Origin of the sequence: Pseudomonas parafulva NBRC 16636 = DSM 17004 (genome assembly GCF_000730645.1) — a bacterium.
GTDB classification, from domain to species: Bacteria; Pseudomonadota; Gammaproteobacteria; order Pseudomonadales; family Pseudomonadaceae; genus Aquipseudomonas; species Aquipseudomonas parafulva.
In genome coordinates, this window is record NZ_BBIU01000013.1 from 115,343 (window position 1) to 171,708 (window position 56,366).

Genomic DNA, 56,366 nt, shown 5'->3' on the forward strand with positions numbered 1-56,366 from the left:
CAGCTCGTTGACCTCGCCACGCGGGGTCGGCACCACCATGACCACTTCGGTGACACCCGCCACCTTGGCCGGAATCGCGTTCATCAGCACCGAGGACGGGTAGGACGCCTTGCCACCCGGCACATAAAGGCCGGCGCGGTCCAACGGCGTGACCTTCTGCCCCAGTACGGTACCGTCAGCCTCGGTGTACTGCCACGAGTCCTGCTTCTGCCGCTCGTGGTACATGCGCACGCGGTCGGCTGCCTTCTCAAGGGCTGCACGCTGCTCGTCGGTGATACGGGTAAGCGCCAGTTCAAGGCGCTCGCGGCCCAGAATAAGGTCGTCGATGCAGCTAGCCTCTACCCCGTCGAAACGCTGGGTGAACTCCACAAGGGCAGCATCGCCACGCTCGCGCACGGCCTTGATGATATCGAGTACACGCTGGTTGACCGCTTCGTCGGACACGCTCTCCCAGCTCAGCAGATGATCCAGATGCCGAGCGAAATCCGGGTCAGCAGCGTTGAGACGGGCAATTGCGGTGGACACGGTCATGGCGAGGGCCTCGATTGATAGCGAATGCTCAGGCGCCCTAGGCTACCAGTCCATCCGCACGGGCACCCGAGAAAAGTGGCTATGACGCGGATAGACGGGCGCGACAGCCAACGCTGCGCGCAGGAAGTCGTCAGCCGCGGTGTCGCGATTCAACCGCTTGGCGCAGCGTGTCGATCAGGCTCTGGATGCGGGCGTGCTGCATTTTCATGGAGGCCTTGTTAACCACCAGGCGCGAACTGATGTGCGCGATCATTTCCTGGGGCTCCAGGCCGTTGGCACGCAAGGTGTTACCGGTGTCGACCACATCGATGATCTTGTCTGCCAGGTTGATCAGGGGTGCCAGCTCCATCGAGCCGTACAGCTTGATGATGTCGACCTGGCGACCCTGCTCGGCATAGTAACGCTTGGCCACGTTCACGAACTTGGTGGCCACGCGCAGGCGGCCCTTGGGCTCGGGCGCGCCGACCACGCCAGCGGTCATCAGCTTGCAGCGGGCAATCTGCAGATCCAGGGGCTCGTAAAGGCCCTGCCCACCGTACTCCATCAGCACGTCCTTGCCTGCCACACCCAGGTCGGCGGCGCCGTGTTCGACATAGGTCGGCACGTCGGTGGCACGCACGATCAGCAGGCGCACGTCGTCCTGCGTGGTCGGGATGATCAGCTTGCGGCTCTTGTCCGGGTTCTCGGTGGGAACGATACCGGCCTCGGCCAGCAATGGCAGGGTATCGTCGAGAATACGGCCTTTGGAAAGCGCGATGGTCAACATTGGAACGTCGGTCCTTAAGCAGCTACTGCCGGCCAGGTGGTGCACCTGGCCGCATTCAATTCGAACGGCGCGTCCTTGCGCCCCAGGGCAATCAGCCCGGTACGCGGCGGATCTTGGCGCCGAGCATCTGCAGTTTTTCCTCGATGCACTCGTAGCCACGGTCGATATGGTAGATGCGATCGATCAGGGTGTCGCCTTCGGCCACCAGTGCTGACAGCACCAGGCTGGCGGATGCGCGCAGGTCGGTGGCCATTACCGGGGCACCTTTCAGGGCGTTGACGCCGGTCACGATGGCGGTGTTGCCCTCGACCTGAATCTGCGCGCCCATGCGGTGCATTTCGTACACGTGCATGAAGCGGTTTTCGAAGATCGTTTCGATTACCGCACCGGTGCCTTCGGCAATGGCGTTGAGCGAAATGAACTGCGCCTGCATGTCGGTCGGGAACGCTGGGTACGGGGCCGTGCGCAGGTTGACGGCTTTCGGCCGCTTGCCGTGCATGTTCAGCTCGATCCAGTCCTCACCGGTGGTGATGTCGGCGCCTGCTTCCTTGAGCTTTTCCAGAACCGCCTCAAGGATGGTGGGGTCGGTGTCCTTGACCTTGACGCGGCCACCGGTAACGGCAGCGGCCACCAGGTAGGTGCCGGTTTCGATGCGGTCCGGCATGACGCGGTAGTGGGCCGAACCCAGCCGCGCAACACCCTCGATGGTGATGGTATCGGTGCCGGCGCCCTGCACATTGCCGCCCATGGCGTTGATGAAGTTGGCCAGGTCGACCACTTCCGGCTCGCGGGCCGCGTTCTGCAGCACACTACGGCCGTTGGCCAGCGCTGCGGCCATCATGATGTTCTCGGTACCGGTCACACTCACGGTATCGAAGAAGAAGTGCGCACCGCGCAGGCCCCCCTCAGGCGCCTTGGCCTTGATGTAGCCACCTTCAACCTCGATCTTCGCGCCCATGGCCTCCAGGCCACGAATGTGCAGGTCGACAGGTCGCGAGCCAATGGCGCAACCGCCTGGCAACGCCACCTCGGCCTCGCCGAAACGGGCAACCATGGGGCCGAGCACCAGAATGGAGGCACGCATGGTTTTCACCAGCTCGTAGGGTGCGACCAGGGTCTTGATGGTACGAGGGTCGATTTCCACCGCCAGCTTTTCGTCGATCACAGGCTCGATGCCCATGCGACCGAACAGCTCGATCATGGTGGTGATGTCGTGCAGGTGCGGCAGGTTGCCCACAGTGACCGGGCCATCGGCCAGCAAGGTCGCAGCCAGAATGGGCAGGGCTGCGTTCTTCGCGCCCGAAATGCGGATCTCGCCATCAAGGCGAGCGCCACCAGTAATAATCAGTTTGTCCATTGGAATCTCGCCGCCAAGTTGGCTCAGGTGCGCTCAGCCCAGGCTGCGCTGCTGAAAAATTTCATGGTTACCGCATGGATGCTGCCGTTGGCGATCCACGGATTCAGGTGAGCGTAAATCGCCTGCTGGCGTTTGACCGGGCTCAGGCCGGCCAACTCGTCGCTGATCACGTTCAGCTGGAAGTTGCAGCCTTCGCCTTCAACTTCGACCCGGGAACCCGGCAATTTTTCTTCAAGGAAGCTTTTAACTTCTATGGCCTGCATGCTCAACCTCAATCGGCGCCCGATGCGCACGGGTCGGCCATCATACAAAAAAGCCCCTCGCCTGCGAAGCCCAACAACGGGTTCGCTGACCGAGGGGCCATCATCCCAGCAGAGCCATCAGGTGGCCAGCACCTCGTCGAGGTCGTACACCTCGGCGATTTCCCGCATGTCATCGGGCATGCCGCGCACCTGGCAACGCTTGCCGGCAGCGCCGGCATCGCGCATGAACGCCAGCAGCAACGAAAGCCCGACGCTGGTGGAGCGCTGTACGGCGGAGCAATCGATCACCACGTCCACGCCGTCGCTGCCCGCTATCAATGCCTTGCCCTGCTTACGCAAGGCAGGCCCGCTGCGGTAGTCCAGCACGCCGGCAAGGCGGACCACGCCTGGCTCGCTCATGCTCGCGGTCGCTTCACTCATTTGACGGCCTTTTCTGGCGAACTGTCGGCGGTTTGCTTGGCCTTGGCCACTTCACCCGCCCAGCCGTCGATGGTCTTGTCCAGGTTGTTGCCATTACGCTGCATGGCGTCAGCGAACTGATCGCGGAACAGCTTGCCGATGTTAATGCCATTGACGATGACGTTACGCACCTTCCATTCGCCAGCGAGGTTCTCCAGCGTGTACTGCACCGGGTACACCGCACCGTTGTTACCGGTGACCTTCATGCCGACACTGGCCCGCTTACCATCGTCAGACTTGGCCGGGTCCACCACGATGCCCTGGTTGTTGTACTCCAGCAGGGCGTTGCCGTAGAACTGCATCAGGCTGCGCTTGAAGTTTTCCTGGAAGCGCTGCATCTGCTCAGGGCTGGCCTTGCGCGAGTACTTCACGGTCATGATGCTGCGCGAGATGCCATCGGCATCCACCACCGGGCCCAGGATGCGGTTCAGCGCGTCGTAGAACGCGCTCGGGTTGGCCTGGTACTGCTGCTTGTTGGCCTTCAGATCACCCAGCAATTCATTGGTGGTGCTTTGAATCACGTCATGAGGGGACTGGGCAGCCATGCTCATGAGAGGCAAGGCTGCCAGCAGGACCAGCAAGCCACGTCGCAGAATCGATATCATGGAAACTCCTCAATTAGCCGGTTGCGCGTCTCGGGGTTCCTTGCCAACAGTGTTGAGCAGGAACTTGCCAATCAGATCTTCCAGCACCAGCGCGGACTGGGTGTCATGGATGGTACCGCCGTCCTTGAGCACCTCTTCCTCACCGCCGACGCTGATGCCGATGTACTTCTCACCCAACAGGCCTGCGGTCAGGATCGATGCAGTGGAATCGGTCGGCAGGTTGTTCACCGACTTGTCCAGCTGCAAGGTCACCCGACCGGTGAAGGAATCACGGTCCAGGTCGATGGCGGTGACCTTGCCGATGGTGACACCGGCCATGGTCACTTTGGCTCTGACAGTCAAACCGGCGATATTGTCGAAGTAGGCGTAAACTTTATAGGTATCGCTGGTCGGGCTTGCCGACAGGCCGCTGACACGCAGGGCCAGCAGCAGCAACGCCAGGATCCCGGCCAACAGAAACAGGCCTACACCGATTTCCAGGGTGCGGTTTTGCATCAGAAATCTCCAAACATCAAGGCGGTCAGAATAAAGTCCAGACCCAGTACAGCCAGCGAGGCATAGACCACGGTCCTGGTAGTGGCACGGCTGATCCCTTCTGAGGTGGGCTCACAGTCATACCCCTGGAATACGGCGATCCAGGTGGTGACGAAGGCGAACACCAGGCTCTTTATCAACCCGTTGAGCACGTCGTCGGTGAACGAAACACTGTTCTGCATGTTGGCCCAGAACGAACCCTCGTAGACGCCCAGCCAGTCGACTGCCACCCACGACCCGCCCCAGATGCCCACCACGCTGAAGATCAGTGCCAGCAACGGTAGCGAGATGAAGCCGGCCCACAGGCGCGGGGCAACGATGTACTTGAGTGGGTCGACGCCGATCATTTCAAGGCTCGACAGCTGCTCGGTGGACTTCATGTTGCCGATTTCAGCCGTGAGCGCGGACCCGGCGCGGCCTGCGAACAGCAGGGCGGTGACGACCGGACCAAGCTCGCGCAGCAGGGTAAGGGCGACCATCTGGCCCACTGCCTGCTCCGAACCGTATTTGGTGAGGATGCTGTAGCCCTGCAGGGCCAGCACCATGCCAATGAAGGTACCGGACACCACGATGATGGCTAGCGACAACACACCCACTGAGTACAGTTGCCTGGTCAGCAGCTGGAAACCGCCGCCAATGCCACCGCGCCCGACCAGGGCATGGAACAGGAAGAGGCAGGAGCGCCCCAGCACGGCCACTACATCGATTGCCGCGCGGCCGAACAGGCGCACGCGCTCAAGCATGGATTTTCTACGCATCAGCGCGCCCCCAGCAGATCGGCGCGGTAATCGGGCGCAGGGAAGTGGAAGGGTACAGGGCCATCCGGGTCGCCTTTCATGAACTGGCGGATACGCGGGTTATCCGACCCCATCAATTCGTCAGGGGTGCCCTGCCCCAGCACCTGGCCATCACCCACCACGTAGATGTAGTCGGCGATGCTGGCGGTTTCTGCCAGGTCATGGGACACGACGATGCTGGTGATGCCCAGGGCATCGTTAAGCAGGCGGATCAGCCGCACCAGCACACCCATGGCGATCGGGTCCTGACCAACGAACGGCTCATCGTACATGAGGATCTGCGGGTCCAGGGCAATCGCCCTGGCCAGCGCCACGCGGCGTTTCATGCCGCCCGACAGCTCATCCGGCATCAGGTCGATGGCACCGCGCAGGCCCACGGCCTGCAGCTTCATCAACACGATGTCACGGATCATTTCATCCGGCAGCTGGGTATGCACGCGCAGCGGGAAAGCGACGTTCTCGAACACATCCAGGTCGGTGAACAGCGCGCCACTCTGGAACAGCACGCCCATCTGCTTGCGCGCGTCGAACAGGTCGCTGCGCGACAGGGTCGGCAAGTTCTGCCCGGCGACCCATACTTCACCGCTGGATGGCCGCAACTGGGCGCCCATCAGACGCAGCAATGTGGTTTTGCCGCACCCGGATGGCCCCATGATGCCAGTGACCTTGCCGCGTGGGATGCGGATGTCGACATTGTTGAAAATGCTGCGCGAACCCCGCTTGAAGGAAACCCCCTTCAACTCGACCGCGCAGGCGCTATCCACACTCATCTAGACTCCTTGCTAGTGCAGCCTCGTCCTAGTGGACGTCGGCCTTCATCTGGAAGGCACACGCCCCTGGGCAGGCTGAATAGCGGCGAACTATAGCACCGCTGGCAGCGCCGCCCCAAGGCTGCCAAACGCGTCGTTCAGCGTCACGACAGCCTGGGGGTACATTGCCTACGACAATCGAAAGCGTGAGGGTTTCATTCAATACCGCTATAATCGCCGCCTTTTCATCAGGCACTGCTTTTTCGACATGAGCCAATCCAGCGAGCTGATCCAATCCGCCCAACGCACCCTGCGCCTGGAACTCGAGGCTGTAGAGGCCCTGTTGGCGCGCATCGACGCTACCTTCGTCAAGGCTTGCGAGCTGATCCTGGCCAGCAAGGGCCGCGTGGTCGTGGTAGGCATGGGCAAGTCCGGGCACATCGGCAACAAGATCGCCGCCACCCTGGCCAGCACTGGCACACCGGCTTTCTTCGTGCACCCGGCCGAAGCCAGCCATGGCGACATGGGCATGATTACGCGCGATGACGTCATCCTGGCCCTGTCGAACTCGGGCAGCACTGCCGAAATCATCACCCTGCTGCCGCTTATCAAGCGCCTGGGCATCAAGCTGGTCAGCCTGACCGGCAACCCGGCTTCACCGCTGGCCCAGGCTGCCGACGTCAACCTCGACGCCGGCGTCGAACACGAAGCCTGCCCGCTGAACCTGGCGCCGACATCGTCCACCACAGCATCGCTGGTGCTGGGCGACGCCCTGGCCATCGCCCTGCTCGAAGCCCGTGGCTTCACCGCCGAAGACTTCGCCTTCTCTCACCCGGGCGGCGCCCTGGGCCGGCGCTTGCTGCTCAAGGTCGAGAACGTGATGCACGCGGGCGACGAACTGCCGCAGGTCGCCCGCGGCACCCTGCTCAAGGAAGCGCTCCTTGAAATGTCCCGCAAAGGTTTGGGCATGACCGTCATCGTCGAGACCGATGGCACGCTGGCCGGGGTGTTCACCGACGGTGACCTGCGCCGCAGCCTGGACCGCAACATCGACGTGCATACCACCCTGATCGAAGACGTCATGACCGTGCACGGCAAAACCGCCCGTGCCGAGATGCTGGCGGCCGAGGCCCTGAAAATCATGGAAGACAACAAGGTGGGCGCCCTGGTGGTCGTAGACAGCCAGGACCGCCCAACCGGCGCCCTGAACATGCACGATCTGCTGCGTGCCGGCGTACTGTAAAGGAGCGATGCAATGCACCAGGACCTCATGCAACGGGGCAAAGGCGTCAAGCTGGCCGTGTTCGACGTGGACGGCGTACTCACCGACGGGCGCCTGTATTTCCTCGAAGACGGGAGTGAGTTCAAGAGCTTCAATACACTGGATGGCCAGGGCATAAAAATGCTCATGGCCTCTGGCGTGACCACCGCCATCATCAGCGGGCGCAAGACGCCGGTCGTCGAGCGGCGGGCGAAGAACCTCGGCATCCCGCATCTGTTTCAGGGGCGCGAAGACAAACTGGTCGTACTTGACGGCCTGCTCGCCGAGCTGGGCCTGAGCTATGATCAAGTGGCCTACCTGGGCGATGACCTGCCCGACTTGCCGGTTATCCGCCGGGTGGCACTGGGCATGGCGGTAGCCAGCGCGGCACCGTTCGTGCGCCAGCACGCCCATGGGGTCACGCAGGCACGGGGTGGCGAGGGTGCCGCCCGCGAATTCTGCGAACTCATCATGCAGGCCCAGGGCACCCTGGACGCTGCCAACGCCAACTATCTGTAAGGTTGCCCATGTTCAGCAAGAAAGCCAGAAACATCGTGCTGCTCGGGGCCATCGCCGCCCTGCTGGTAGCCGTCGGCTACTGGAACGTTAGCCCCGAGAGCTTCCTGGAGCAGCCCGCGGCGCAGGTGGACGAAAGCGCCATCGACTACTACGCCATCAATGCCCACAGCGTGCAGTTCTTGCCAGACGGCAAGCTGCAATACGAAATGACCGCCGACAAGGTCGAACACCTGAAGGCCAGCGAAGTCACACTGCTGACCACCCCGGACCTGCACATGTATCGCGGTACGGAGTACCCATGGCATGTGCAGAGCGTGCGCGCCGAGGTCAACCCTGACGGCAGCGAGGTCGAACTGATCGACAACGTGCGGATCGCCCGCACGGACGAAAAGAAGCGTGAAACCATCATTACCAGCTCGCGCATGACCGTGTTCCCGCAGAAGGAATATGCGCAGACCGAGCAAGCCGTTAGAATCGACGGCGCCGGTGGCACGACTACGGGCAAAGGTATGAAAGCGTATTTGAAAGAAGGCAGGATGGACCTGCTCTCTAACGTAAGAGGACAGTATGAGGCTCGTTAAAACCCTCCCCCTTTTGCTCAGCCTGAGCGCAGCACTGGGAAGCGCGAGCGCCCTCGCCCTGCCAAACGACCGTGATCAGCCCATTCGCATCCAGGCCGACAACGCTCACCTGGACGACAAGAAAGGCGTGGCCACCTATACCGGCGACGTCATCATCACCCAGGGTTCGATGATGATCAAAGGCAATACCGTGACCATCACCCGTACCGCTTCCGGCGATATCGACGTGGTGACCTCGGTGGGCAACCTGGCCTACTTCGAGCAGCAGCAGAGCGCCGCCAAAGCCGACAAGATGAAAGGCTGGGGCGTGACCATCCAGTATCAGTCGCAAAAGGACCTGGTAGTGCTCACCGACCGCGCCAAGGTCGAAAACGAAGGCAACACCACCGAAGGCGAGAAGATCGTCTACAACACCCAGACCCAGGTTGCCACCGCAGGTCGTGGCGGCAATGTGACCACACCGCGTCAGCGCATCGACATGGTGATCCAGCCCAAGAAGAAGGCCGAGTAAATGGCAACCCTCAAAGCCCAGCACCTGGCCAAGAGCTACAAGGGCCGGCAGGTGGTACGTGACGTCAGCCTGTCCATCGACAGCGGCCAGATCGTGGGCCTGCTCGGCCCCAACGGCGCCGGCAAGACCACCTGCTTCTACATGATTGTCGGGCTGGTCCAGGCCGAACAGGGCCGTGTGCTGATCGACAACCTCGATGTCAGCCACCAGCCCATGCACGGGCGCGCCCGCGCGGGTATCGGCTACCTGCCGCAGGAAGCGTCGATCTTCCGCAAGCTGTCCGTGGCAGACAACATCAAGGCCATCCTGGAAACCCGCAAGGACCTCGACCGCGAAGGCCGTCGCCAGGAGCTGGAAAGCCTGTTGCAGGAATTTCACATCAGCCACATCCGCGACAACCTGGGCATGAGCCTGTCCGGTGGTGAGCGTCGACGCGTCGAAATTGCCCGCGCACTGGCCACCGCGCCCAAGTTCATTCTGCTGGACGAACCCTTCGCCGGCGTCGACCCGATTTCGGTAGGCGACATCAAGCAGATCATTCACCACCTCAAGGCCAAGGGTATCGGCGTACTGATCACCGATCACAACGTGCGTGAAACCCTGGATATCTGCGAAACCGCTTATATCGTCAACGATGGCCGCCTGATCGCCGAAGGGGATGCAGAAACGATCCTGGCCAACGACCTGGTCAAAGAGGTGTACCTGGGCCACGAATTCCGCCTCTGATCCTGGGACGGGCCTGGGGCACGGCAAAAAAGCCTATCTATTGCGGATCAAGTTGTTACAGTGCTCTAGGCAAACGCTACAATTTAAGGCATAAAACTTGCTTGATTTGGCGCCCCGGCGCCCTCGTGTAGTGGATGGCGCATGCGCGCCGGCGAACAAGGTACCAAGCCCCTGCCATGAAACCATCGCTCGTCCTAAAAATGGGCCAGCAACTGACGATGACACCGCAGTTGCAACAGGCCATCCGCCTGCTCCAGCTTTCCACCCTGGACCTGCAGCAGGAAATCCAGGAAGCCCTGGAGTCGAACCCGATGCTCGAACGCCAGGAAGACGGCGACGACTTCGACAACAACGACCCGATGGCCGACAACGCCGAAAACAAGCCGGCCGCCGAGACGCAGGAGAACAGCTTCCAGGAAACCACCGTCAGCACCGAAAACATGGAAGACGGTGAGTGGAGCGAGCGCATCCCCAACGAGCTTCCCGTGGATACCGCGTGGGAAGACATCTACCAGACCAGCGCCAGCAGCCTGCCCAGCAACGATGATGACGAATGGGATTTCACCACCCGCACGTCCGCGGGCGAGAGCCTGCAAAGCCACCTGCTGTGGCAGTTGAACCTGGCGCCCATGTCCGACACCGACCGCCTCATCGCGGTCACCTTGATCGACAGCATCAACGGCCAGGGCTACCTGGAAGACACCCTTGAGGAAATCTGTGCAGGTTTCGACCACGAACTGGATATCGAACTGGATGAAGTCGAAGCGGTGCTGCACCGTATCCAGCAGTTCGAGCCCGCAGGGGTAGGCGCCCGCACGCTGGGCGAATGCCTGCTGCTGCAACTGCGCCAGCTGCCTGGCAGTACCCCGTGGATGGCCGAGGCCATGCGCCTGGTCAGCGACTTCATCGACCTGCTGGGTAGCCGCGACTACAGCCAGCTGATGCGCCGCATGAAGCTCAAGGAAGACGAACTGCGCCAGGTTATCGAGCTGGTGCAGAGCCTCAACCCCCGCCCCGGCTCGCAGATCGAGTCCAGCGAGCCCGAGTACGTGGTGCCCGACGTGATCGTGCGCAAGGACAGCGAGCGCTGGCTGGTGGAACTGAACCAGGAAGCCATCCCGCGCCTTCGCGTCAACGCGCAGTACGCAGGCTTTGTACGCCGTGCCGACACCAGCGCCGACAACACCTTCATGCGCAACCAGTTGCAGGAGGCGCGCTGGTTCATCAAGAGCCTGCAGAGCCGCAACGAAACCCTGATGAAAGTGGCCACCCAGATCGTCGAACACCAGCGCGGCTTCCTCGACCACGGTGACGAGGCCATGAAACCCCTGGTACTGCATGACATAGCCGAAGCGGTAGGCATGCACGAGTCGACCATTTCCCGGGTTACCACGCAAAAGTACATGCACACCCCGCGTGGCATCTACGAACTGAAATACTTTTTCTCCAGCCATGTGAGCACTGCCGAAGGCGGCGAATGCTCGTCCACGGCGATCCGCGCGATCATCAAGAAACTGGTTGCCGCGGAAAATCAGAAAAAGCCATTGAGCGACAGCAAGATCGCTGGTTTACTGGAGGCACAAGGCATCCAGGTAGCCCGTCGTACCGTCGCCAAGTACCGCGAGTCCCTCGGTATTGCACCGTCGAGCGAGCGCAAGCGACTGATGTAACCCTGAGATGCGCCACAGCGTTTGTGTGGCAGGTGCAACACCTGCCTCTTTATGCACGGGCAACAAAAGGAGAAGCTGTATGCAAGTCAATATCAGTGGACAGCATGTAGAAGTCACCCAGCCACTGCGCGATTATGTGCTTGAAAAGCTCGCCCGCGTGGAGAGTCACTTCGACAAGATCACCAACGTGCAGGTCATCATGAAGGTCGAGAAGCTGCAGCAGAAGGTCGAGGCGACCTTGCAGATTCCCGGCGGTGAAGTGGTAGCGAACGCCGAACACGAAGACATGTATGCAGCGATCGACGCCTTGGCCGACAAGCTCGACCGTCAACTGAAAAAACACAAGGAAAAACAGCAAAGCCTGCTGCAAGGTGCGGCTGCCCGCTGATCCCCCTCATCCATGATCCGACTTGAAACCATCCTGACCCCCGGCCGTTCCCTCGCGAACGCGCCGGGCGGCAGCAAGAAACGCGCCCTTGAAAAGGTCGCCGAGCTGATTGCCAAAGAAGTGCCAGAACTGGACGGGCAAACTGTCTTCGAAAAACTGATCGCTCGGGAAAAGCTCGGCTCCACCGGTTTCGGTAATGGCATTGCCATTCCCCATTGCCGGCTCGAAGGCTGCACAACCCCAGTCAGTGCCTTGCTGCACCTCGAAGCCCCTATCGATTACGACGCCATCGATGGCGCCCCTGTGGACCTGCTGTTCGTGTTGCTGGTACCCGCGGCCGCCACCGATGCTCACCTGGAGCTGCTGCGCCAGATTGCCAGCATGCTCGATCGCAAAGAGGTTCGCGAGCGCCTGCGTGCGGCCCCCAGCAGTGAGGCCCTGTTCCAGGTTGTCCTGGACGTACAGAACGAGCACTGAACATGCGTCTGATCATCGTCAGCGGCCGGTCTGGCTCCGGCAAGAGCACCGCCCTCGATGTCCTGGAAGACAACGGTTTCTACTGCATCGACAACCTGCCCGCCAGGTTGTTGCCGCAACTGGCAGAAACCGCCCTGTTGAACACCGAACTGCCGCAACCCAAGGTGGCCGTTTCGATTGACGCGCGCAACCTGCCCAGCCACCTGTCGCGCTTCCCCGAACTGCTCGAGGAGGCCCGGGCCCGGCACATCAAGTGCGATGTGTTGTACCTGGACGCCGATGAGGACACGCTGCTCAAGCGTTTTTCCGAAACCCGTCGCCGCCACCCGCTGACCAACGCCGACCGCTCACTGGCAGAAGCCATACGTGTGGAGCGCGAATTGCTGGGCCCCATCGCCGACCTGGCCGACCTCAAGATCGATACCACACGCCTGAACCTGTACCAGCTGCGGGATTCGATCAAGCTGCGCCTGTTGGACACCCCTGAACCGGGTACGGCATTCCTGGTAGAGTCGTTCGGCTTCAAGCGTGGCATGCCGGTTGATGCCGACCTGGTATTCGACGTGCGCTGCCTGCCCAACCCGTACTGGAAACCTGAGCTGCGGGAGCACTCCGGGCTAGAGCAGCCAGTGATCGATTACCTTGCTGCGCAACCCGATGTGCAGGAGATGTTCAACGACATCTCCAGCTACCTGCTCAAGTGGCTACCCCGCTTCGCCGCCAGCAACCGGGCCTACGTTACCATTGCCATCGGCTGCACCGGTGGCCACCACCGTTCGGTATACATCACCGAACGTCTTGGCCAGTTGCTGCAGCAAACCCTGAAAAACGTTCAGGTCCGTCACCGCGACCTCTAGCCCAAGGATCCGCCACGCCATGCCCGCCCGCGAAATCACCATCATCAACAAGCTGGGGCTGCATGCCCGGGCGGCAGCCAAGTTCGTCGGTGTTGCTGGCCGCTTCCCCTGCCAGGTCAAGGTTGGCCGGGCGCCGGACAAGCTGGTAGACGGCAAGAGCATCATGGCCGTGATGATGCTGGCGGCCGGCAAGGGCACACAGGTGCACCTGCACACCGAAGGCGAGCAGGACCAGCAAGCCATGGACGCCCTGGTAGCGCTGATCGAGAACTTCTTCGACGAAGGCGAGTAAATCGGCGGGGCCGCCGCAACCTTGTCGCCGATCCTTCGGCAACAAGGCGTGGTCAGGACATCGCAGTGTCCATCACCATCATCAGGCAGAAGCCCGTACACAGCCCCAGGCTGGCCAGGCGATGATGACCATTGCTGCGTGACTCCGGGATGATCTCCTGCGTGACCACCAACAGCATCGCACCTGCAGCGCACGCGAGCCCCAGCGGCAAGAGCAGTTCCGCCACGTTCACCAGCCACGCGCAGATCACCGCGGCCACCGGCTCCACCAGCCCGGATGCAGCACCGATGAGAAACGCCTTGAAGCGTGGCATGCCTGCCCCAGCCAGCACCAACGCGATAACCAGGCCTTCGGGCACGTCCTGCAGGGCAATGCCCATGGCCAGGCTGTCGGCATCGGCCATGCCACCCCCAGCTGATACGCCAATGGCCATGCCCTCGGGAATGTTGTGGGCAATGATCGCGAATACGAACAACCAGATGCGCGCTGCAATCACGGGCTGCCCCTGGGACGCCACGAGCGCCTGGGGCGAAGCACTGGAGATTCTGAGGTCAATCAGGAACAGGCACAGTGCACCGCCCAGCAGGCCGGCACTGATCAAGCCGCCGGCGCCCCACGCGCTGAACCCAATGGCTTGCGCGGCCTCGAGCCCTGGCACGATCAGCGAAAAGGCCGTGGCGGCGAGCATGACCCCGGCGCCAAAACCCAGCAGGGTATCGGCCAGTGCCACCGGCATGTTGCGGATGACCAACACCGGTACAGCACCCAGCGCCGTGCCCAGCGCACACAGTGCACCACCCTGCAGGGCACGCAACATGCGCGGCTCGAGGTCTAGCCAGGCCAGGCCGCGAGCCACCAGCAATGCAGTGCCAGCCAGCATCAACAGGGTGCCAAGCGCCAACCTGAACAACCGCACACTGTTAACCGACATCACCTGGGAGGGCATACCGATGCGACTCACTGAATGGCGGCGTGGTAACGGCGCTCCACTTGCGCCCAGTCGATGACGTTGTAGAACGCCCCGATGTATTCAGGGCGGCGGTTCTGGTACTTCAGATAGTACGCGTGCTCCCAGACGTCCAGCCCGAGGATGGGTGTGTTGCCGTGCATCAACGGGCTGTCCTGGTTGCCGCTGCTTTCGACTACCAGTGTTTTCTGCGGGGTCACGCTGAGCCACGCCCAGCCACTGCCGAAGCGCGTCAAGGCGGCCTTGGTAAAGGCGTCCTTGAACGCCTCGAACCCGCCCAGCTGTGCAGTGATCGCCTGGGCCAACTCGCCTTCAGGTTCACCGCCGCCCTGTGGTGACATCACAGTCCAGAACAGGCTGTGGTTGGCGTGGCCGCCGCCATGGTTGGTCACCGCGCCACGCAGGTTTTCGGGCAAGCTCGCTACCGCTGCCACCAGTTTCTCCACCGGCCACTCTGCCCACTGCGTTCCCTCGACGGCGGTGTTAAGGCCGTTGACGTAGGTCTGGTGGTGCTTGGTGTGGTGAATTTCCATGGTCTGCGTGTCGATGTGCGGTTCCAGCGCGGCGTAGGCGTAGGGCAGTGCAGGCAAGGTATGCGGCATGTCAGTGGATTCCGTAGGTCTGGTTATTGGGCGTTGCATCCGGCAACCGTGTGCTGGCCGGGGTGCTGTGGCGATTGAGCAAACGCTCGGTGCGGGGGTATTGCCCATACTCGGCAATGAAACTGAGCAATTCGCTGTAGGTGCGCGAACTGTGACGCAGCGCGGCGTCGCGAAGTGCCTGGGGCAGGCGCAGGTCCTGGCAGGCCTGCAGCAGCCGCTGATGGGCGGCGCACAGGTAATCAGCACTCTCCTGCGGCTGGTTCAGCCGCAGGTGCAGGTCGGCCAGGTTGTGGTGCGCAACGACCAAGGCGGCTACTGCCTCGTCGACGTCATGCCAGCGCTCGAACAGCACCTGGGCCAGGGCCAGGGCCTGCAGGTAATGTTCACGGGCATCGACCAGCTGTCCTTGCTCGAACAGCCGGTTGGCGGCTTGCGTGGTGCGTTTCCAGTGCTGCATGACGGGCCTCCAGGCGGTGACGCGAGTCAGATGCCGCCAGCGGTGAGTTTTTCCGGGTCGAGCAACGCCTGCAGCTGATCGCGGGACAGGTCTGTGTGCTCCAGCGCGACGTCGATGATGGGGCGCCCCTGCTTGTAGGCGGTTTTGGCAATTTCCGCAGCCTTGAGGTAACCAATGATCGGGTTGAGCGCGGTCACCAGAATCGGGTTGCGCGCCAGCGCTTCCTTGAGCTTGTCCTCGTTGACCTTGAAGGTGGCAATGGCCTTGTCCGCGAGCAGCCTGCTGACATTGGCCATCAGCTCGATGCTCTCCAGCAGGTTGCGAGCGATGACGGGCAGCATCACGTTCAACTCGAAGTTGCCGGACTGCCCGGCCACAGCGATGGTGGCGTCATTGCCGATGACTTGCGCCGCCACCATGGCCGTGGCCTCGGGAATGACCGGGTTGACCTTGCCAGGCATGATCGAAGAGCCGGGCTGCAACCCCTGCAGTTCGATTTCGCCCAACCCGGCCAGGGGCCCGGAGTTCATCCAGCGCAGGTCGTTGGCGATCTTCATCAATGCCACGGCAGTGGTCTTGAGCTGACCGGACAAAGCCACCGCAGTGTCCTGGGAGCCGATGAGGGCAAACAGATTCTGCCCAGGGGCGAACGCCACGCCCGTCAGCGTGCTGAGCTGCTGGGCAAAGCTGGCGGCGAAGCGCGGGTGGGCGTTGATCCCGGTACCCACCGCCGTACCGCCCTGGGCCAGGGCCTGCAGGCTCGGCAAAGTAGCCTCGATATGCGCCTTTGCAGCATTGACCTGGGCGGCCCAACCATCGAGTACCTGGCTCATGCGCACGGGCATGGCGTCCATCAGGTGGGTGCGGCCAGTCTTCACGAACTGGTGCACCTGCTGGGACTTGTGCTCGATCACCTGCACCAGGTGGCTCAAGGCCGGCAACAGCTGCTCATGCAAGGCCAACGCTGCGCTGACGTGGATGGTAGTGGGGATGATGTCATTGCTGCTCTGGCCGCAGTTGACGTGATCGTTGGGGTTGACCGCCTCGCCCAGTACGCGGGTGGCCAAGGTGGCGATCACCTCGTTGGCATTCATGTTGGAACTGGTGCCGGACCCGGTCTGGAACACATCGACCGGAAAATGCCCGATGAAGTCTTCGGCCAGCAATTGCTCGACCGCCTTGACGATGGCTTGCCCCTGGGCGGCAGGCAGCTGCTCCAGCTGGATGTTGGCCTTGGCGGCAGCGGCCTTGGCCAGCAGCAGGGCACGAATGAACTGCACCGGCATACGTTGCCCGCTGACCGGAAAGTTGTCGACCGCGCGCTGGGTCTGGGCACCGTACAGGGCCTGGGCAGGCACCTGCAGTTCGCCCATGCTGTCGCGCTCGATTCGGGTATCACTCATCATCAAGTCCTTGCATCAGTTCTTCAGGAGAAATCGACGGCAACAGGCGGCAATTAGCCAGTTGCAGGGCATAGGGTTGCCAGCGCTGGTTCTGCTCCTGGCGGTCGAGGTTGCGCAGGTCCAGCAACGGGCGCCATGCCTGGTCCAGGCACAGGCATCGCCAGTGCCAGGGCAGCATGCGGTCACAGGCGGTATCGAGCAGCAGGCGGAAGGAAGTCAGCGCCACCGTCCATGGCGAGGTCTCGGTGCAACACACCAGGTAGCGGCCCTCGGCAAGGTAGTGCTCGATCAGGCGCGGCTCATCGGCTTCAAGCGCGCAACGGATGCGGCGGCTCAACCAGCGCCAGTTTTCCAGGTAGGGGAGTTCGCGTAGGACGGTATTCATGAACATCATCGCCGGGTGACTGGATAATGATATTCATTATTAATTGATAAATAGAATCAATTCAAGCGTGGTGTGGGGTAAAAAAAACCGGCGCTAGGCCGGTTCGGTGATGTGTAGCACAAAGGGCCGCGCAGCGGTCCCAACAAAACGAGGGGCCGTTAACTGCCCGCTACCGTCATCCGCTCGATCAACACCGAGCCTGTATGAATATTGCTGCGTGTTTCAAGATCGCTGCCGATGGCGACAATTTGCTGGAACATGTCCTTCATGTTGCCGGCAATGGTCACTTCTTGCACAGCGTGCTGGATTTCGCCATTTTCAACCCAGAAGCCTGCAGCACCGCGGGAGTAATCGCCGGTTACCATGTTCAGGCCATGCCCCATCAGCTCGGTTACCAGCAAGCCACGCCCCATGCGCCGGATCAGGGCCGCCTGGTCTTCTTCACCATGGGTAACGAACAGGTTGTGCACGCCACCCGAGTTGGCGGTGCTCGGCAGCCCCAGCTTGCGACCGGAATAGGTGCCCAGCAGGTAGGACACCAGCTCGCCTTTGTCGACGAATGGCTTGGCATACGTGGCCAGGCCGTCGCCATCGAATGCGGCACTGCCCAATGCCCGGGGAATGTGCGGCCGCTCATCCAGGGTCAGCCAGGACGGGAACAGGCGCTGGCCCAGCGCCCCTTCGAGGAATGACGACTTGCGGTACAGGTTGCCGCCTGAAACAGCTGCCAGGAAGCTGCCGAACAGCCCCCCCGCCAGCTCTGCCGAGAACAGCACCGGCACCTCGCAGGTGGGCACTGGGCGCGCGCCCAGGCGGCTGGCCGCACGCTGGGCAGCGCGCACGCCAATGCTGCGCGGGTCTGCCAGCAGGTTGCCTTGACGGTTGACGTCGTACCAGTAGTCACGCTGCATCTGGCCATCGCCTTCAGCGATCATGACGCAGCTCAGGCTATGCCGGGTGGAGGCATAGCTGCCGACGAAGCCATGGCTGTTGCCGTACACACGGCAGCCCTGGTGAGTGTTGAGGGTGGTGCCGTCGGCATTGAGGATACGGGGGTCGGCATCGAACGCGGCCGCCTCACAGGCAAGAGCCATCTCGATGGCCCGCTCGGGCTCCAGGTTCCAGTCATGGTAGAGGTCCAGGTCTGGAATGTCGCGCGCCATCAATGCGGCGTCTGCCAGGCCCGAACACGCGTCCTCGGAGGTATGTTTGGCAATGGCCAGGGCCGCCGCTACGGTTTCCCTGATCGCGTCGGGGCCGCTGGCCGATGTGCTGGCCGAACCCTTGCGCTGGCCCACATACAAGGTGATGCCAAAGCCCTGGTCGCGGTTGAACTCGACGGTTTCAACTTCCCGCTGGCGTACCGTGGTGGACAGGCCCTGCTCCAGCGACACCGCCACTTCGCAAGCGCTGGCCCCCTGGCGGCGTGCCTCGGCGATTATCGCCTCAACCTGCTCCTGCAATGCTGGCAGGTCTTTCGGACCTACGCTCTGGACTGCACTCATGGTGATCTCCACTCAAATTCTGCATTCACCGGGGGGTCAATCTACGACCGGGCCGGACAAGCGGCCCCCGGGTGGTTATCATGGCGGCAATTTTCAGGCCTTGTACGAAAAGTGCCTACGTGGCGACTTTTCATAAATACCCAAGCGGACTGCCCCCATGGTTGATTCAAACGACGACGCCTTCGACGGCGAAAAAAGCAAAACCCAGATCAAGCGTGAACTGCACGCGCTGGTCGAACTTGGCGAACGCCTCACAACCCTCAAAGCCGACACGCTGGCCCGCCTGCCGCTCACCGACGAGCTGCGCAAGGCCCTGGCCGAGGCCAGCAAACACACTGCTCACGGCGCCCGCAAACGGCATATGTCGTTCGTCGGCAAATTGATGCGGGTACAGGACCTGGATGCCATCCAGGCGCTGCTCGAACAGATGGACAGCTCCACGCGCCAGTACAACGAACGCTTCCACGGCCTCGAGCGCTGGCGCGACCGGTTGATCGATGGCAATGACGAAGACCTTGAGCGCTTCGTCAACGAATACCCTGATACCGACCGCCAGCAGCTGCGCTCGCTGGTGCGCCATGCCCAGCACGAGAAGGCACGTAACAAACCACCGGCTGCATCGCGCAAGGTATTCAAGTACATCCGCGACCTCGACGAGCTGCAGCGCGGCTTGCGCTGACCCTCCAGGCGGCCGCTGCACCAGCCTTGGTGCCAGCGGCCGCCCGCGGCCGGCAGCCTGCGGGCGTATTCACGCGCCGGTACCCCCTACGGTGATTGCGTCCAGCTTCAAGGTTGGCTGGCCCACACCCACCGGCACCGACTGCCCATCCTTGCCGCAGGTGCCTACGCCACTGTCCAGGGCCAGGTCGTTGCCGACCATCGACACCCGGCTCATGGCTTCCGGGCCATTGCCGATCAGGGTAGCGCCCTTTACCGGTGCGGTGATCTTGCCGTCTTCGATCAGGTAAGCCTCACTGGTTGAAAACACAAACTTGCCGCTGGTGATATCGACCTGCCCACCACCGAGGTTGGCGCAGTAGATGCCTTTTTTCACCGACGCGATGATTTCCTGCGGGTCGCTCTCGCCTGCGCGCATGTAGGTGTTGGTCATGCGCGGCATCGGCAGGTGCGCGTAGGACTCACGGCGCCCGTTGCCCGTCACCGCCATGCCCATCAGGCGCGCGTTGAGCTTGTCCTGCATGTAGCCCTTCAGCACCCCGTTCTCGATCAGGGTGGTGCATTCGGTCGGGGTCCCTTCGTCGTCCACGCTCAGCGAACCGCGCCGCCCTTCCAGGGTGCCGTCGTCGACGATGGTGCACAGGCTGGAGGCCACCTTCTGACCGATGCGACCACTGAACGCCGAACTGCCCTTGCGGTTGAAGTCACCTTCCAGGCCGTGGCCCACAGCCTCGTGCAACAGCACACCGGACCAGCCAGAGCCCAGAACCACCGGCAGGGTACCTGCCGGCGCCGGTATGGCCTCCAGGTTTACCAGGGCCTGCCGCAGGGCCTCGCGGGCATAGCCCATCACCCGCTCTTCGGTGAAGAAGCGGTAGTCGGTACGCCCGCCACCGCCCTGCCCGCCCCGCTCGCGGCGGCCATTCTGCTCGACGATGACACTGACGTTGAAGCGCACCAGCGGGCGCACGTCTGCAGCCAGGCTGCCATCGGCTGCCGCAACAAGGATGCGTTCCCAGACCCCGGCCATGCTCACGCTGACCTGCTGAATACGCGGGTCCAGCGCGCGGGTGGCCCCATCGACACGCTTGAGCAGCTCGACCTTTTCGGCACGGCTGAGCACGTCCAGCGGGCTGTCCGCCGTATACAGCGCTGGCACCTGCTGTGTGCGGAAGGCCTGCACGCTGCCGTTCTGCCCGGCGCGGGAAATTGAACGCGCGGCACGGGCAGCGGAGGTCAGCGCCTCCAGGTTGATCGCGTTACTGTAGGCAAAGCCGGTTTTTTCACCGGCCTGGGCGCGTACGCCGACGCCTTGATCGAGGTTGAAGCTGCCTTCCTTGACGATGCCATCTTCCAGCGCCCAGGTTTCGGATACCTGGCCCTGGAAGTACAGATCGGCCGCATCGATGCCGGGGCCGGCCAATTCACCCAGCACGCTCTGCAGGCTGTCCAGGGTCAGGCCGCCTGGGGTCAGGAGCTGTTCGCTGACGGTGGATAACATCTGGCTCATAGTCACTCCGAGGTGTGCGCAGGCCGCAACGCGCCCTGCGAAAAAAAGCGCCGGTGTTCGATCACCGGCATGCGCGCCCGGATGGACGCCTGTTGTTCGCTGTCGCGCTCGGCAAGCAGTACCGCTTCGCCTTGCGCCTGTTGTGCAACGACCCGCCCCCACGGGTCCACGATCGCTGCATGGCCGTAAGTGTGGCGCTCGCCAGGGTGCGTACCGCCCTGCGCCGCTGCCAGTACATAGCACTGGGTTTCGATGGCCCGGGCACGCACCAGCACGTCCCAGTGCGCCGCCCCCGTCACAGCAGTGAAGGCGGCGGGTGCTGTAATCAGTTCGGCACCCGCCGCCCGCAATTCGCTGTACAGCTCGGGGAAGCGCAGGTCGTAGCACACGCTCAACCCCACACGCCCCACCGGCGTATCTGCCACCACCACCTGGGCGCCGTGGGCGTAGTCATCAGACTCGCGGTAGCGGCCACGGTTATCGGCCACATCCACGTCGAACAGGTGCAGCTTGTCGTAACGTGCCACCTGCTCGCCGTGCTCATCGATGAGCAGCGAGCAGGCATGCGCCTTGGCATCCGGTTGACCTGCAGGCGGCAATGGCAATGTACCTGCCACTACCCATAACTTGAGGTCGCGGGTGACGCGTTTCAACCATGGCAGTATCGGCCCCTGCCCCAGCGCTTCGGCGCGACCAATGGCGGCGGCGTCCTTGCGGCCCATGGCGGCGAAGTTTTCCGGCAGCACGGCCAAGCGCGCGCCGCCTGCTGCAGCCTGCTCCAGCAGGGCACTGGCACGCGCCAGGTTTTCCAGTACGCCGTCCTGGCTGACCATCTGGATGACCGCAGCCTTCATTGGGCACTCCTAGCGGGACTTCTCGAAAGGTTTCACAAAGGTGATTCTAGGCTCTTTCCACGGGCCTTCTACCCGGTAGTGCACACTGGCGATGCGTGAGACGCGGTCACCAATCAGCCGATCGACCAGGAACAGTGCGCCCCCCACTGCCGGGGCACCCACGATCAGCGCCGCCAGTGGCAGGTTGTTGGTGACCGGGAGGCTAACCTGCAGGTTCGCCGCGACCGTGTCGCGCACCATGTCCAGCGTGCCATCGAGCTCGAAATCGCTTGAAGGCCCGGTGACCGAGATCGGCGTGCGCGTCACGTATACGCCGTTGCTCGCCACCAGCAAGCCTTTTAGCCGGTCGTAGGCCAGGCCCTTGTCGAACAGGTCAGAGAAGTCCAGGCGCAGACGCCGCCCAATCGAGTTGAAGTTGAGCAGGCCGAACACCCGCAATGCCTGGGCACCACCGTCCACTTCGACGAACTGGCCGGACCGCAGCGCTGCGTCCAGGCTCCCCGAGAAGCGCTTGAGGCTGATCGCAGCCGGCGACCCCGGCCAACGGCCGTCCACATCCAGGCGGAAATCGCGGCTGCTCACGGTCGGGGCAAAGCCCCAGGCAGTGAGCACATCGGCCAGGTTCTTGCCCTGCAACCGCCCCTTGTACCAGCTACTGGCGCCGCCGCCGCCACCCTCCCAGCCGCCGCCGCCATTGATGCGCAGGCCCTTGAGGTCCAGGTCCAGGTCGCTGGCAGCAACGCCACGCGTGGTTGGCCGCAGCTTGATGGCGGCGCTGCCGTACAGTTCATCCCCGCGGTACAGCTTGTCGATGCGCAGGTCCAGCGGTGGCACTTTGCGCGGGTCGAACGACGCCAGCGGGTCGGCACCCTCTTCGGCCTGGGCCTGCCCGGCATCGCTGGCCGGCAGGCGAAGCGTTTGCAGGTGCACCGTCATGGGCGCGCCCTTGGCGTCAGGCAGGCGGGCGTCCCCAATCACTTCGCGGCTGTCCAGGCGCAGCGCCCAGGCCGGGCCACTGCGGGCCAGGCGCACCACGGCCTGGTTAAGCTGCGTGCCAAGCGCCTTGAGCTGGCCAATGGTCAGGTCCACGCTCTGCAGCAGTTGCTTGGCACTGCCACCAGGGTCGCTGCCACCCAGCTTTTCGGCCTGCGCCTGCCAGGGCGCCAGGTCGAGGGCCTCCAGCCGGCCCCGTACCCGCAGCCCCTGGCCTGCGGGAGGCTGAGGCTGGCCCGGGCCAAGCAGCAGTTCACCGCCGCCTTGGGTCAGCTTGTCGGCTGGCGCGGTGTAGGCCAGCTGGGCAAGGTCGGTGTAGGCGGCATCGATACGCCGCTGCGGACCCTGTAGTGTCAGGCTGAAGCGGCTGGCGCGGCTATCACCTGCGGCTTTACCGAAAGGTGCAGGCAAGTCGATTGACAACCCTTTGAGGGTGGAATTGACGGTGAGCAGGTTTTCCCGGCTGCCCAGGCTCAATTGCAGATCGTATGGCAGATCGCCGGATGCCGGCAGGGCCTGGTCGAACTGCAGCCATTGGGTCAACGTCTTGAGCGCCACCTGGCCGCTAGCGCTGATGCGCGTCTGCATCTGCCCCGGCTGGCCTTCTGCGGCAATTTGCGCCGTCACCGGCTTGCCGAAGGCCTGCAAGGTGATGCCCTTGCCGCTCAGGCCCTTGTCGTAGTCGAAGCTGAAATCACCCTTGAGCCGGCTCAGTTCCAACGTCGGTGGCGCAACCTTCAGCCGGGCATCGCGCGTGGCGAAGTCCACCTGCACGTTTGGCCGCTGCCCATGCGCCAGGGGGATGTCGAGCTTGACCTTGCCCTTGAGCGGGCCCTCGCCGTCCCAGCCGGCAAAGATGTCGCTGGTGCCGATGGGGGCTTCCTTGAGGATGCTGAGGCCGTCGGCCAGGCGACCATTGAAGTTGCCGTCCAGATACAGGTGGCTGTCCCGGCCCTCTGCAACGTGGGGGATATCGACCTTGACGTCGCTGACCTTGGTATTGAGCAACAGGCCTTGCCGCGCCCGGATGCGCACCCCGCTGTCTTCGATGAACACATCACCAGCCACCTGCTGCACCTGTGGCCAGCCAGGCTGGAAGTCCAGGGCAGCGTCATGCACCTTGAAGAACAGGCTGATGCTGCGCGCCTCAGGCACGGCACCGTGGTTGAGCGAACCCTGGTACTGGAAGTAGCCTTCGTCCACTGCCCCCTTGACGATGGCGCTGCGCAGCCACTGGTCGAGGGCCGGGCTCAGCACCTCGGGCAAGTATTTGGCAGTGTAGCGGCCGTCGCCGTCGGTCAGGCCGACACGCAGGTCCATGTAATCCTCGCGGCCTTTTTCGAACCACAGGCGGATGAGGAAATCACCGGCAATCTTGCCCTCATCGCCCACCACCTTGAGATAAGGGGCAACGAGGGTGAACCCTTGCTTGTCGAGGGCCCAGGTGAGGCGCGCGTTGGCCTTCTGGTAGTGCCAGGGCTTGGCGAAGATAGGGTACAGGTGCAGCATGAACGCGTCGGTGTCCAGGCGCAGCTCGCCGTGGCCCAGGTCGCCACTGATGCTGCCGCTGACGTTACCGGCGGCAGGCGCGTTGTGGTAGGCGTTGAAGCCGACCTTTTCCAGGTTGGCTTCGAATTGCAGGCGCTGATCACCTTCAGCCTTGGGTTTTGCCTGCATGCGCACATTGCGCAGCGCACCGGTCACCTGCAACCCATCAACCACGGCCATCGCCTGTGAGGGCAACGGCGCCAGCGCATGGATCAGCGGGGTCAGGGGCGTGAGGTCGAGGCGGTCTGCCTGCAGGTGCCAGGTTTCATCGGCCGGGGCTTGACCTGCACGTTGCTGCAGTTGCAGGTGCGACTCCCAGCGTTGCTTGGCAAGGTCCATGGCCAGCGAGTCGACCACCACATCAAAACCGTCGCCCTGGCGCTGGAACCAGGCATTGAAGGCGAGGTTGTTCACTTTCGCCGGCTTGCGGCCCTCGAGCGCGCCCTGCAATTGCGGCGCGTTGAGCCGCACTGTTGCCTGCTGCAGCTCCCTGTCGCGCCAGTCTATCCAGAACTCACCACCGGCCTGCAACGTGTCGGCATGCCATTGGCCCAGCAGGCGGGGCGGTAACCAGCGCGCCCAGTCGCTTTGCGGCAGGCTCAGGTAGGTTTGCACCTGGGCATCGCGCCAGGCGTCGGCGGAGGCGCGGCTGCGCAGGTTCAGTGCCATGGGTTGCCCATCGGGCAGGGTGGCCCGCAGTTCCAGCACCTGGCGAGCACTGCCGGCACGCAAACCTGCACTCATATAAGTGAGGGTCAGCGGGTCGCGCTGCCAGGCCTGCAAGGTCACCTGGCTATCGAAGATATCAAGGCGCCCCAGCTGGCCAAGGCGCTGCAACAGTTTTGCCGGGTCCAGTGGCGCGTCGTCCTGCTTGGGCAGGCCCTCAAGTTGCCAGCCGCCCTGCTCGTCCTCACGGGCTACCAGTTGCAGGCCGCTGAGCTGAATGCGTGACAGCCTGACTTCACGGGCCAGCAGGCTGCCCCAGATATCCGGCACGACCCGAACGTCGTCCAGGCGCAGGGCCGTGGCGCCCTCGCCCAATTGCAGGTCGCGTACTTTGAATACCGGGGCCAGTCGGCTCCAATGCCCCTCCAAGGCCCCGATGTGCACGGGTACCCCGAGCGCCTCGGCCGCTTTACGCTGCACGTCGGCGCGGTACTCGGCCACCAGGGGCACCAGTTCGCGCCCCAGGCTGGCGTACAGCGCCAGCAATACCACCAGCAGGGCGCACACCCCCAGCCCCCAGCGGGTCAGGACGACAAGAACGCGGCTTACACGCGCCATGGCCAAGGCCCTCCAGGTCGTCTATGCAGCATGGCCCGTGGAATGGGTTTTGCCAGGCCACGGCGGGCGTCAGGCGGCCTCAGAGCAGCACCACGTCATACTGCTCCTGCGAATACATCGACTCGACCTGAAAGCGAATGGTTCGACCGATGAAGGCCTCCAGTTCAGCGACGTTGCCGGATTCCTCATCCAGCAGACGGTCCACCACCTTCTGGTTGGCCAGCACGCGGTAGCCCTCGGCCTGATAGGCGCGAGCCTCGCGCAGAATCTCACGGAAGATTTCGTAACAGATGGTTTCCGGGGTTTTCAGTTTGCCGCGGCCCTGGCACGCCTGGCACGGCTCACACAGCACCTGCTCCAGGCTTTCGCGGGTCCGCTTGCGGGTCATCTGCACCAGCCCCAGTTCGGTGATGCCGATGATGTTGGTCTTGGCGTGGTCACGCTCCAGCTGTTTTTCCAGGGTGCGCAGCACCTGGCGCTGGTGCTCTTCATCTTCCATGTCGATGAAGTCGATGATGATGATGCCACCGATGTTGCGCAGGCGCAGTTGCCGGGCGATGGCGGTAGCGGCTTCCAGGTTGGTCTTGAAGATGGTTTCTTCAAGGTTGCGGTGGCCGACAAAGGCACCGGTGTTCACATCAATGGTGGTCATGGCTTCGGCCGGGTCGACCACCAGGTAGCCACCAGACTTCAACGGCACCTTGCGCTCCAGGGCACGCTGGATTTCGTCCTCCACGCCATACAGGTCGAAAATCGGCCGCTCGCCCGGGTAGTGTTCGAGGCGGTCGGCGATCTCCGGCATCAGCTCTTCGACGAACTGCGTGGTTTTCTGGAAGGTTTCCCTGGAGTCGATGCGGATCTTCTCGATCTTGGGGTTTACCAGGTCACGCAGGGTACGCAGGGCCAACCCCAGGTCTTCGTAGATGACCATGGGGGCGCCGCAGCTTTTGATCTGCGCGCCGATTTGCTCCCACAGCCTGCGCAGGTAGCGGATGTCCTGCAGGATTTCCTCGGCCCGGGCACCTTCGGCGGCGGTGCGCAGGATGAACCCACCGGCGTCCTTGATGTTTTCGCTGTCCATGCAGTCACTGACCACACGCTTGAGGCGCTCGCGCTCGGCTTCGTCCTCGATCTTCAGGGAAATGCCCACATGGCTGCTGCGCGGCATGTACACCAGGTAGCGCGAGGGGATCGAAAGCTGGGTGGTCAGGCGCGCGCCCTTGGTGCCGATCGGGTCCTTGGTGACCTGAACCACCAAGGCCTGGCCTTCATGGACAAGGGCCGTGATGTTTTCCACCGCAGAGCCTTCGCGCTGGGAAATTTCCGATGCGTGAATGAACGCCGCCCGCTCCAGCCCGATATCGACAAAAGCCGCCTGCATGCCCGGCAATACCCGTACTACCTTGCCCTTGTAGATGTTGCCGACGATGCCACGGCGCTGGGTGCGCTCGACGTGCACCTCCTGCAGTACCCCGTTTTCCACCACCGCCACGCGTGACTCCATCGGGGTGATGTTGATCAGGATCTCTTCACTCATGGCACGTTCTCGTCAAGGATGTTCGGTAATGATGGATCGCAGTGGGGTGGCTGGCTAGCGCGGCGCTGATACGCCGTGTTGCTGCCAGCACGCGATGGAAAACGCATCCAGCAGGCGCGCAGTTTCGAACAGGGGCAGGCCGACCACGGTCGAGTAACTGCCCATCAGTTCCCTGACAAAAACTGCGCCCAGGCCCTGGATGGCGTAGCCGCCGGCTTTGTCATGGGGCTCACCGGTGGCCCAGTAGCGCTGCGCTTCTTCTGGGCTGATGGCACGGAAATAGACATGGGTACCCACGCACACGTCCAGGCAGCAAGCGCCGTCGGTCACGGCCACGGCGGTGATCACCTGATGATGGTCATCTGACAGCTGCGCGAGCATGGCCAGCGCGTGTTCGCGGTCACGGGGCTTGCCAAGGATCTGGCCGCCAATCGACACCACGGTATCGGCACCCAGCACCACACCGGGGCCGTTGAGCCCGGCCAGGCCGGCAGCAGCCTTCGCACGGGCAAGGCGCAGGGCGTACTCGGAGACGCCTTCATCCGGCAGCGGGGTTTCGTCGACAGAGGCACTGATAACGGAAAAGTCGACGCCGATCTGAGCCAACAGTTCGCGCCGACGGGGTGAGCCAGAAGCCAGGTAAAGCGGGGTCATCGGACATCTCCCTGTCAGTGGCACCGTGGCCGTCAATTGATGTGCAGGCGTCGGCGTACGTCGCGCAAGGCAAAGCTTATCCATGGCCAGAGCAGTGCACTGATCACAGCCGACCAGACCAGTGCCAGGGTCGGCAGGCGGTTACCGGTGAGCGCGCTCAGCCACAGCTGAACCAGCTGGGCGATACCGAACACCACCAGGATCACCAGGCTCTGCTGCCACATGGGGAACATGCGCAAGCGCTGTTGCAGTGACAGCACGAGGAAGGTGATCAGGGTGAGAATAAGCGCGTTTTGCCCAAGCAGGGTGCCGTAGAGCACATCCTCGGCCAGGCCAAGCACGAATGCCGTGGTCATGCCGACTTTGTGCGGCACGGCGAGGGTCCAGAACGACACCAGCAAGGCCAGCCACATGGGGCGGAACACTTCCATGAACTGAGGCATGGGCGACACGCTGAGCAGCAGGCCGATGGCGAAGGTCAGCCAGATGAACCAGCCATTGTTGCGGCGCGACGCTGCCATCACGGCCTCCTGGGTTGAGCGGTTGCCGCCGGGGCCGCTGCCGGTGTGGCAGGTTGCGCTGCGGGTGTGGCGGGCTTGGCTGGCGTGGTGCCAGCCGGTGTGGCGGGCGTGCTCGCTGCCGGCGCAGCCTGCTCGGGTGCGGCTGTGCCCTGCCCGGCTGCCGGCGCCCCCTTGCGGTCGGCCTCTTCCTGAGCGATGGCGGCATCGGTGGCCCGCTCTTCTGGGGTGCGGCGATCACTGAACACCAGCAACATGTAGCGGCTGCGGTTCAGCGCGGCAGTGGGGATGGCGCGCACGATGGCAAACGGCTGGCCGGAGTCGTGGATCACTTCGTTGACCGTGGCAACGGGGTAGCCTGCCGGAAAACGCTGGCCCATGCCGGAGCTGACCAGCAAGTCCCCTTCCTTGATGTCTGCCGTATCGGCCACGTGACGCAGCTCCAGCCGTTCGGGGTTGCCGGTACCACTGGCAATGGCGCGCAGGCCGTTACGGTTGACCTGTACCGGAATGCTGTGGGTGGTATCAGTGAGCAGGAGCACCCGTGAGGTGTAGGGCATCAACTCGACCACCTGGCCCATCAGGCCACGCGCATCGAGTACCGGCTGGCCCAGGAACACGCCGTCACGCTCACCCTTGTTGATCAGGATACGGTGGGTGAACGGGTTGGGGTCGACACCGATCAGTTCGGCCACCTCGACCTTTTCATTAACCAGTGCCGATGAGTTGAGCAACTCGCGCAGGCGCACGTTCTGCTCGGTGAGGGCTGCCAGCTTCTGCAGGCGCCCCTGCAGCAGCAGGGCTTCGGTCTTGAGTTTCTCGTTTTCGGCAATCAGCTCGTTGCGGCTGCCGAACTGCCCCGCCACCCCTTGCCAGGCACGCTGCGGCAGGTCGGTGATCCAGTAGGATTCCATGAGCACCAGGCCCATCTGGCTGCGCACAGGTTTAAGCAGGTCGAAACGCGCGTCGACAACCATCAACGCGACCGACATCACTACCAGAACAAGCAGGCGCACGCCCAGCGAAGGGCCCTTGGAGAAAAGCGGTTTAATTGGCCGTTCCTCGTGGACGACTCAGGAGGTCATTGGACATGGGACAACGCACCAGCCTGGTTGCGGGTTGACGGATAAGGCGCCCGGGCGGGCGCCAGCCCAGCACATACAGGTAGCACTGTGCGCACTGCCTGTAAACCGGGGCTCGTGAACAGCGAGGGGATCACTCGCTGGAGAGCAGGTCCATCGCGTGCTTGTCCATCATTTCCAGGGCGCGACCGCCGCCACGGGCCACACAGGTCAGCGGGTCTTCGGCAACGATCACCGGCAGGCCGGTTTCCTGGGCCAGCAGCTTGTCCAGATCACGCAACAGCGCACCACCACCGGTCAGCACCAAGCCACGCTCGGCAATGTCCGAGGCCAGCTCTGGCGGGGACTGTTCCAGGGCGCTCTTGACCGCCTGAACGATGGTGGCCAGCGATTCCTGAAGGGCTTCGAGCACCTCGTTGGAATTGAGGGTGAACGCGCGTGGTACGCCTTCGGCCAGGTTGCGGCCGCGCACATCGACTTCACGCACTTCGCCACCTGGGTAGGCAGTGCCGATTTCCTGCTTGATGCGCTCGGCGGTGGATTCACCGATCAGGCTGCCGTAGTTGCGGCGTACGTAAGTGACGATGGCTTCATCGAAACGGTCGCCGCCCACGCGGACAGATTCTGCGTAGACCACGCCGTTCAGTGAGATGAGCGCGATTTCGGTGGTACCACCACCGATATCCACCACCATCGAGCCGCGGGCTTCTTCAACCGGCAGGCCAGCACCGATGGCAGCGGCCATGGGCTCTTCGATCAGGAACACTTCACGGGCACCTGCACCCAGGGCCGACTCGCGGATGGCGCGGCGTTCAACCTGGGTGGACTTGCACGGTACGCAGATCAGCACACGGGGGCTGGGCTGCAGAAAGCTGTTCTCGTGAACCTTGTTGATAAAATATTGCAACATTTTTTCGCAAACGCTGAAGTCGGCGATCACGCCGTCCTTCATCGGACGAATGGCAGCAATGTTGCCAGGCGTACGGCCCAGCATGCGCTTGGCTTCGGTACCGACGGCGACGACGCTTTTCTGATTGCCATGGGTACGGATGGCAACAACCGAGGGCTCATTCAGGACGATACCGCGCTCACGCACGTAAATAAGGGTGTTGGCAGTACCCAGGTCGATGGACAGATCGCTGGAAAACATGCCACGCAGTTTCTTGAACATGGGAAAGTGACCCTGGGGAAAGCGTGGGTAAAAAAGTGCGGCAAACTCTAACAATGGCAGGGATTTTGGGCAAGGAGCCAATATGTTAAATTGGCTGTTTTTCCGAGCATGCCAGCCGATGATCGCGGCCGTTGGACCGCCAAAAAGCTGACATGTTCCTCACCGCGGACACTAATTCCGTTCTTTGTTTCCCTTGGAGATCACCATGGCGCTTGAACGCTGCGACGTGGAAAAGATCGCCCATCTGGCCCGACTGGGGCTGAATGATGGCGAACTGCCACGCATTACCGACGCCCTGAACAGCATCCTCGGGCTGGTCGACCAGATGCAAGCGGTCGATACCACTGGCATCGAGCCCCTGGCTCACCCCCTGGAGGCCAGCCAGCGGCTGCGCCCCGACCAGGTCACCGAGCACAACCAGCGCGAGGCCTACCAGGCCATCGCACCGAAGACCGAAAGCGGTCTGTACCTGGTTCCCAAAGTCATCGAGTAAGGGATAGCGCCTGCCATGCATCAATTGACCCTGGCCGAGATCGCCCGCGGGCTCGCCGACAAGTCGTTTTCTTCCGAAGAGCTGACCGGCGCCCTGCTGGCCCGCATCAAGCAGATCGACCCGCAACTCAACAGCTTCATCAGCGTCACCGACGACCTGGCCATCAGCCAGGCACGTGCCGCCGACGCCCGCCGCGCTGCCGGTGACACCGGCGTGCTGCTGGGTGCGCCCATTGCCCACAAGGACCTGTTCTGTACCCTGGGCGTGCGCACCAGCTGCGCGTCGAAGATGCTCGACAATTTCAAGGCGCCTTACGACGCCACCGTGGTAGCCAAGCTGGCCGAAGCCGGCATGGTCACCCTGGGCAAAACCAACATGGACGAGTTCGCCATGGGTTCGGCCAACGAATCCAGCCACTATGGCGCGGTGAAAAACCCCTGGAACCTCGACCACGTGCCAGGCGGCTCTTCTGGCGGTTCGGCCGCTGCCGTAGCGGCCCGCCTGCTGCCGGTGACCACCGGTACCGACACCGGCGGCTCGATCCGCCAGCCTGCCGCGCTGACCAACCTGACCGGCCTCAAACCGACCTACGGTCGCGTCTCGCGCTGGGGCATGATCGCCTACGCCTCCAGCCTCGACCAGGGCGGCCCGCTGGCCCGTACCGCCGAAGACTGCGCCCTGCTGCTGCAAGGCATGGCCGGGTTCGATGCCAAAGACTCCACCAGCATCGATGAACCGGTGCCGGACTACAGCGCCAACCTCAATGCGCCCCTGCAGGGCCTGCGCATCGGCCTGCCCAAGGAGTACTTCGGCGCGGGCCTCGACCCGCGTATCGCCGACCTGGTCCAGGCCAGCGTCAAGGAACTGGAACAGCTGGGCGCGGTGGTGAAGGAAATCAGCCTGCCGAACATGCAGCATGCCATCCCGGCGTACTACGTGATCGCGCCGGCCGAAGCGTCTTCGAACCTGTCGCGTTTCGACGGCGTGCGCTTCGGCTACCGCTGCGACGCCCCGAAAGACCTCACCGACCTGTACAAGCGCTCCCGTGGCGAGGGCTTCGGCGCCGAAGTGCAGCGCCGCATCATGGTCGGCACCTACGCCCTGTCGGCCGGCTACTACGATGCCTACTACGTCAAGGCGCAGCAGATCCGCCGCCTGATCAAGAACGACTTCATGGCCGCCTTCAACGATGTCGACCTGATCCTCGGCCCAACCACGCCGAACCCGGCCTGGAAGCTGGGCGCCAAGAGCAGCGACCCGGTCGCCGCCTACCTTGAGGACGTCTACACCATCACCGCCAACCTCGCCGGGCTGCCTGGCCTGTCGATGCCGGCCGGCTTCGTCGATGGCTTGCCGGTCGGTGTACAGCTGCTGGCACCGTACTTCCAGGAAGGCCGCCTGCTCAATGTCGCGCACCGCTACCAGCAGGTGACCGACTGGCACACCCGCGCCCCTAACGGCTTCTGAGGAATTCACACATGCAATGGGAAGTTGTGATCGGGCTGGAAATCCACACTCAGCTCGCCACCCAGTCGAAGATCTTTTCCGGCAGCGCCACGACGTTTGGCTCGGAACCGAACACCCAGGCCAGCCTGGTCGACCTGGGCATGCCCGGCGTACTGCCGGTACTCAACCAGGAAGCCGTGCGCATGGCGTGCATGTTCGGCCTGGCCATCGATGCTGAAATCGGCAAGCGCAACGTGTTTGCCCGCAAGAACTACTTTTACCCCGACCTGCCCAAGGGCTACCAGATCAGCCAGATGGACCTGCCAATCGTCGGCAAGGGTCACCTGGACATCGCCCTTGAAGACGGCACCCTCAAGCGCATCGGGGTCACCCGTGCGCACCTGGAGGAAGACGCCGGCAAGAGCCTGCACGAAGACTTCAGCGGCTCCACCGGCATCGACTTGAACCGCGCCGGCACACCCTTGCTGGAGATCGTTTCCGAGCCAGACATGCGCAGCGCCAAGGAGGCCGTGGCGTACGTCAAGGCCATCCACGCCCTGGTGCGCTACCTGGGCATCTGTGACGGCAACATGGCCGAAGGCTCGCTGCGCTGCGACTGCAACGTGTCGATCCGCCCCAAGGGCCAGACCGAGTTCGGCACCCGCTGCGAGATCAAGAACGTCAACTCGTTCCGCTTCATCGAGCGCGCGATCAACAGCGAGATCCAGCGTCAGATCGACCTGATCGAAGACGGCGGCAAGGTGGTGCAGGAAACCCGCCTGTACGACCCGAACAAAGACGAAACCCGCTCCATGCGCAGCAAGGAGGAAGCCAACGACTACCGTTACTTCCCCGACCCAGACCTGCTGCCAGTGGTGATCGAAGACAGCTTCCTGGCAACCGTGCGTGCCGGCCTGCCGGAACTGCCGCCGCAGAAAGTCGAGCGTTTCCAGAGCCAGTACGGCCTGTCGGCCTATGATGCCAACGTGCTGGCCTCCAGCCGTGAGCAGGCCGACTACTTCGAGGAAGTGGTCAAGATCGGTGGCGATGCGAAGCTTGCGGCCAACTGGGTCATGGTCGAGCTGGGCAGCCTGCTGAACAAGCTGGGCATCGAAATCGACCAGGCCCCGGTCAGCGCTGCGCACCTGGGTGGCATGCTGCTGCGCATCCGCGACAACACCATCAGCGGCAAGATCGCCAAGACGGTATTCGAAGCCATGGCTGCCGGCGAAGGGGATGCCGACAGCATCATCGAAAGCCGCGGCCTGAAACAGGTCACCGACAGCGGTGCCATCGAGCAGATGCTCGACGAGGTGCTGGCGGCCAACGCCGAACAGGTCGAGCAGTACCGGGCAGCCGATGAGGCCAAGCGCGGCAAGATGTTCGGCTTCTTCGTCGGGCAGGCGATGAAAGCCTCCAAAGGCAAGGCCAACCCCGGGCAGGTGAACCAACTGCTCAAGGCCAAGCTCGAAGGCTGACTGTTTTACCCATGTAGACCTGCGAGGGCCTGGCCCTCGTTCGCGGCCTGACCCGCGCTCACAGCGGCCCCATTCAATACGCTGTGGGCGCGGTTTACCCGCGATGTGGCCACACTGGAGCGCCCGACTTGTTGAAACGATCCCTGGGCACCTTCGCCCTCTTCGCCCTTCTGGCAGGCTGCGCCAGCCATGACATCGACCCACGCGGTTATGACAAGACCGGCACCGCCTCGTATTACGGCTCACGCCACCACGGCAAACGCACAGCCAGCGGCGAGCCCTTCAACCAGCACGGCCTGACCGCCGCCCACCGCTCCTTGCCATTCGGCAGCCGCGTACTGGTGACCAACCTGGCCAACCAGCGCAGCGTGGTGGTGCGCATCAACGACCGCGGCCCACATGCCCGCAATCGCCTGATCGACCTGTCACGCGCCGCCGCAGAAAAAATCGGCATGCTGCGTAGCGGAACAGCGCGCGTGCGGGTACAAGGGCTTAGTGACTGACGCGACTGGAGCCCTATCATCTTCGACCTGGCCACCCTTCCCACCTTCAGCCTTCTGCAGTTGGGCATCGCCCTGCTGCTGCTGGTCGGCGGCGCCGAATTGCTGGTGCGTGCGTCGCTGCGCCTGGCGCAAAGGCTGCATGTTCGCCCGCTGATCATCGGCCTGAGCCTGGTGGCCTTCGGCAGCACGGCACCCCAGCTCACCGTCAGCCTGCAGGCCGCCTACCAGGGCGCGCCGGACGTTGCTGTAGGCAGCGTGATCGGCAGCAACATCTTCAACGTACTGGCCATCCTCGGCATGGCCGCGCTGATTATTCCGCTGCGGGTATCGCGCCAGCTGGTACGCCTGGATATCCCTTTGATGATCGTGGCAAGCCTGCTGGTCTACGGCTTGGCCGCCAACGGCTACCTGGGGAGGCTGGAAGGGGCATTGCTGCTGCTTGGGCTAGTGGGTTACCTGGCGATGCTATGGCATCAGTCGCGCCACTACGCACGCACGTACCCGGCCCCGCGCACGGCCACCTCCAGCGCCGGCCGTTTCTGGGCGGGCACGGCCCTGCAGGTGCTGATCGGCCTGGGCTTGTTGACCCTTGCCGGCCACCTGTTGCTGGACGCCGTGGTAGAAGTGGCCACCGACCTGGGGCTGTCGGAGCGAGTGATCGGCCTGACCGTGGTGGCCATCTGCACCTCCTTGCCCGAACTGGCGGCGGCGCTGATCGCCGCCCTGCGCGGCGAACGTGAAATTGCCGTGGGCACGGTGATCGGCAGCAACCTGTTCAACCTGCTCGGCGTGCTGGGGCTCACGGCCCTGGTCACCCCCGAGCCACTGTCGATATCGCCCAACGCACTGGATTTCGACCTGCCTGTGATGCTTGGCGTGGCGGTGCTGAGCCTGCCCGTGTTCTATTCGGGCTACCGCATCACCCGCGCCGAAGGGCTTGTGTTTCTATGCCTGTACCTGGCGTATGGGCTACACGTTGCAGCATTCACCATGGGCATGCCACTGGCTGGCCGCCTGGAACGCCTGATGCTGCTCTATGTGCTGCCAGTGCTTGCGCTGGTGCTGCTGTACACCACCGTGCGAGCCTGGCGCCGCCAGCATTAGCGGCAGGCGACGCGCTTTTCGCGGGCAAAGCCCTGTAGAGGCGTGTTTACCCGCGATGAGGCCAGCCCTGCCTAGCTTGCCTGGCGAGCCTTTTTCAGCCTGAACGCCACCCACAACGCAGCAATCCAGGCCGGGATCAGCATCACCGAAATGCGAATCGGCGGGGTCAGGTACATCACCACCAAGATCAACACGATGAACGCCAGGCACAGGTAATTGCTCAGCGGGTGCCACAGGCTCTTGTAGAACGGCGTTACCCCTGCTGCGAGCTTGGCCTTGCGGAACTTCAGGTGGGTAATGCTGATGCTCGCCCAGTTGATCACCAGCGCCGACACCGCCAGGGCCATCAGCAAACCAAAGGCTTCACCCGGCATCACGTAATTGATCACCACACACAGGCCCGTAGCCAGTGCCGACACGCCCAGGGCTGTAAGCGGTACGCCACTGCGGCTGACCTTGAGCAACTGGCGCGGGGCATCACCCTGGCTGGCCAGGCCAAACAGCATGCGGCTGTTTGCATACACGCAGCTGTTGTAGACCGACAGGGCTGCCGTGAGCACCACGACGTTGAGGATGGTGGCCACCACGTCGCTGTTGGCATTGTGGAAGATCATCACGAATGGGCTCCCGCCCTGCACCACCTTCTGCCACGGGTACAGCGACAGCAACACGGCCAGCGCGCCGATGTAGAAAATCAGAATGCGATACACCACCTGGTTGGTGGCCTTGGGGATGCTCTGGCGCGGGTTGTCGGCTTCTGCAGCGGTGATGCCCACCAGCTCCAGGCCACCGAACGAGAACATGATCACAGCCAGGGCCATGACCAGCCCGGTGACGCCATTGGGGAAGAACCCGCCGTACTGCCACAGGTTGGCGACACTGGCATCCGGGCCGCCCGTGCCGCTGGCCAACAGCCAGGCGCCAAAGCCGATCATGCTGAGGATGGCCACGACCTTGATCAGGGCGAACCAGAACTCCATTTCGCCATACACCTTCACCTGGGTGAGGTTGATCAGGTTGATCACCACGAAGAAGATCGCCGCCGTCGCCCAGGTGGGGAAGCCCGGCCACCAGTACTGCACGTAAATGCCCACAGCGGTCAGCTCTGCCATGCCCACCAGCACGTAGACCACCCAGTAGTTCCAGCCTGAAACAAACCCTGCGAACTCGCTCCAGTAGCGGTGGGCAAAATGGCTGAAGCTGCCGGCTACCGGCTCCTCCACCACCATTTCACCCAGCTGGCGCATGATCAGGAAGGCCATCAGGCCGGCGATGGCATAGCCCAGCAGCACGGAGGGGCCGGCCAGCTGGATGGTCTGGGCGATGCCCAGGAACAACCCGGTGCCAATGGCACCGCCCAGTGCGATCAGCTGGATATGGCGGTTCTTCAGCCCGCGCTGTAACTGCTCGGGCCTGTTCTGGTCTTGCATGAAGTGTCCTTTCGCTGGTGGGGCAGTGTTATTGCTTTGGTTGTCGGCCAAGGATCTAGATCCATCCGCCCCACTGCAAGATGAAAATCCCAATATTGGTGGTAATTGCCGCCATTAGCGTAGTAATCACGATGATAGAGGCTGCCAGTTCATGGTTGCCATTGGCCGCCCTAGCCATCACGTAGCTGGCCGCAGCGGTGGGGCTGCCGATGTACAGGAACAGGATGCCCAACTCGGCGCCACGAAAACCGCACAGCCATGCACCCAGGGTGCCGGCCAGCGGCAGCCAGACCATCTTCACTAGGCTGGCATCCATGGCCAGCCGGCCGCTGTCGCGCAGCGCCGTCAGCGACAGGGTGCCGCCAATGCAGATAAGCGCCAACGGCAGGGTCATCTGGGCCAGGTAGTCACCCGAGGTGAGCAACCAGTTGGGCAGCGGTACCTGGCCGTAGGCCATGGGGGTGGCCACCAGCACGCTGATGATCAGCGGGTTGCTGAAGATACTCTTGCAGATGCTCCAGGGGTCGGACTTGAGGTCTGGGCTGTAGACCGCCAGCACCACCGCCGACAGCGAGTTGTACATGAGGATGACCAGCCCGGCGAGCACTGCCCCCAAAGAAATGCCGTAGTCCCCATACAGGCTTGCTGCCAGGGCCAAGCCGATGACGCCGTTATTGCCACGAAACGCACCCTGGGTGTAGATACCACGGTCTGCGACCGGGCTGCGCCATACTGCCATGCCCCAGGCGATGGCAAACCCGACCAGGGTAGCAATCACGAAGTAGAGCATCACGCCCGGTTTTACCGCGGCGGCCAGGTCGGCGTGATAGATGCCCAGGAACAGCAACGCGGGCATGCAGACGTTGAACACCAGCTGCGAGGCGACCCGGTTGAAGTTGTCGTCGATAAGGTTGATGCGCCGCAGCAGCACGCCCATGAACAGCATGGCAAAGACAGGCGCCGTAATGTTCAGCGTCTGGACGAGAAGGGCAAGCATGCGCGCACCATCCGGGTGGGGGTTACCGTTAGGCGGCTAATGATACACCGGTCGGCGCGTGCATGGCGCGCGCCAACTACGGGCAGCGACTCAGCGGCGGACGGGGCGCTTCTGCAGCTTGCGTTGCAGGGTACGGCGGTGCATGCCCAGGGCGCGTGCGGTGGCCGAGATATTGCCCTCGTGCTCATTGAGCACGCGCTGGATGTGCTCCCACTGCAAACGGTCCACCGACATGGGGTTTTCCGGCACCAGGGTGTCCAGGTCGGTGTGCTCCGACAGCAGCGCCGCCAGTACATCATCAGCATCGGCCGGCTTGCACAGGTAATTGCAGGCACCGCGCTTCACGGCTTCCACCGCTGTGGCGATGCTGGAATAACCGGTCAGGATCACCACACGCATCTCCGGGTCCAGGGCCAGCAGCTTGGGCAGCAACACCAGCCCCGAGTCGCCTTCCATTTTCAGGTCCAGGGTGGCGTAGTCCGGCAGGTCCTGCTGGGCCAGCACCAGGCCCTCTTCGGCAGAGCTTGCGGTGCTCACCCGGAAGCCGCGACGGCTCATGGCCCGGGCCATCACCCGGGTGAAGGTGGCGTCGTCATCCACCAGCAACAGGTGGGGCAGCTCTTCGCTTTCGACCTGGTTTTCTTCGCTCATCTTTCTTCTCCTCGCGTGCCGTGGGGCAGGCGCAATTCGGTCAGGGTGCCACCTTGATCATGACTATAGAGTTTCACCGAACCACCCGCACGGGTCACGCTGGCCTTGCTCAGGAACAGGCCCAGGCCAAAACCCTTGCCCTTGGTGGTGATGAAAGGTTTGCCAATGGCTTCGGCAATGGCCGGTGGCACACCCGGGCCATGGTCGCGGATGCTGATGACGATGTCCTGGGCGTCCCAGTCCAGGCGCACTTCCAGGTCATCGGGGCAGGCATCGGCAGCATTGTTCAGCAGGTTCAGCAACGCCTGGGTCAGGTCTGGCGGTGGGGTCAGGCGCGGCACCTGGCCATCGCGCAGGCGCTGGAAGCGGTAGCTGGCTTCGGGGCGCATCAGGTGCCAGCGGTTCAGCGCCTCGTCCAGCCAGGCGGTCACGTCCTGCTCAACCAGCGCCAGGCGCCGATTGGCTTCAGCTGCGCGCACCAGGTGCTGCAGGGTCTGCTTGCACAGCTTTACCTGGTCCTGAAGGATCTGCAGGTCTTCCTGCAGCAGCGGGTCGTGGTGGTCCTGGCGCATTTCGTTCAGCAGCACACTCATGGTCGCCAGCGGCGTGCCCAACTCGTGGGCGGCGCCGGCAGCCTGGGTGGCCACCGCCAGCAATTGCTCGTCGCGCAGGCTTTCTTCGCGCCGCTCGGAACGCAGTTGCTCCTGGCGCCGCAGCTCTTCGGCCATGCGTGCGGCAAAGAAGGTGATCACCGCAGCGGCCAGGGCAATGCTCAGCCACATGCCGTACACCTGCATCTTGTCCCGCGCCAGGGGCAGGCCTTCAAGCGGGTAGAACTGCACCAGCAGCAGGCTGTAGGCGGTCAGCGCGATGCCGGACAGTATCAGCGAGTACAGCCAGGGCAGCGTCACCGCCGCGATCGCCAGAGGCACCAGGTAATACGACACGAACGGGTTGGTGGAACCGCCCGAGTAATACAGCAGCGCACTGTGGATCAGCAGGTCGCAGGCCAGTTGCAGGGCGTATTCCAGTTCGGTGACCGGGAGCGACAAGCGCAGGCGCAGGGCCGTGAACGCGCACAGCAACGAGGACAAGGCCAAGGTGCCAGCCAACGACAGCCAGGGCAGCGGCAGCAGTTCGGTCCAGTAGGCCACGCCCACGGAACCCGCCTGGGCGGCCAGGACCAGAACCCGGATGACAGTCAGGCGCCAGAGGTTCTGGCGGGTAGCGGACAGCGGTTGTACGGCGGCGAGCATGAGCTCTCCTGATGAGTGCTCCAGAAAATCGGCTGGAGTATACCGAAGCCGGGCGCCTCGCTGCAGCAATGCGGCAAAGCGCCACACTTTGTCACAGGTTGCCGATGGCACCGCTGAACCCACTACACTGTTTTCCGGTCTGACTGGCCATGCGTGGAATGGATGGCCACACCCCACGCCTTTCTCTGCCAAGGAGCACCTTATGCACATTCAACGTCGCGGCGCCGCCCTTCTGCTGTCCTGTGGTCTGCTCGCCAGCCTGCCGGCCCTGGCCGCCGATGAGCCGCGCTTCAACCAGGTCTCGCTGCGCGCCGAAGTCAGCAAGGAAGTGGCGCGCGACCTGATGGTCGTGACCCTGTACAGCGAAGCGCAGAACACCGACCCAGGCAAGCTTGCCAAGCAGATCACCGAAACCATGAACAAGGCCGTGCAGCAGTCGCGCCAGGTCAAGGACGTCAAGATCAGCCAGGGCAGCCGTAACAGCTACCCCGTTTACGACACCAAGGGCCAGAAGATCACCGGCTGGCGCGAGCGCGCCGAACTGCGCCTGGAAAGCGCCGACTTCCCTGCCCTGTCTCAATTGACCGCCGACCTGCTGCAGGACCTGAAAATGGGCGGCATGGACTTCTCCATCGCCCCGGCTACCCGCAAAGCCAGCGAGGACGCGTTGCTCAAGGATGCAGTGGACGCCTTCAAGGCCCGTGCGCAGCTGGCCACCGAAGCCCTGGGCGGTACCGGTTACAAAGTGGTCAACCTGAACCTCAACAGCAGCGGCTACCCACGCCCGTACCTGCGCAGCGCACCGATGGCGATGAAAGCCATGGCGGCTGACGAAGCGGCACCCGCGCCGGACATCGAGGCCGGTACCAGCGAAGTCAGCATGAACGCCGATGGCCTGATCGAGGTGCAAATGCCCTGACGGCAACGCGCTGTACACAGGGCCCGGTCGTGAATGCGATCGGGCCTTTGCGTGTTTGGGCATACATATCAGCCCCGTCTTACACATCTTTGAGATGTGTCCTACATCATTCCCTAAGCAGAAATAATCCGAAAAACGCCATCATTTTGCCCACGCAAACGTTTAACCTCGCCTAAAGTTACATGAATGCGACATCCATGTACGACCGTACTACCTTTCCGGTGCCATCTATCCTTGTGCCTGTTGCATTGGCAATCAGCCGTGCATTAGTATCCGCAGGTCGGCTCACGAGGCCACCTCATCCGAACAATGACAACAATGAGGCCATCATGCTCAAACATGCAGTCATTCCGTTCCTGCTAGGCGCAGGCATGCTCACCGGCGCACCGTCAGCACTGGCCGCGTCCAACCTGGTGTTCTGTTCGGAGGGCAGCCCGGCCGGGTTCGACCCGGGGCAATACACCACCGGGACCGACTTCGACGCGTCGGCCGAGACCATGTTCAACCGCCTCACCCAGTTCGAACGCGGTGGCACTGCAGTGGTGCCGGGCCTTGCTACCCGCTGGGAGGTGTCCGACGACGGCAAGGCCTACACCTTCCATTCTGCGCGAAGGCGTGAAGTTCCACACTACCGACTACTTCAAGCCCAGCCGGCCCTTCAACGCCGACGACGTGCTGTTCACGTTCAACCGCATGCTCGACAAGGACCAGCCCTTCCGCAAGGCGTACCCCACCGAGTTCCCTTATTTCACCGACATGGGCATGGACAAGAACATCGCCAAGGTGGAGAAACTGGACGAACACACGGTCAAGTTCACCCTCAACGACGTCGACGCCGCGTTCATCCAGAACCTGGCCATGAGCTTTGCTTCCATTCAGTCAGCCGAGTACGCCGACCAGTTGCTCAAGCAGGGCAAGCCGGCCGACATCAACCAGAAGCCCATCGGCACCGGCCCGTTCGTGTTCAGCAAGTACCAGAAGGACGCGCAGATCCGCTTCAAGGGCAACAAGGACTATTGGCAACCTGATGACGTGAAGATCGACAACCTGATCTTCGCCATCACCACTGACGCTTCGGTGCGCATGCAGAAGCTGAAGAAGAATGAATGCCAGGTCACCCTGTTCCCCCGCCCCGCCGACATCGAGCCGCTGAAGGCCGACAAGAACCTGCAGATGCCCCACCAGGCCGGTTTCAACCTCGGCTACATCGCCTACAACGTGATGGACAAGGTGAAGGGCAGCAACGAGCCCAACCCGCTGGCCCAACTGAAGGTGCGTCAGGCGCTGGACATGGCTGTGGACAAGCAGAAAATCATCGAGTCGGTGTACCAGGGCGCCGGCCAGCTGGCGGTCAACGCCATGCCGCCAACCCAGTGGTCGTATGACTCCACTATCAAGGACGCCCCCTTCGACCCGGAAAAAGCCAAGCAACTGCTGAAAGAGGCAGGCATCAAGGACGGGACCGAAATCACCCTGTGGGCCATGCCCGTGCAGCGCCCCTACAACCCCAACGCCAAGCTGATGGCCGAGATGCTCCAGTCAGACTGGGCCAAGATCGGCATCAAGGCCAAGATCGTCAGCTACGAGTGGGGCGAATACATCAAGCGCTCCAAAGGCGGCGAACAGGGCGCCATGCTGATTGGCTGGAGCGGCGACAACGGCGACCCGGACAACTGGCTGGGCACCCTGTACGGCTGCGATGCGGTCGACGGCAACAACTTCTCGAAATGGTGCTACAAGCCTTACGACGACCTGATCAAACAGGCCAAGGCCACCCCCGACCAGGCCAAACGTACCGAGTTGTACAAACAGGCCCAGCACATCCTCAAGGAGCAGGTGCCGATCACCCCGATCGCCCACTCCACCGTCTACCAACCCATGAGCGCCAAGGTGAAGGGCTTCAAGATCAGCCCCTTCTCGCTGAACGCGTTCTACGGCGTCAGCGTGGACCAATAGCCTGACCGGGCACCCGCCAGCATCGGGTGCCCGGGTTTTCCGCTAGTCAACGTGTTGCCCGGCCGCCTCTGGCTGCGGGGTCGACGAACTGTTGCCGCCATTCCTGCCACACGGCGGTGCAACCCTGACGCACAAGGATTTGCCATGCGTAACGCTACCTGCTTCACCACCCTGCTCGCCCTGGGCGTGCTAGGCCTTTCCCCTGCGCTGCAGGCCCGCAACCTGGTGTTCTGCTCCGAGGGCAGCCCTGCCGGTTTCGACACCGCCCAATACACCACGGCCACCGACAACGATGCCGCCGAGCCCCTCTACAACCGCCTGGTGGAGTTCGAACGCGGCGCCACCGCAGTGCAGCCGGCGCTGGCCACCCGCTGGGAGGTTTCCGATGATGGCCTGCGCTACACCTTCCACCTGCGCGAAGGGGTGAAGTTTCACAGCAACAAGGGGTTCACCCCCAGCCGCGACTTCAACGCCGACGACGTGTTGTTCACCTTCAACCGCATGCACGACAAGGCTCACCCGTTCCGCAAGGCCTACCCCACCGAGTTCCCTTACTTCGTCAGCATGGGCCTGGACAAGACCATCGCCCGCGTCGAAAAGACCGACCCGATGACCGTGGTGTTCACCTTGAACACGGTCGATGCGGCGTTCATCCAGAACCTCGCCATGAGTTTTGCCTCCATTCTGTCTGCCGAGTACGCCGAGCAATTGCTGGCAAGCGGCCGCCCCAGCGACATCAACCAGCACCCTATCGGTACCGGCCCGTTCGTGTTCCAGCGTTACCAGAAGGACTCGCAGATTCGCTACAAGGGCAACCAGAACTACTGGGCGCCGGAAAACGTGAAGCTCGACAACCTGGTGTTCTCGATCAACGTCGACCCGTCGGTGCGGATCCAGAAGCTGCGCCGCAACGAATGCCAGGTGACCCTGCACCCACGCCCGGCCGACCTGCCAGCGCTGCGCCAGGACAGCAAGCTGCAGGTCATGCAGCAGGCAGGCTTCAACCTGGGCTACATCGCCTACAACACCCAGCATCCACCCTTTGACCGCCTGGAGGTACGCCAGGCCATGGACATGGCGGTGAACAAGCAGGCCATCCTCCAGGCGGTGTACCAGGAGGCCGGGCAGCGGGCGGTCAATGCCATGCCGCCTACCCAGTGGTCCTATGATGAAAGCATCAAGGACGCCCCCTACGACCCGGAAAAAGCCCGGCAACTGCTGGAGCAGGCCAAGGTGGCACCCGGTACCGAAATCACCCTGTGGGCCATGCCCGTGCAGCGCCCCTACAACCCCAACGCCAAGTTGATGGCCGAGATGCTGCAGGCGGACTGGAGCAAGCTGGGTTTCAAGGTGCGCATCGTCAGTTACGAGTGGGGCGAGTACGTCAAACGCCTCAAGAGTGGTGAGCACGACGTGGCCCTGATCGGCTGGACCGGCGACAACGGCGACCCTGACAACTGGCTGGGCACGCTCTACAGCTGCGATGCCATTGGCAGCAACAACTACTCGCTGTGGTGCGACCCGCAGTACGACAGCCTGGTCAAGCGTGCCAAGCAGGTTACCGACCCGGCCCAGCGCACCACGCTGTACCAGCAGGCCCAACAGCGGCTCAAGCAACAAGTGCCCATCACCCCAGTCGCTCATTCAACCGTCAACCAGCCCCTGAGCACACAGGTGAGCGGGTTCAAGGTGAGCCCATTCGGCCGCAACAACTTTTCTGGCGTGAGCGTCGACTGACGCGCCGTCGGCCGCGCCGCCCTGCAGGGGGGAGGGACCTGCAAGGCGGGCCTGCGCAGCAGGCGTAAAACGCTGTTTCAGCCATGGCGATCCCATGGCGCCCCAGGCAACACCGCAGCAACCACCCGGCCCACGAGGCCGGCAATAACTAGAAATGAAAAGGAGCTTCCAACGTGAGACTGTTCACTTCAAGCGCACTCGCTCTAGCGATTGGTGCCGCAACCACCGTGGCCCAGGCCGAGCCGCAAAGCCAGGCCTACCAACCGCTCACACTTGCCTCAGGCAACGCGCAGAGCCAGGCCAGCGGCTTTCTGGAAGGCCAGAGCCTGTCCGGCAGCACGCGCAACTGGTACGCCCGTGAGCGTGCCGCCCGCGCGCCGCTGTGGAAGTACTACAAAGGCGACGGCACCCGCCACCCGACACACAGCCGCGAGAACTGGGTGCAGGGCAGCATCCTCAATTACAGCTCCGGGTTTACCCAGGGCACCGTGGGCTTCGCCGTGGAAGCCGCTGGCTACAATGCCATCGCCCTGCAGCAAAGCCGCCAGGCCATCGCCGGGCCCAACAACCGTACCCTCACCCACAGCGATGGCGACCCGTTGGGGCAGTGGAGCAAGCTCGGCCTGGGCAACGTCAAGGCGCGGGTGTCCAACACCACCCTTACCCTGGGCCGCCAGTCCGTAGACACCCCGATGATCGCCTTCATCGGCAACCGGGCCCTGCCGTCGAGCTTTCAGGGTGCCTTTCTGCACAGCGCCGAGTTCGAGAACCTGACGTTCGACGTGGGCACCTTCGACCGGGTATCGCCGCGCACCGAGCAGAGCCTGAGCAAGTTTCGCAGCGAGTACGGCGCCCTGGGCGTGGAAACCGACCGCGCCAGTACCGCCGGCATCAACTACCAGCCCTTCAAGAGCCTGACCACCAGCCTATACGCCACCAAGGTGGACGACTTCTGGAACCAGTACTACTTCGGCGCCAGCCACGTGCTCGGCGACAGCGGGGTGCTAAGCCTGACCACCGGTTTGAACTACTACAAGACCAAGGACGCCGGCAGCCGCAAGATGGGGCAGATCGACAACGATACCTACAGCCTGTCGCTGGGCCTGACCCACCAGGCGCACACCCTGACGGCTTCCTGGCAGCAGGTCAACGGCAACGAGTACTTCGACTACCTGCACGAAACCAACGGCATCTACCTGGCCAACTCGCTGCTGTCGGACTTCAACGGCCCCAACGAGAAGTCGCTGCAGCTGTCCTATGTGCTGAACATGGCGCCCTACGGCGTGCCAGGCCTCAAGTTCAACCTGTACAACGCGCGCGGCTGGGGCATTGACGGCACCCACTACCGAGGCACCGCCTACGACGTGAGGGGCCTGGATGGCGAAACCCATTACGAGTGGGGTATCGGCACCAGCTATGCAGTGCAGAGCGGGCCGTTGAAAGACACCAGTATCCGCGCCACCTACACCACGCACAGGGCCAGCAAGGCCCAGGGCGACGGCAGCCTGGACGAGTTCCGGGTGGTCACCACCATTCCGTTCAACATCCTCTGACCGCAGCCGCCCCGGCCGGCTTCCTGGCGGGCCGGGGCAGCTACGCTGGAATCAGTCACGCAGGGAGACATCAACCCATGCACAAGGTAGTCAACAGATCACTGGCACTGCGCCTGGCGGTGGCCGCAATGATGATGGGCGCCGCCGCGCAGCTGGCGGCCAAACCACTGGTGGTATGCTCCGAAGCCAGCCCGGAAGGCTTCGACGTGGTGCAGTACACCACCGCCGTCACCTTCGATGCAGCCTCCGAAACACTGTTCAACCGCCTGGTCGAGTTCAAGCCTGGCACCACCGACATCCAGCCGTCCCTGGCCGAGCGCTGGGAGGTGTCTGCCGACGGCCTGACCTACACCTTCCACCTGCGCCAGGGGGTGAAATTCCACACCACCGGCTACTTCACCCCCACCCGCGACTTCAATGCCGATGACGTGCTGTGGAGCCTGCGTCGCCAGCTCGACCCGGCCCATCCGTGGCACGACAAGACCAGCATCGGCTTCCCGTACTTCGAAAGCATGGCCTTCAAGCAGTTGCTCAAATCGGTGGACAAGACCGACGACCATACCGTAGTCATCACCCTCACCCGCCCGGAAGCGCCCTTCTTGCGGGACATGGCCATGGCCTTCACCTCCATCTATTCCGCCGAGTACGGCGACCAGCTGCTCAAGGCCGGCAAAACCGCCGAGCTCAACAGCAAGCCCATCGGTACCGGCCCGTTCATCTTCCAGCGCTACAACAAGGACGCCCAGGTACGCTTCAAGCCCAACCCTGACTACTTCCGCGGCAAGCCGCCTGCCGACGCGCTGATCTTCGCCATTGCCACCGACAGCAACGTGCGCCTGCAAAAACTGCGTGCCAACGAATGCCAAGTGGCGCTCTACCCCAAACCGGATGACGTGCCGTCAATCATCAAGGACCCCAACCTGAAGGTGGCGCAGACCGAAGCGCTGGTCACCGGCTACATCGCCATGAACACCCAGCACCCGTACCTGAGCGACGTGCGCGTGCGCAAGGCCATCAACATGGCCTTCGACCGCCAGACCCACGTGGACCAGCTGTTCGGCAAGGGCAATGCGCTGGTGGCGGTGAACCCCTACCCGCCGACCATGATGGGCTACAACACCACCAACCGTAACCTGCCCCGCGACCTCGACCAGGCACGTGCCCTGCTGCGCCAGGCCGGCGTGCCGGAGGGCACCGTGATCACGCTGTTCACCCGCAACGGAGGCGGCCCCACCAACCCCAACCCGCGCTTGTCTGCGGAAATGCTGCAGGCTGACCTGGCGCAGATCGGCCTGAAGCTGGACATCCGCGTCATGGAATGGGCCGAGATGCTGCGCAGGGCCAAAAAAGGCGAGGCAGACCTGGTGTCCAGCGGCTGGGCCGGCGACAACGGCGACCCGGACAACTTCCTTACCCCGTTGCTCAGTTGCGAGGCTGCCAAGAACGGCGAGAACTATGCCCGCTGGTGCAACTCGAAATTCCAGCAACTGATTACCCGCGCCCGCGAGGTGATCGACAACGACGAGCGTGCAGCGCTCTATAGCGAGGCATTGAAGGTGTACGATGACGACCAACCCTGGATCAGCATGGCCCACCCCAAGGTGTTCACCGCCATGCGTGACAACGTGGAGGGCTATGTGATCAGCCCCCTGACCACCAACAACTTCGCTACCACCAAGGTGAAGTAGAACAACAACGACCGCCGGCAACCCAGACGGGGACCGGCGGCATTGCCAAGAGGGCGGCCAGCCCCGCGGCCTGATGAGGTACCCCGACGATGTTGAGTTTTATTGCCCGGCGCCTTGGCCTGCTGATACCGACGTTCTTTGGTATCACGCTGCTGACCTTCGCGCTGATACGCCTGATCCCCGGCGACCCGGTGGAAGTGATGATGGGCGAGCGCAGGGTCGACCCGGAAATGCACGCCCAGGCCATGGAGCGCCTGGGCCTGAACAAGCCGCTGCCGGCCCAGTACCTGGACTACGTGGGCAAGCTGGCCCAGGGCGACCTGGGTGAATCGCTGCGTACCCGCGAGAGCGTGTGGCGCGAGTTCATGACCCTGTTCCCGGCCACCCTGGAACTGGCCATGGCCGCCCTGCTGTTCGCCGGCATCGTCGGCCTGCTGGCAGGCGTGATCGCCGCACTCAAGCGCGGCTCGCTGTTCGACCACGGGGTGATGGGCCTGTCCCTGGCGGGGTACTCCATGCCGATCTTCTGGTGGGGCCTGATCCTGATCATGTTCTTCTCGGTGAGCCTGGGCTGGACGCCGGTTTCCGGGCGTATCGACCTGCTGTACGACATCGAGCCCAAAACCGGCTTCATGCTCATCGACACCTTGCTCAGCGACGAGGAAGGCTCGTTCAAGGATGCCGTGATGCACCTGATTCTGCCGGCCATCGTGCTGGGCACCATCCCCTTGGCGGTAATCGCGCGCATGACCCGCTCCTCGATGCTGGAAGTGCTGCGCGAAGACTACGTGCGCACCGCCCGCGCCAAAGGCCTGTCACCGGCCCGCGTGGTGTTCGTGCACGGTTTGCGCAACGCGCTGATCCCGGTACTCACGGTGTTCGGCCTGCAGGTGGGCACCTTGCTGGCCGGTGCGGTACTGACCGAAACCATCTTCTCCTGGCCGGGCATCGGCAAATGGCTGATCGAAGCCATCGGTGCACGTGACTACCCCGTGGTCCAGAACGGCATCCTGTTGATCGCCTGCCTGGTGATTCTGGTCAACTTCGTGGTGGATATCCTCTACGGCCTGGCCAACCCACGTATCCGTCATCAGCGCTGAGGGCCACGCCATGAACAACCCGATTGCAAAACCCGTGTCGCCGGCAAGCCCGGTAGACCACAGCCTGCTCTACCCCTCGCCCTACAAGGAATTCTGGCAGGCCTTCGCCCGTAACAAAGGCGCAGTGATGGGCCTGGCATTCATGTGCGTGGTGGTGTTCTGCGCACTGTTCGCACCCTGGGTCGCCCCCCATGACCCCAGCGAACAGTACCGCGACTTTCTGCTGACGCCGCCGGTATGGCTTGAAGGCGGCACCTGGCAGTTCATCCTGGGCACCGACGAACTGGGCCGCGACCTGCTTTCGCGGCTGATCCAGGGTGCGCGGCTGTCGCTGCTGATCGGCCTGTCGTCGGTGGTGATGTCGCTGATCCCGGGCATCCTGCTGGGCCTGCTGGCCGGGTTCTTCCCGCAGCTGCTCGGCCCGTCGATCATGCGCCTGATGGACGTGATGCTGGCCTTGCCCTCGCTGCTGCTGGCGGTGGCCATCGTCGCCATCCTCGGCCCTGGGCTGATCAACACCGTGATTGCCATCGCCATCGTGTCGCTGCCTTCGTACGTACGCCTGACCCGCGCCGCCGTCATGGGCGAACTGAACCGGGACTACGTCACCGCTGCCCGCCTGGCCGGTGCCGGGCTGGGGCGGCTGATGTTCGTCACCGTACTGCCCAACTGCATGGCCCCGCTGATCGTGCAGGCCACGCTGAGTTTTTCTTCAGCCATTCTCGACGCGGCAGCCCTTGGCTTCCTTGGCCTGGGTGTCCAGCCACCCACGCCTGAGTGGGGCACCATGCTCGCTTCTGCCCGCGACTACATCGAGCGCGCCTGGTGGGTGGTAAGCCTGCCCGGCCTGACCATTCTGCTCAGCGTGCTGGCAATCAACCTGATGGGCGACGGCCTGCGCGATGCGCTGGACCCGAAACTCAAGAACGCCGCCTGAGGAGCACGCCCATGTCACTGTTGCAAATCAACAACCTCAACGTGCGCTTTGGCGATGCCAATGCGGTACCCGTGGTCGACGGCCTGGACCTGAGCGTACAGGCCGGGGAAATCCTGGCCATCGTCGGCGAGTCCGGCTCTGGCAAGTCGGTGACCATGATGGCCCTGATGGGGCTGATCGACGCCCCCGGGCGCATTACCGCCGATGCCCTGACCTTTGACGGCACCAACATGCTCACCCTCAGCGGCCGCCAGCGGCGCAAGGTGGTGGGCAAGGACATCGCCATGGTCTTCCAGGACCCGATGACCGCCCTCAACCCCAGCTATACCGTGGGCTATCAGATTGAAGAAGTGCTGCGCCAGCACCTGGGCCTGAAGGGCAAGGCGGCGCGTCAGCGTGCCTTAGAGTTGCTGAACAAGGTCGAGATCCCGGCCGCAGAAAGCCGCCTGGATGCCTACCCTCACCAGCTGTCGGGCGGTATGAGCCAGCGGGTGGCAATCGCCATGGCCATTGCCGGCGAGCCGAAACTGCTGATTGCCGACGAACCCACCACGGCCCTGGACGTGACCATCCAGGCGCAGATCATGGAGCTGCTGGTGAACCTGCAGCAGGAGCGCAACATGGCGCTGATCCTGATTACCCACGACCTGGCGGTGGTTGCCGAAACGGCACGGCGCGTGTGCGTGATGTACGCAGGCCAGGCCGTGGAGGTGGGCCAGGTGCCGGAACTGTTCGACATCCCGGCCCACCCCTACACCGAGGCGCTGCTGGCAGCGATCCCCGAGCACAGCGCCGGCGCCGAGCGGCTGGCCACGCTGCCCGGCATCGTGCCTGGCCGCTATGACCGGCCACAGGGCTGCCTGCTGTCGCCCCGCTGCCCCTATGTGCAGGACAACTGCCGGCAACAGCGCCCGGCCCTGGAGGCCAAGGCCCACAGCCAGGCCCGTTGCTTCTACCCGCTGAACCAGGAGGTGGCGTGATGGCCGTCGTTCTATCCGCCCGGGACCTGACCCGGCATTACGAAGTGTCTCGCGGGCTGTTCAAGGGCCATGCCCTGGTGCGTGCACTGAACGGTGTGTCGTTCGAGCTGGAAGCCGGCCAGACCCTGGCAGTGGTGGGCGAGTCCGGCTGTGGCAAGTCGACCCTGGCCCGTGCGCTGACCCTGATCGAGCAACCCACGTCCGGCTCCCTGCAGATTGCCGGCACCGAGGTCAACGGCGCCAGCAAGGCCGAGCGCAAGCAGCTGCGGCGCGATGTGCAGATGGTGTTCCAGAGCCCCTACGCATCGCTGAACCCGCGCCAGAAGATTGGTGACCAACTGGCCGAGCCGCTGCTGATCAACACGTCGCTGAGCAAAGCCGAGCGCCGTGAAAAAGTGCAGAAGATGATGGAACAGGTGGGGCTTCGCCCGGAGCACTACCAGCGCTATCCGCACATGTTCTCCGGTGGCCAGCGCCAGCGCATCGCCCTGGCCCGGGCAATGATGCTGCAACCCAAGGTGCTGGTGGCGGACGAGCCGACCTCGGCACTGGACGTGTCGATCCAGGCCCAGGTGCTGAACCTGTTCATGGACCTGCAGCAGCAGTTCGGTACCGGCTATGTGTTCATCTCGCACAACCTGGCGGTGGTGCGGCACGTTGCGGACCAGGTGCTGGTGATGTACCTGGGCCGGCCGGCAGAAATGGGGCCCAAGGCCGACATCTACGAGAAGCCGTTGCACCCTTACACCCAGGCACTGTTGTCAGCCACCCCGGCTATTCACCCGGACCCGCTCAAGCCACGCATCCGCATTGCCGGTGAACTGCCCAACCCGTTGAACCCGCCTGATGGCTGCGCGTTCCACAAGCGCTGCCCCTATGCCACTGACCGGTGCAGCAAGGAACTGCCGGGGTTCCGGCAGGTGGGGACGCGGCAGGTGGCATGCCACTACGCCGAGCAGTTCCTGTAACGAATCGGGCCGCCGGTTCAGGCGGCCAGGCAAAAACAAAAGGGCCGCTTGCAGCGGCCCTTTTGTATTCAGTGCATGTTGTCAGTGCATCGATCAGTGCACGAACAATGCGATAAGAATGATGATTGGAATTGGGATACCCAGCATCCACAGTAGAATCGAGCGCATAGTTATTCTCCTTGCTTATCGTTGAATGGTGCGGTGAGCGACATAGTCGCCTTCAACCCACTGCACGTGATCGCGGCGACGGCCACCGTACAGGGCGGCGACGCTGGCGAAGAAGGCGCCGCACAGCAGGGCGACGAAGGTCCACAGGGCAGTCCATGCGGCCACTTTGGCAGCGGTGTCGGCCGCCTGCTTGGCGTCGGTCTTGAGCTGCTGGATCTGAGCCATCACCTGGTCCACACGGGCTTCGGCTTCAGCCTGGGTCATGCGGGTACGTTGAGCCACCAGCTGTGCCAGGTAGGCGCGGTCTTCCGGGGCCAGTGCACCGTCACCGGCAGCACCTTTGGCAAGAATGCGGGCCGCTACACCATTGGCAGCATCATCGCTGACCGGTGCCGGGCCTTCGCCACGGAACAGGCCATCAACGAAGTAGCCCAGGGAGTCGTCAGAGGCTTGCGAAGCCGCTGCACCGCCTGCCGCTACCGTTACACCCGCTGCCTGCGACGCAGCACTGGCGCCGGCACCTACCAGGTTGCCTGCGGTACCCAGTATCAGCATGGCCGCCACCAGTGTGGCGACAGCCCAGGACAGGAAGCCATGCGCAGTATCACGGAAATACACTTCATCGCCATGCAGGTTCGCCCATTTGACGCGCAGGCGACCGGCCAGGTAGCCACCCAGGCCGGAAGCGATGATCTGCGTCACCAACAACCAGACAATGGTGGAAATGCCCAAGGCTTTCGCGCTTGCCCCCTCATTGGCCCAGGGCGAGGTGGCCGCAAAGCCAAGCCCCGCACCCAGCACTACCAGTATGAGAGATACGGCGGCTGCAGCAGCGGCGCCAGCGAAGATCGCCGCCCAGGAAACACCTGAGCGGCTTTGTGTATCGACAACGGAGTAGTCGGCAGAGGGGATCATGATGTGTTCGCCTGTATGTTGTTAGCGAGAAGTCCATTCGCGCAGTAAACGTTGCAGCGGCTGTGCCAGTTGTCACAAAAAATGACGTCTATACAAATCAAGCACTTAGAAAAAAACGCCATGTTTTCATCGTGCAAAATGCGCGAATGGGCTGCTGGGGTCAGGTGTTCTGCATTCTTGTGGCAAGCCGGGCGACGAGGCATCATTTGCCCATGACCCTACCCGATGGCGCGGCCCAGACGCCGCTCACTGCCGATACCGTCCTGCGCTACCACCTGTGCTGGAAGTACCGTGACCTCGATGGCGTGCTGGCCCTGTACCACCCCGATATCCAGTACCACGACTTCTTCCAGAACCGCGTGCTGGGGTACCAGGACTTGCGCGACTACGTGCGCGCCTGCCTGCCCCACGCGGCCGGGGAAGACATCGTGCACAGCGACCGGATACGCGTTGACGGCTGTACCGCATTCATCCAGTACCAAGTCACCGTGCAAGGGGGGGATGGGCTGGTGGCGTTCCAGTCCAGCGAAGCGATCACGGTCCGGGACGGGCTGATCTGGCGGGTGAATGAATACGCTACCCTGGTGCGCCAGGACGGCAGCCCCCACAGCGGGGGTGGTTTACGCCCGGCCACCAGCCGCCTGGGCCTTTCACCCCGCCAGCTGTCGACCATGGCCCAGGACCTGGAGCATTACTTCCAGGGGCATCGCCCTTATCTGGACCCGGAACTGGACCTGCAGCAGGTGGCCGACGCCAGCGGCTACAGCCGCAACCAGATCTCCTACCTGCTGAACCAGGTGCTGGGGCAAAGCTTTTACCGCTATGTGAACCAGGCGCGCCTGCATCACCTGATGGCGACCCTGGACGAGGACAGCGCCACCACGCCCATCGACGACCTGGCGTTCAGCGCCGGTTTCAATTCGCTGTCGGCTTTCTATAAATGCTTCCGCGAACACACCGGCCTTACGCCCAAGGCGTACCTGAAGCAGATTTCCCTGCGTGCACGCACGTAAGACAACCGCCAGGGTTCGCCACTAGGATCGCCACATACCCCGCCGGATGTGGAGCCCGCCCCAATGCAACCCCTGCGCAGCCTGAGCTTGTGGATGGACCAGCTTGACGAGCCGCTGTGCGCTCGCCCGGCCCTGCGCGAGAGCCTCGAGGCAGACGTGTGCATCATCGGCGCCGGCTACACCGGCCTGTGGACCGCCTATTACCTCAAGCGCCAGGCGCCGCAGCTGAACATCGTGGTGATCGAGGCCAACATCGCCGGCTTCGGCGCGTCAGGGCGCAATGGCGGCTGGCTGATGGGCAACCTGCTGGGTGAGGACCGCCTGCTGGCGAGCCTCTCGCCGCAACAACGCCGGGCCAGCATCGACCTGCTGCACGCCATTCCCGACGAGGTTGGGAACGTGCTGCAGCGTGAGGGCATCGATTGCGACTACCGCAAGGGGGGCGTGCTGTACTGCGCCGCCCGCTACCCGGAGCAGGAGCGCAGCCTGCGCGCCTACCTCGACGACCTGTATCGCCAAGGCATGACCGAGGACGACTACCGGTGGCTGCGCCCCGAGCAGCTGGACGCCCAGGTGCGTATCAGCAATGCCTATGGCGCCATCTACAGCCCGCACACCGCCACCATCCAACCGGCGAAGCTGGCCCGCGGCCTTGCCCGTGCCGTAGAAGCCCTGGGGGTGCCGATTTATGAGAACACGCCTGCGCTTGACTGGCGGTCGGGCGAGGTCAGCACGCCCCTGGCACGCATCCGCTGCCAGTGGATCGTGCCGGCAGTGGAAGGCTATGCTGCCAGCCTGCCACCGCTGGGCAAGCATCAACTGCCGGTACAGAGCCTGCTGGTCGCCACCGAGCCGCTACCCGACACCACGTGGGATGAAATCGGCCTGGATCGGGGGCAGGCATTCAGCGAAGGCAGCCGCCAGGTCACCTATGGCCAGCGCACCACCGACAACCGCCTGGTTTTCGGCGCACGGGGCGGCTACCGCTTCGGCGGCAGGCTGCGGGACAACTTCAACCTCCAAGCCCATGAAGTGGAACTGCGCCGCTACCTGTTCAGCGACCTGTTCCCGCAGCTGCGGCACGCGCGCATTACCCACACCTGGGGCGGCAACCTGGGCATGGCCCGGCGTTTCCGCCCGCACATGCTGTGCGACCGCCAGCGTGGCATTGCCCTGGCGGGCGGGTATGGCGGTGAGGGCGTGGGGGCCACCAACCTGGGCGGTCGCACACTGGCGGCGCTGATTCTGAACCAGCACAACGCCCTCACCGGCCAGCCCTGGGTGCACGACAACCGCCCGCTCGCCAGCCTGGCCAGCTGGCCGCCCGAACCCTGCCGCTGGCTGGGCTACAACGCCATCATCCAGAGTTTCGTCCACGAGGACCGTACCCTCGCCAACCCGGCTACCCCGCCTTGGCGCCGGCGCCTGGCCAGCCACCTTGCGGACTTCATGGAAGGCTTCATGCACTGACTTCCCTACACCCAGACAGGACCTCGTTCATGAGCATCACCCAGTTCAAACAGACAGACACGGCTGTACTGCAAACCAGCAACCCGGTCGCGGTGCCGCTCGGCGAACCCGTGGCGGTCACCTCGGTCACCTGCGTGGAACGCAGCGACGGGGTGGAGACCGGTATCTGGGAATGCACCCCGGGCCGCTGGAGGCGGCAGATCGTGCAGCAAGAGTTCTGCCATTTCATCAAAGGCCGCTGCACCTTCACCCCCGACGGTGGCGAGCCCCTGGTGATAGAAGCCGGAGACGCCCTGATGCTACCGGCCAACAGCACCGGCACCTGGGACATCCAGGAAACCGTGCGCAAGACGTACGTGCTTATTTTCTGATCCGCTGATCGCCTGCCTTCGATAACAACAGACAAAGCAAGGTAAACCCGACATGCGCACACTCCTGATCGCCCCCCTGATGCTGGCCGCCAGCGTGGCCGGTGCCGCCGAAACGGTAAAGATCTACAACTGGTCCAGCTACGTCGCCCCCGACACCCTGAAGAACTTCCAGCAAGCCACCGGCATCGTGCCCACCTATGACGTGTACGACAGCAACGAGACCCTGGACGGCAAGTTGATGACGGGCAATTCCGGGTACGACGTGGTGTTCCCTTCCAACCACTTCATGGCCCGGCAAATCCAGGGCAAGGCACTCAAGCGCCTGGACAAGTCGCAGTTGCCCAACTGGAAAAACCTCAACCCAGTGCTGCTCAAGGCACTGGAGGTCAATGACCCAGGCAACCAGTATGGCTTCCCGTACCTGTGGGGCAGTACCGGCATCGGCTACAACATCGACAAGGTCAAGGCCGTGCTTGGCGACAATGCACCGGTCGACTCCTGGGACTTGATTTTCAAGCCCGAGTACATGAGCAAGTTGAAGCAGTGCGGCGTGGCGGTGCTGGACAACGGCCCGGAGCTGCTGCCAATCGCCCTGCACTACCTCGGCCTGCCCCACCACAGCCAGAACGCGGCGGACTACGACAAGGCCAAGGCGCTGCTGATGCAGGTACGGCCCTACATCAGCTACTTCCATTCATCGAAGTACACCGGCGACCTGGCCAATGGTGATATCTGCGTCGTG

Annotated in this window: 56 protein-coding genes and 1 pseudogene (2 of these 57 running past the window's edge); 29 read left to right on the forward strand and 28 right to left on the reverse strand. The window is 63.2% G+C overall.

Translation table 11 applies throughout. The features are described from left to right. From hisD to PPA02S_RS09980, 9 genes are all read right to left on the reverse strand, one after another. Positions 1-531 carry the start of a histidinol dehydrogenase gene (hisD, locus tag PPA02S_RS09940; RefSeq protein WP_028631516.1) on the reverse strand. It extends 795 nt beyond the left edge of the window, so the window shows 531 of its 1,326 coding nt (coding positions 1-531); its start codon is at positions 529-531; its stop codon lies beyond the left edge, outside the window. A gap of 130 nt (positions 532-661) precedes the next feature. After that, positions 662-1,297 carry an ATP phosphoribosyltransferase gene (gene hisG / locus PPA02S_RS09945; protein ID WP_028631517.1) on the reverse strand — a complete coding sequence of 212 codons (636 nt, stop codon included), beginning with the start codon at positions 1,295-1,297 and terminating at the stop codon, positions 662-664. Positions 1,298-1,388: 91 nt separating this feature from the next. Then, positions 1,389-2,654 carry a UDP-N-acetylglucosamine 1-carboxyvinyltransferase gene (gene murA / locus PPA02S_RS09950; RefSeq protein WP_028631518.1) on the reverse strand — a complete coding sequence of 422 codons (1,266 nt, stop codon included), beginning with the start codon at positions 2,652-2,654 and terminating at the stop codon, positions 1,389-1,391. 23 nt (positions 2,655-2,677) lie between these two features. Next, on the reverse strand, positions 2,678-2,917 hold the full coding sequence (locus PPA02S_RS09955; protein ID WP_028631519.1) for a BolA family protein: 240 nt from the start codon (positions 2,915-2,917) through the stop codon (positions 2,678-2,680). A 117-nt stretch (positions 2,918-3,034) separates the two neighbouring features. Further along, on the reverse strand, positions 3,035-3,337 hold the full coding sequence (locus PPA02S_RS09960) for an STAS domain-containing protein (RefSeq protein ID WP_028631520.1): 303 nt from the start codon (positions 3,335-3,337) through the stop codon (positions 3,035-3,037). After that, positions 3,334-3,981 (reverse strand): MlaC/ttg2D family ABC transporter substrate-binding protein, encoded by a 648-nt coding sequence (locus PPA02S_RS09965; protein ID WP_028631521.1) that lies wholly within the window; start codon positions 3,979-3,981, stop codon positions 3,334-3,336. Before PPA02S_RS09965 ends, PPA02S_RS09960 begins: the two co-directional genes overlap by 4 nt. A gap of 9 nt (positions 3,982-3,990) precedes the next feature. Then, the gene (mlaD, locus tag PPA02S_RS09970) at positions 3,991-4,476 is read right to left on the reverse strand and encodes an outer membrane lipid asymmetry maintenance protein MlaD (RefSeq protein WP_028631522.1); all 486 of its coding nucleotides are present in this window, start codon (positions 4,474-4,476) and stop codon (positions 3,991-3,993) included. Next, positions 4,476-5,273, reverse strand: a complete 798-nt coding sequence (gene mlaE / locus PPA02S_RS09975; RefSeq protein ID WP_028631523.1) for a lipid asymmetry maintenance ABC transporter permease subunit MlaE — start codon at positions 5,271-5,273, stop codon at positions 4,476-4,478. Before mlaE ends, mlaD begins: the two co-directional genes overlap by 1 nt. After that, complete coding sequence (locus PPA02S_RS09980; RefSeq protein ID WP_028631524.1) at positions 5,273-6,082, reverse strand: ATP-binding cassette domain-containing protein; 810 nt, start codon at positions 6,080-6,082, stop codon at positions 5,273-5,275. The genes mlaE and PPA02S_RS09980 overlap by 1 nt, the downstream gene beginning before the upstream one ends. 247 nt (positions 6,083-6,329) lie before the next feature. Between PPA02S_RS09980 and PPA02S_RS09985 the strand changes: the two genes are divergently transcribed. From PPA02S_RS09985 to PPA02S_RS10030, 10 genes are all read left to right on the forward strand, one after another. Then, entirely contained in the window at positions 6,330-7,304 is a 975-nt protein-coding gene (locus PPA02S_RS09985; protein WP_028631525.1) for a KpsF/GutQ family sugar-phosphate isomerase, read from the forward strand. 12 nt (positions 7,305-7,316) lie between these two features. Continuing rightward, the gene (locus tag PPA02S_RS09990) at positions 7,317-7,841 is read left to right on the forward strand and encodes a KdsC family phosphatase (RefSeq protein WP_028631526.1); all 525 of its coding nucleotides are present in this window, start codon (positions 7,317-7,319) and stop codon (positions 7,839-7,841) included. Between the two features lie 8 nt (positions 7,842-7,849). Further along, the gene (gene lptC, locus PPA02S_RS09995) at positions 7,850-8,422 is read left to right on the forward strand and encodes an LPS export ABC transporter periplasmic protein LptC (RefSeq protein ID WP_028631527.1); all 573 of its coding nucleotides are present in this window, start codon (positions 7,850-7,852) and stop codon (positions 8,420-8,422) included. Beyond that, entirely contained in the window at positions 8,409-8,933 is a 525-nt protein-coding gene (gene lptA, locus PPA02S_RS10000; protein WP_028631528.1) for a lipopolysaccharide transport periplasmic protein LptA, read from the forward strand. Before lptC ends, lptA begins: the two co-directional genes overlap by 14 nt. After that, on the forward strand, positions 8,934-9,659 hold the full coding sequence (lptB, locus tag PPA02S_RS10005; protein ID WP_028631529.1) for an LPS export ABC transporter ATP-binding protein: 726 nt from the start codon (positions 8,934-8,936) through the stop codon (positions 9,657-9,659). It abuts the gene before it with no gap. A 176-nt stretch (positions 9,660-9,835) separates the two neighbouring features. Further along, positions 9,836-11,329, forward strand: coding sequence for an RNA polymerase factor sigma-54 (locus tag PPA02S_RS10010; RefSeq protein ID WP_028631530.1), 1,494 nt, complete (start codon positions 9,836-9,838; stop codon positions 11,327-11,329). A gap of 79 nt (positions 11,330-11,408) precedes the next feature. Then, the gene (gene hpf, locus PPA02S_RS10015; protein ID WP_003255135.1) at positions 11,409-11,717 is read left to right on the forward strand and encodes a ribosome hibernation-promoting factor, HPF/YfiA family; all 309 of its coding nucleotides are present in this window, start codon (positions 11,409-11,411) and stop codon (positions 11,715-11,717) included. A 12-nt stretch (positions 11,718-11,729) separates the two neighbouring features. Next, positions 11,730-12,194, forward strand: a complete 465-nt coding sequence (gene ptsN, locus PPA02S_RS10020; RefSeq protein WP_028631531.1) for a PTS IIA-like nitrogen regulatory protein PtsN — start codon at positions 11,730-11,732, stop codon at positions 12,192-12,194. A gap of 2 nt (positions 12,195-12,196) precedes the next feature. Beyond that, positions 12,197-13,051 (forward strand): RNase adapter RapZ, encoded by an 855-nt coding sequence (gene rapZ / locus PPA02S_RS10025; RefSeq protein ID WP_028631532.1) that lies wholly within the window; start codon positions 12,197-12,199, stop codon positions 13,049-13,051. Between the two features lie 19 nt (positions 13,052-13,070). Further along, positions 13,071-13,343 (forward strand): HPr family phosphocarrier protein, encoded by a 273-nt coding sequence (locus PPA02S_RS10030; protein WP_028631533.1) that lies wholly within the window; start codon positions 13,071-13,073, stop codon positions 13,341-13,343. Positions 13,344-13,395: 52 nt separating this feature from the next. On the opposite strand, the gene PPA02S_RS10035 is transcribed toward PPA02S_RS10030, so the two are convergent. The 6 genes from PPA02S_RS10035 to pmbA form a co-directional block, all read right to left on the reverse strand. After that, positions 13,396-14,289, reverse strand: coding sequence for a ZIP family metal transporter (locus PPA02S_RS10035; RefSeq protein ID WP_028631534.1), 894 nt, complete (start codon positions 14,287-14,289; stop codon positions 13,396-13,398). A gap of 11 nt (positions 14,290-14,300) precedes the next feature. Continuing rightward, positions 14,301-14,912 carry a superoxide dismutase gene (locus PPA02S_RS10040; RefSeq protein ID WP_028631535.1) on the reverse strand — a complete coding sequence of 204 codons (612 nt, stop codon included), beginning with the start codon at positions 14,910-14,912 and terminating at the stop codon, positions 14,301-14,303. Between the two features lies 1 nt (position 14,913). After that, the gene (locus tag PPA02S_RS10045) at positions 14,914-15,369 is read right to left on the reverse strand and encodes a DUF2753 family protein (protein ID WP_028631536.1); all 456 of its coding nucleotides are present in this window, start codon (positions 15,367-15,369) and stop codon (positions 14,914-14,916) included. A 26-nt stretch (positions 15,370-15,395) separates the two neighbouring features. Next, complete coding sequence (locus PPA02S_RS10050) at positions 15,396-16,772, reverse strand: class II fumarate hydratase (protein ID WP_028631537.1); 1,377 nt, start codon at positions 16,770-16,772, stop codon at positions 15,396-15,398. After that, positions 16,765-17,166, reverse strand: coding sequence for a hypothetical protein (locus tag PPA02S_RS10055; protein WP_028631538.1), 402 nt, complete (start codon positions 17,164-17,166; stop codon positions 16,765-16,767). Before PPA02S_RS10055 ends, PPA02S_RS10050 begins: the two co-directional genes overlap by 8 nt. 149 nt (positions 17,167-17,315) lie before the next feature. Next, positions 17,316-18,662, reverse strand: coding sequence for a metalloprotease PmbA (pmbA, locus tag PPA02S_RS10060; protein ID WP_028631539.1), 1,347 nt, complete (start codon positions 18,660-18,662; stop codon positions 17,316-17,318). Positions 18,663-18,819: 157 nt separating this feature from the next. Here pmbA and yjgA point away from each other — a divergent pair, with 157 nt between their 5' ends. Continuing rightward, on the forward strand, positions 18,820-19,341 hold the full coding sequence (gene yjgA, locus PPA02S_RS10065; protein ID WP_028631540.1) for a ribosome biogenesis factor YjgA: 522 nt from the start codon (positions 18,820-18,822) through the stop codon (positions 19,339-19,341). Between the two features lie 69 nt (positions 19,342-19,410). Here yjgA and tldD read toward each other — a convergent pair whose 3' ends face one another. The 8 genes from tldD to mreB form a co-directional block, all read right to left on the reverse strand. Then, entirely contained in the window at positions 19,411-20,850 is a 1,440-nt protein-coding gene (gene tldD, locus PPA02S_RS10070) for a metalloprotease TldD (RefSeq protein ID WP_028631541.1), read from the reverse strand. Positions 20,851-20,852: 2 nt separating this feature from the next. Beyond that, the gene (locus PPA02S_RS10075; RefSeq protein ID WP_028631542.1) at positions 20,853-21,704 is read right to left on the reverse strand and encodes a carbon-nitrogen hydrolase family protein; all 852 of its coding nucleotides are present in this window, start codon (positions 21,702-21,704) and stop codon (positions 20,853-20,855) included. 9 nt (positions 21,705-21,713) lie between these two features. Further along, positions 21,714-25,529: a YhdP family protein gene (locus PPA02S_RS10080; RefSeq protein ID WP_028631543.1), complete on the reverse strand. Its 3,816-nt coding sequence runs from the start codon at positions 25,527-25,529 to the stop codon at positions 21,714-21,716. A 79-nt stretch (positions 25,530-25,608) separates the two neighbouring features. Then, positions 25,609-27,066 (reverse strand): ribonuclease G, encoded by a 1,458-nt coding sequence (gene rng, locus PPA02S_RS10085; protein WP_028631544.1) that lies wholly within the window; start codon positions 27,064-27,066, stop codon positions 25,609-25,611. 54 nt (positions 27,067-27,120) lie between these two features. Then, on the reverse strand, positions 27,121-27,720 hold the full coding sequence (locus PPA02S_RS10090) for a Maf family protein (protein WP_028631545.1): 600 nt from the start codon (positions 27,718-27,720) through the stop codon (positions 27,121-27,123). Between the two features lie 32 nt (positions 27,721-27,752). Beyond that, on the reverse strand, positions 27,753-28,241 hold the full coding sequence (gene mreD / locus PPA02S_RS10095) for a rod shape-determining protein MreD (protein ID WP_028631546.1): 489 nt from the start codon (positions 28,239-28,241) through the stop codon (positions 27,753-27,755). Further along, a complete protein-coding gene (gene mreC / locus PPA02S_RS10100; RefSeq protein WP_028631547.1) occupies positions 28,241-29,230 on the reverse strand; it encodes a rod shape-determining protein MreC in 990 nt (329 codons plus the stop codon). The genes mreD and mreC overlap by 1 nt, the downstream gene beginning before the upstream one ends. Positions 29,231-29,453: 223 nt before the next feature. Beyond that, positions 29,454-30,491: a rod shape-determining protein MreB gene (gene mreB, locus PPA02S_RS10105; RefSeq protein WP_003255163.1), complete on the reverse strand. Its 1,038-nt coding sequence runs from the start codon at positions 30,489-30,491 to the stop codon at positions 29,454-29,456. Positions 30,492-30,696: 205 nt separating this feature from the next. On the opposite strand from mreB, the gene gatC reads away from it, so the two are divergent. The 5 genes from gatC (at position 30,697) to PPA02S_RS10130 (ending at position 35,515) form a co-directional block, all read left to right on the forward strand. After that, complete coding sequence (gatC, locus tag PPA02S_RS10110; protein ID WP_028631548.1) at positions 30,697-30,984, forward strand: Asp-tRNA(Asn)/Glu-tRNA(Gln) amidotransferase subunit GatC; 288 nt, start codon at positions 30,697-30,699, stop codon at positions 30,982-30,984. 15 nt (positions 30,985-30,999) lie between these two features. Further along, complete coding sequence (gene gatA, locus PPA02S_RS10115) at positions 31,000-32,451, forward strand: Asp-tRNA(Asn)/Glu-tRNA(Gln) amidotransferase subunit GatA (protein WP_028631549.1); 1,452 nt, start codon at positions 31,000-31,002, stop codon at positions 32,449-32,451. Positions 32,452-32,462: 11 nt separating this feature from the next. Further along, positions 32,463-33,908 (forward strand): Asp-tRNA(Asn)/Glu-tRNA(Gln) amidotransferase subunit GatB, encoded by a 1,446-nt coding sequence (gene gatB, locus PPA02S_RS10120; RefSeq protein WP_028631550.1) that lies wholly within the window; start codon positions 32,463-32,465, stop codon positions 33,906-33,908. 128 nt (positions 33,909-34,036) lie between these two features. Then, entirely contained in the window at positions 34,037-34,411 is a 375-nt protein-coding gene (locus PPA02S_RS10125) for a septal ring lytic transglycosylase RlpA family protein (RefSeq protein WP_028631551.1), read from the forward strand. Between the two features lie 60 nt (positions 34,412-34,471). Further along, a complete protein-coding gene (locus PPA02S_RS10130) occupies positions 34,472-35,515 on the forward strand; it encodes a calcium/sodium antiporter (RefSeq protein ID WP_028631552.1) in 1,044 nt (347 codons plus the stop codon). Positions 35,516-35,586: 71 nt separating this feature from the next. Here the strand turns inward: PPA02S_RS10130 and PPA02S_RS10135 are convergent, their stop codons facing one another. From PPA02S_RS10135 to PPA02S_RS10150, 4 genes are all read right to left on the reverse strand, one after another. Then, complete coding sequence (locus PPA02S_RS10135; protein ID WP_028631553.1) at positions 35,587-36,945, reverse strand: amino acid permease; 1,359 nt, start codon at positions 36,943-36,945, stop codon at positions 35,587-35,589. Positions 36,946-37,000: 55 nt separating this feature from the next. After that, entirely contained in the window at positions 37,001-37,942 is a 942-nt protein-coding gene (locus PPA02S_RS10140; RefSeq protein ID WP_028631554.1) for an AEC family transporter, read from the reverse strand. Between the two features lie 90 nt (positions 37,943-38,032). Next, positions 38,033-38,593 carry a response regulator transcription factor gene (locus PPA02S_RS10145; protein ID WP_028631555.1) on the reverse strand — a complete coding sequence of 187 codons (561 nt, stop codon included), beginning with the start codon at positions 38,591-38,593 and terminating at the stop codon, positions 38,033-38,035. Further along, the gene (locus PPA02S_RS10150; RefSeq protein ID WP_028631556.1) at positions 38,590-39,849 is read right to left on the reverse strand and encodes an ATP-binding protein; all 1,260 of its coding nucleotides are present in this window, start codon (positions 39,847-39,849) and stop codon (positions 38,590-38,592) included. The genes PPA02S_RS10145 and PPA02S_RS10150 overlap by 4 nt, the downstream gene beginning before the upstream one ends. A 202-nt stretch (positions 39,850-40,051) precedes the next feature. Between PPA02S_RS10150 and PPA02S_RS10155 the strand changes: the two genes are divergently transcribed. From PPA02S_RS10155 to PPA02S_RS10195, 9 genes and pseudogenes are all read left to right on the forward strand, one after another. After that, positions 40,052-40,768 (forward strand): SIMPL domain-containing protein, encoded by a 717-nt coding sequence (locus PPA02S_RS10155; protein WP_028631557.1) that lies wholly within the window; start codon positions 40,052-40,054, stop codon positions 40,766-40,768. A 329-nt stretch (positions 40,769-41,097) separates the two neighbouring features. Further along, positions 41,098-42,724: pseudogene (locus PPA02S_RS10160) on the forward strand (ABC transporter substrate-binding protein). 144 nt (positions 42,725-42,868) lie between these two features. Beyond that, positions 42,869-44,461 carry an ABC transporter substrate-binding protein gene (locus PPA02S_RS10165; protein ID WP_028631558.1) on the forward strand — a complete coding sequence of 531 codons (1,593 nt, stop codon included), beginning with the start codon at positions 42,869-42,871 and terminating at the stop codon, positions 44,459-44,461. Positions 44,462-44,634: 173 nt separating this feature from the next. Continuing rightward, a complete protein-coding gene (locus tag PPA02S_RS10170) occupies positions 44,635-46,014 on the forward strand; it encodes an OprD family porin (protein ID WP_028631559.1) in 1,380 nt (459 codons plus the stop codon). Between the two features lie 77 nt (positions 46,015-46,091). Continuing rightward, positions 46,092-47,702, forward strand: coding sequence for an ABC transporter substrate-binding protein (locus PPA02S_RS10175; protein ID WP_028631560.1), 1,611 nt, complete (start codon positions 46,092-46,094; stop codon positions 47,700-47,702). An 89-nt stretch (positions 47,703-47,791) separates the two neighbouring features. Beyond that, positions 47,792-48,802 carry an ABC transporter permease subunit gene (locus PPA02S_RS10180; RefSeq protein WP_028631561.1) on the forward strand — a complete coding sequence of 337 codons (1,011 nt, stop codon included), beginning with the start codon at positions 47,792-47,794 and terminating at the stop codon, positions 48,800-48,802. Positions 48,803-48,812: 10 nt separating this feature from the next. Next, positions 48,813-49,739, forward strand: a complete 927-nt coding sequence (locus PPA02S_RS10185; RefSeq protein WP_028631562.1) for an ABC transporter permease subunit — start codon at positions 48,813-48,815, stop codon at positions 49,737-49,739. A gap of 11 nt (positions 49,740-49,750) precedes the next feature. Beyond that, complete coding sequence (locus tag PPA02S_RS10190) at positions 49,751-50,719, forward strand: ABC transporter ATP-binding protein (RefSeq protein WP_028631563.1); 969 nt, start codon at positions 49,751-49,753, stop codon at positions 50,717-50,719. Continuing rightward, complete coding sequence (locus tag PPA02S_RS10195) at positions 50,719-51,687, forward strand: peptide ABC transporter ATP-binding protein (RefSeq protein ID WP_028631564.1); 969 nt, start codon at positions 50,719-50,721, stop codon at positions 51,685-51,687. The genes PPA02S_RS10190 and PPA02S_RS10195 overlap by 1 nt, the downstream gene beginning before the upstream one ends. Positions 51,688-51,870: 183 nt before the next feature. On the opposite strand, the gene PPA02S_RS10200 is transcribed toward PPA02S_RS10195, so the two are convergent. Then, positions 51,871-52,770 carry a hypothetical protein gene (locus PPA02S_RS10200; protein WP_028631565.1) on the reverse strand — a complete coding sequence of 300 codons (900 nt, stop codon included), beginning with the start codon at positions 52,768-52,770 and terminating at the stop codon, positions 51,871-51,873. 212 nt (positions 52,771-52,982) lie between these two features. Here PPA02S_RS10200 and PPA02S_RS10205 point away from each other — a divergent pair, with 212 nt between their 5' ends. The 4 genes from PPA02S_RS10205 to PPA02S_RS10220 all read left to right on the forward strand — a co-directional run. Further along, on the forward strand, positions 52,983-53,783 hold the full coding sequence (locus tag PPA02S_RS10205; RefSeq protein ID WP_028631566.1) for an AraC family transcriptional regulator: 801 nt from the start codon (positions 52,983-52,985) through the stop codon (positions 53,781-53,783). Positions 53,784-53,846: 63 nt separating this feature from the next. After that, positions 53,847-55,253 (forward strand): NAD(P)/FAD-dependent oxidoreductase, encoded by a 1,407-nt coding sequence (locus tag PPA02S_RS10210; RefSeq protein WP_028631567.1) that lies wholly within the window; start codon positions 53,847-53,849, stop codon positions 55,251-55,253. 29 nt (positions 55,254-55,282) lie between these two features. After that, complete coding sequence (locus PPA02S_RS10215) at positions 55,283-55,624, forward strand: cupin domain-containing protein (RefSeq protein ID WP_028631568.1); 342 nt, start codon at positions 55,283-55,285, stop codon at positions 55,622-55,624. 52 nt (positions 55,625-55,676) lie between these two features. Further along, positions 55,677-56,366 carry the 5' portion of a polyamine ABC transporter substrate-binding protein gene (locus PPA02S_RS10220; RefSeq protein WP_028631569.1) on the forward strand. Its footprint extends 390 nt past the window's final position, so 690 of the gene's 1,080 nt are visible here — the first part of the coding sequence; its start codon is at positions 55,677-55,679; its stop codon lies off the right edge, out of view.

Excerpts from the sequence above, each read along its gene's own strand:
- hisG (WP_028631517.1), bottom strand. The coding sequence starts at position 1,297 with ATGTTGACCATCGCGCTTTCCAAAGGCCGTATTCTCGACGATACCCTG.
- murA (WP_028631518.1), bottom strand. The coding sequence starts at position 2,654 with ATGGACAAACTGATTATTACTGGTGGCGCTCGCCTTGATGGCGAGATC.
- PPA02S_RS09955 (WP_028631519.1), bottom strand. The coding sequence starts at position 2,917 with ATGCAGGCCATAGAAGTTAAAAGCTTCCTTGAAGAAAAATTGCCGGGT.
- PPA02S_RS09960 (WP_028631520.1), bottom strand. The coding sequence starts at position 3,337 with ATGAGTGAAGCGACCGCGAGCATGAGCGAGCCAGGCGTGGTCCGCCTT.
- PPA02S_RS09965 (WP_028631521.1), bottom strand. The coding sequence starts at position 3,981 with ATGATATCGATTCTGCGACGTGGCTTGCTGGTCCTGCTGGCAGCCTTG.
- mlaD (WP_028631522.1), bottom strand. The coding sequence starts at position 4,476 with ATGCAAAACCGCACCCTGGAAATCGGTGTAGGCCTGTTTCTGTTGGCC.
- mlaE (WP_028631523.1), bottom strand. The coding sequence starts at position 5,273 with ATGCGTAGAAAATCCATGCTTGAGCGCGTGCGCCTGTTCGGCCGCGCG.
- PPA02S_RS09980 (WP_028631524.1), bottom strand. The coding sequence starts at position 6,082 with ATGAGTGTGGATAGCGCCTGCGCGGTCGAGTTGAAGGGGGTTTCCTTC.
- PPA02S_RS09985 (WP_028631525.1), top strand. The coding sequence starts at position 6,330 with ATGAGCCAATCCAGCGAGCTGATCCAATCCGCCCAACGCACCCTGCGC.
- PPA02S_RS09990 (WP_028631526.1), top strand. The coding sequence starts at position 7,317 with ATGCACCAGGACCTCATGCAACGGGGCAAAGGCGTCAAGCTGGCCGTG.
- lptC (WP_028631527.1), top strand. The coding sequence starts at position 7,850 with ATGTTCAGCAAGAAAGCCAGAAACATCGTGCTGCTCGGGGCCATCGCC.
- lptA (WP_028631528.1), top strand. The coding sequence starts at position 8,409 with ATGAGGCTCGTTAAAACCCTCCCCCTTTTGCTCAGCCTGAGCGCAGCA.
- lptB (WP_028631529.1), top strand. The coding sequence starts at position 8,934 with ATGGCAACCCTCAAAGCCCAGCACCTGGCCAAGAGCTACAAGGGCCGG.
- PPA02S_RS10010 (WP_028631530.1), top strand. The coding sequence starts at position 9,836 with ATGAAACCATCGCTCGTCCTAAAAATGGGCCAGCAACTGACGATGACA.
- hpf (WP_003255135.1), top strand. The coding sequence starts at position 11,409 with ATGCAAGTCAATATCAGTGGACAGCATGTAGAAGTCACCCAGCCACTG.
- ptsN (WP_028631531.1), top strand. The coding sequence starts at position 11,730 with ATGATCCGACTTGAAACCATCCTGACCCCCGGCCGTTCCCTCGCGAAC.
- rapZ (WP_028631532.1), top strand. The coding sequence starts at position 12,197 with ATGCGTCTGATCATCGTCAGCGGCCGGTCTGGCTCCGGCAAGAGCACC.
- PPA02S_RS10030 (WP_028631533.1), top strand. The coding sequence starts at position 13,071 with ATGCCCGCCCGCGAAATCACCATCATCAACAAGCTGGGGCTGCATGCC.
- PPA02S_RS10035 (WP_028631534.1), bottom strand. The coding sequence starts at position 14,289 with ATGCCCTCCCAGGTGATGTCGGTTAACAGTGTGCGGTTGTTCAGGTTG.
- PPA02S_RS10040 (WP_028631535.1), bottom strand. The coding sequence starts at position 14,912 with ATGCCGCATACCTTGCCTGCACTGCCCTACGCCTACGCCGCGCTGGAA.
- PPA02S_RS10045 (WP_028631536.1), bottom strand. The coding sequence starts at position 15,369 with ATGCAGCACTGGAAACGCACCACGCAAGCCGCCAACCGGCTGTTCGAG.
- PPA02S_RS10050 (WP_028631537.1), bottom strand. The coding sequence starts at position 16,772 with ATGAGTGATACCCGAATCGAGCGCGACAGCATGGGCGAACTGCAGGTG.
- PPA02S_RS10055 (WP_028631538.1), bottom strand. The coding sequence starts at position 17,166 with ATGATGTTCATGAATACCGTCCTACGCGAACTCCCCTACCTGGAAAAC.
- pmbA (WP_028631539.1), bottom strand. The coding sequence starts at position 18,662 with ATGAGTGCAGTCCAGAGCGTAGGTCCGAAAGACCTGCCAGCATTGCAG.
- yjgA (WP_028631540.1), top strand. The coding sequence starts at position 18,820 with ATGGTTGATTCAAACGACGACGCCTTCGACGGCGAAAAAAGCAAAACC.
- tldD (WP_028631541.1), bottom strand. The coding sequence starts at position 20,850 with ATGAGCCAGATGTTATCCACCGTCAGCGAACAGCTCCTGACCCCAGGC.
- PPA02S_RS10075 (WP_028631542.1), bottom strand. The coding sequence starts at position 21,704 with ATGAAGGCTGCGGTCATCCAGATGGTCAGCCAGGACGGCGTACTGGAA.
- PPA02S_RS10080 (WP_028631543.1), bottom strand. The coding sequence starts at position 25,529 with ATGGCGCGTGTAAGCCGCGTTCTTGTCGTCCTGACCCGCTGGGGGCTG.
- rng (WP_028631544.1), bottom strand. The coding sequence starts at position 27,066 with ATGAGTGAAGAGATCCTGATCAACATCACCCCGATGGAGTCACGCGTG.
- PPA02S_RS10090 (WP_028631545.1), bottom strand. The coding sequence starts at position 27,720 with ATGACCCCGCTTTACCTGGCTTCTGGCTCACCCCGTCGGCGCGAACTG.
- mreD (WP_028631546.1), bottom strand. The coding sequence starts at position 28,241 with ATGGCAGCGTCGCGCCGCAACAATGGCTGGTTCATCTGGCTGACCTTC.
- mreC (WP_028631547.1), bottom strand. The coding sequence starts at position 29,230 with ATGTCGGTCGCGTTGATGGTTGTCGACGCGCGTTTCGACCTGCTTAAA.
- mreB (WP_003255163.1), bottom strand. The coding sequence starts at position 30,491 with ATGTTCAAGAAACTGCGTGGCATGTTTTCCAGCGATCTGTCCATCGAC.
- gatC (WP_028631548.1), top strand. The coding sequence starts at position 30,697 with ATGGCGCTTGAACGCTGCGACGTGGAAAAGATCGCCCATCTGGCCCGA.
- gatA (WP_028631549.1), top strand. The coding sequence starts at position 31,000 with ATGCATCAATTGACCCTGGCCGAGATCGCCCGCGGGCTCGCCGACAAG.
- gatB (WP_028631550.1), top strand. The coding sequence starts at position 32,463 with ATGCAATGGGAAGTTGTGATCGGGCTGGAAATCCACACTCAGCTCGCC.
- PPA02S_RS10135 (WP_028631553.1), bottom strand. The coding sequence starts at position 36,945 with ATGCAAGACCAGAACAGGCCCGAGCAGTTACAGCGCGGGCTGAAGAAC.
- PPA02S_RS10140 (WP_028631554.1), bottom strand. The coding sequence starts at position 37,942 with ATGCTTGCCCTTCTCGTCCAGACGCTGAACATTACGGCGCCTGTCTTT.
- PPA02S_RS10145 (WP_028631555.1), bottom strand. The coding sequence starts at position 38,593 with ATGAGCGAAGAAAACCAGGTCGAAAGCGAAGAGCTGCCCCACCTGTTG.
- PPA02S_RS10150 (WP_028631556.1), bottom strand. The coding sequence starts at position 39,849 with ATGCTCGCCGCCGTACAACCGCTGTCCGCTACCCGCCAGAACCTCTGG.
- PPA02S_RS10155 (WP_028631557.1), top strand. The coding sequence starts at position 40,052 with ATGCACATTCAACGTCGCGGCGCCGCCCTTCTGCTGTCCTGTGGTCTG.
- PPA02S_RS10165 (WP_028631558.1), top strand. The coding sequence starts at position 42,869 with ATGCGTAACGCTACCTGCTTCACCACCCTGCTCGCCCTGGGCGTGCTA.
- PPA02S_RS10175 (WP_028631560.1), top strand. The coding sequence starts at position 46,092 with ATGCACAAGGTAGTCAACAGATCACTGGCACTGCGCCTGGCGGTGGCC.
- PPA02S_RS10180 (WP_028631561.1), top strand. The coding sequence starts at position 47,792 with ATGTTGAGTTTTATTGCCCGGCGCCTTGGCCTGCTGATACCGACGTTC.
- PPA02S_RS10185 (WP_028631562.1), top strand. The coding sequence starts at position 48,813 with ATGAACAACCCGATTGCAAAACCCGTGTCGCCGGCAAGCCCGGTAGAC.
- PPA02S_RS10190 (WP_028631563.1), top strand. The coding sequence starts at position 49,751 with ATGTCACTGTTGCAAATCAACAACCTCAACGTGCGCTTTGGCGATGCC.
- PPA02S_RS10195 (WP_028631564.1), top strand. The coding sequence starts at position 50,719 with ATGGCCGTCGTTCTATCCGCCCGGGACCTGACCCGGCATTACGAAGTG.
- PPA02S_RS10200 (WP_028631565.1), bottom strand. The coding sequence starts at position 52,770 with ATGATCCCCTCTGCCGACTACTCCGTTGTCGATACACAAAGCCGCTCA.
- PPA02S_RS10205 (WP_028631566.1), top strand. The coding sequence starts at position 52,983 with ATGACCCTACCCGATGGCGCGGCCCAGACGCCGCTCACTGCCGATACC.
- PPA02S_RS10210 (WP_028631567.1), top strand. The coding sequence starts at position 53,847 with ATGCAACCCCTGCGCAGCCTGAGCTTGTGGATGGACCAGCTTGACGAG.
- PPA02S_RS10215 (WP_028631568.1), top strand. The coding sequence starts at position 55,283 with ATGAGCATCACCCAGTTCAAACAGACAGACACGGCTGTACTGCAAACC.